Annotated in this window: 39 protein-coding genes and 1 tRNA gene; 28 read left to right on the top strand and 12 right to left on the bottom strand. The window is 65.5% G+C overall.

What is annotated here, in order from left to right; genetic code table 11:
* Positions 1-46: 46 nt before the first annotated feature.
* The gene (locus ASC93_RS05620; RefSeq protein WP_056438442.1) at positions 47-877 is read right to left on the bottom strand and encodes an alpha/beta fold hydrolase; all 831 of its coding nucleotides are present in this window, start codon (positions 875-877) and stop codon (positions 47-49) included.
* 163 nt (positions 878-1,040) lie between these two features.
* On the opposite strand from ASC93_RS05620, the gene ASC93_RS05615 reads away from it, so the two are divergent.
* From ASC93_RS05615 to ASC93_RS05600, 4 genes are all read left to right on the top strand, one after another.
* The gene (locus ASC93_RS05615; protein WP_056438439.1) at positions 1,041-2,270 is read left to right on the top strand and encodes a putative DNA modification/repair radical SAM protein; all 1,230 of its coding nucleotides are present in this window, start codon (positions 1,041-1,043) and stop codon (positions 2,268-2,270) included.
* Positions 2,246-3,802: a UdgX family uracil-DNA binding protein gene (locus tag ASC93_RS05610; RefSeq protein WP_307188974.1), complete on the top strand. Its 1,557-nt coding sequence runs from the start codon at positions 2,246-2,248 to the stop codon at positions 3,800-3,802. The genes ASC93_RS05615 and ASC93_RS05610 overlap by 25 nt, the downstream gene beginning before the upstream one ends.
* A gap of 119 nt (positions 3,803-3,921) precedes the next feature.
* Positions 3,922-4,959, top strand: a complete 1,038-nt coding sequence (locus ASC93_RS05605; protein ID WP_162251797.1) for a TraB/GumN family protein — start codon at positions 3,922-3,924, stop codon at positions 4,957-4,959.
* Positions 4,960-4,970: 11 nt separating this feature from the next.
* Complete coding sequence (locus ASC93_RS05600) at positions 4,971-6,002, top strand: TraB/GumN family protein (RefSeq protein ID WP_056438430.1); 1,032 nt, start codon at positions 4,971-4,973, stop codon at positions 6,000-6,002.
* A 19-nt stretch (positions 6,003-6,021) separates the two neighbouring features.
* Here the strand turns inward: ASC93_RS05600 and epsC are convergent, their stop codons facing one another.
* Positions 6,022-6,945, bottom strand: coding sequence for a serine O-acetyltransferase EpsC (epsC, locus tag ASC93_RS05595; protein WP_056438427.1), 924 nt, complete (start codon positions 6,943-6,945; stop codon positions 6,022-6,024).
* A gap of 670 nt (positions 6,946-7,615) precedes the next feature.
* Between epsC and ASC93_RS05590 the strand changes: the two genes are divergently transcribed.
* The 6 genes from ASC93_RS05590 to ASC93_RS05565 all read left to right on the top strand — a co-directional run bounded on the left by ASC93_RS05590 (position 7,616) and on the right by ASC93_RS05565 (position 15,854).
* Positions 7,616-8,938, top strand: coding sequence for a putative O-glycosylation ligase, exosortase A system-associated (locus ASC93_RS05590; protein WP_082547793.1), 1,323 nt, complete (start codon positions 7,616-7,618; stop codon positions 8,936-8,938).
* A complete protein-coding gene (locus tag ASC93_RS05585) occupies positions 8,935-9,993 on the top strand; it encodes an acyltransferase (RefSeq protein ID WP_082547792.1) in 1,059 nt (352 codons plus the stop codon). Before ASC93_RS05590 ends, ASC93_RS05585 begins: the two co-directional genes overlap by 4 nt.
* 64 nt (positions 9,994-10,057) lie before the next feature.
* A tRNA-Gly gene (locus tag ASC93_RS05580) sits at positions 10,058-10,131 on the top strand.
* Positions 10,132-10,260: 129 nt separating this feature from the next.
* Positions 10,261-12,312, top strand: a complete 2,052-nt coding sequence (locus ASC93_RS05575; RefSeq protein WP_056438419.1) for an ATP-binding protein — start codon at positions 10,261-10,263, stop codon at positions 12,310-12,312.
* A 199-nt stretch (positions 12,313-12,511) separates the two neighbouring features.
* Entirely contained in the window at positions 12,512-13,069 is a 558-nt protein-coding gene (locus ASC93_RS05570) for a response regulator (RefSeq protein ID WP_056438415.1), read from the top strand.
* Positions 13,070-13,169: 100 nt separating this feature from the next.
* Entirely contained in the window at positions 13,170-15,854 is a 2,685-nt protein-coding gene (locus ASC93_RS05565; protein WP_056438412.1) for an EAL domain-containing protein, read from the top strand.
* A gap of 124 nt (positions 15,855-15,978) precedes the next feature.
* Here ASC93_RS05565 and ASC93_RS05560 read toward each other — a convergent pair whose 3' ends face one another.
* On the bottom strand, positions 15,979-17,097 hold the full coding sequence (locus ASC93_RS05560; protein ID WP_056438410.1) for a succinylglutamate desuccinylase/aspartoacylase family protein: 1,119 nt from the start codon (positions 17,095-17,097) through the stop codon (positions 15,979-15,981).
* 140 nt (positions 17,098-17,237) lie between these two features.
* Here ASC93_RS05560 and trmB point away from each other — a divergent pair, with 140 nt between their 5' ends.
* The gene (trmB, locus tag ASC93_RS05555; protein ID WP_056438407.1) at positions 17,238-17,918 is read left to right on the top strand and encodes a tRNA (guanosine(46)-N7)-methyltransferase TrmB; all 681 of its coding nucleotides are present in this window, start codon (positions 17,238-17,240) and stop codon (positions 17,916-17,918) included.
* Positions 17,919-18,084: 166 nt separating this feature from the next.
* Here the strand turns inward: trmB and recQ are convergent, their stop codons facing one another.
* From recQ to ASC93_RS05540, 3 genes are all read right to left on the bottom strand, one after another.
* A complete protein-coding gene (gene recQ, locus ASC93_RS05550) occupies positions 18,085-19,905 on the bottom strand; it encodes a DNA helicase RecQ (RefSeq protein ID WP_056438404.1) in 1,821 nt (606 codons plus the stop codon).
* Positions 19,906-19,923: 18 nt separating this feature from the next.
* On the bottom strand, positions 19,924-20,757 hold the full coding sequence (locus ASC93_RS05545; protein ID WP_056438400.1) for an undecaprenyl-diphosphate phosphatase: 834 nt from the start codon (positions 20,755-20,757) through the stop codon (positions 19,924-19,926).
* 107 nt (positions 20,758-20,864) lie between these two features.
* Complete coding sequence (locus ASC93_RS05540; protein ID WP_056438399.1) at positions 20,865-21,137, bottom strand: YkgJ family cysteine cluster protein; 273 nt, start codon at positions 21,135-21,137, stop codon at positions 20,865-20,867.
* 141 nt (positions 21,138-21,278) lie between these two features.
* Between ASC93_RS05540 and ASC93_RS05535 the strand changes: the two genes are divergently transcribed.
* The 5 genes from ASC93_RS05535 (at position 21,279) to ASC93_RS05515 (ending at position 25,887) form a co-directional block, all read left to right on the top strand.
* On the top strand, positions 21,279-21,935 hold the full coding sequence (locus ASC93_RS05535) for a TetR/AcrR family transcriptional regulator (protein WP_056438396.1): 657 nt from the start codon (positions 21,279-21,281) through the stop codon (positions 21,933-21,935).
* Between the two features lie 165 nt (positions 21,936-22,100).
* Positions 22,101-22,754, top strand: coding sequence for a protein-L-isoaspartate O-methyltransferase (locus ASC93_RS05530; protein WP_056438393.1), 654 nt, complete (start codon positions 22,101-22,103; stop codon positions 22,752-22,754).
* A 17-nt stretch (positions 22,755-22,771) separates the two neighbouring features.
* Positions 22,772-23,095 (top strand): rhodanese-like domain-containing protein, encoded by a 324-nt coding sequence (locus ASC93_RS05525; RefSeq protein WP_056438391.1) that lies wholly within the window; start codon positions 22,772-22,774, stop codon positions 23,093-23,095.
* Between the two features lie 43 nt (positions 23,096-23,138).
* Entirely contained in the window at positions 23,139-24,467 is a 1,329-nt protein-coding gene (locus tag ASC93_RS05520; protein ID WP_056438387.1) for a TolC family outer membrane protein, read from the top strand.
* 211 nt (positions 24,468-24,678) lie between these two features.
* A complete protein-coding gene (locus ASC93_RS05515; RefSeq protein ID WP_056438383.1) occupies positions 24,679-25,887 on the top strand; it encodes a hypothetical protein in 1,209 nt (402 codons plus the stop codon).
* A 40-nt stretch (positions 25,888-25,927) separates the two neighbouring features.
* Here the strand turns inward: ASC93_RS05515 and gloA are convergent, their stop codons facing one another.
* The 4 genes from gloA to ASC93_RS05495 form a co-directional block, all read right to left on the bottom strand.
* Entirely contained in the window at positions 25,928-26,341 is a 414-nt protein-coding gene (gene gloA, locus ASC93_RS05510) for a lactoylglutathione lyase (protein WP_056438379.1), read from the bottom strand.
* 155 nt (positions 26,342-26,496) lie between these two features.
* On the bottom strand, positions 26,497-26,925 hold the full coding sequence (locus ASC93_RS05505) for an OsmC family protein (protein ID WP_200958275.1): 429 nt from the start codon (positions 26,923-26,925) through the stop codon (positions 26,497-26,499).
* Entirely contained in the window at positions 26,922-28,244 is a 1,323-nt protein-coding gene (locus ASC93_RS05500; protein WP_056438375.1) for a sorbosone dehydrogenase family protein, read from the bottom strand. The genes ASC93_RS05505 and ASC93_RS05500 overlap by 4 nt, the downstream gene beginning before the upstream one ends.
* Complete coding sequence (locus ASC93_RS05495; protein ID WP_056438372.1) at positions 28,241-28,552, bottom strand: hypothetical protein; 312 nt, start codon at positions 28,550-28,552, stop codon at positions 28,241-28,243. The genes ASC93_RS05500 and ASC93_RS05495 overlap by 4 nt, the downstream gene beginning before the upstream one ends.
* 108 nt (positions 28,553-28,660) lie before the next feature.
* Between ASC93_RS05495 and ASC93_RS05490 the strand changes: the two genes are divergently transcribed.
* The 9 genes from ASC93_RS05490 to ASC93_RS05450 all read left to right on the top strand — a co-directional run bounded on the left by ASC93_RS05490 (position 28,661) and on the right by ASC93_RS05450 (position 39,143).
* Complete coding sequence (locus ASC93_RS05490; RefSeq protein WP_056438370.1) at positions 28,661-29,590, top strand: DUF3667 domain-containing protein; 930 nt, start codon at positions 28,661-28,663, stop codon at positions 29,588-29,590.
* 146 nt (positions 29,591-29,736) lie between these two features.
* Positions 29,737-30,639 (top strand): NAD kinase, encoded by a 903-nt coding sequence (locus ASC93_RS05485; protein ID WP_056438366.1) that lies wholly within the window; start codon positions 29,737-29,739, stop codon positions 30,637-30,639.
* A gap of 31 nt (positions 30,640-30,670) precedes the next feature.
* A complete protein-coding gene (gene recN / locus ASC93_RS05480) occupies positions 30,671-32,335 on the top strand; it encodes a DNA repair protein RecN (RefSeq protein WP_056438642.1) in 1,665 nt (554 codons plus the stop codon).
* 19 nt (positions 32,336-32,354) lie between these two features.
* Positions 32,355-33,458, top strand: a complete 1,104-nt coding sequence (gene hemH, locus ASC93_RS05475; RefSeq protein WP_056438364.1) for a ferrochelatase — start codon at positions 32,355-32,357, stop codon at positions 33,456-33,458.
* Between the two features lie 503 nt (positions 33,459-33,961).
* Positions 33,962-34,510 carry a nucleotide exchange factor GrpE gene (gene grpE, locus ASC93_RS05470; protein ID WP_056438361.1) on the top strand — a complete coding sequence of 183 codons (549 nt, stop codon included), beginning with the start codon at positions 33,962-33,964 and terminating at the stop codon, positions 34,508-34,510.
* Between the two features lie 93 nt (positions 34,511-34,603).
* Positions 34,604-36,544 (top strand): molecular chaperone DnaK, encoded by a 1,941-nt coding sequence (gene dnaK, locus ASC93_RS05465; protein WP_056438358.1) that lies wholly within the window; start codon positions 34,604-34,606, stop codon positions 36,542-36,544.
* 253 nt (positions 36,545-36,797) lie between these two features.
* Entirely contained in the window at positions 36,798-37,922 is a 1,125-nt protein-coding gene (gene dnaJ, locus ASC93_RS05460) for a molecular chaperone DnaJ (RefSeq protein ID WP_056438355.1), read from the top strand.
* 184 nt (positions 37,923-38,106) lie between these two features.
* The gene (gene can, locus ASC93_RS05455; RefSeq protein ID WP_056438351.1) at positions 38,107-38,781 is read left to right on the top strand and encodes a carbonate dehydratase; all 675 of its coding nucleotides are present in this window, start codon (positions 38,107-38,109) and stop codon (positions 38,779-38,781) included.
* A complete protein-coding gene (locus ASC93_RS05450; protein WP_056438344.1) occupies positions 38,781-39,143 on the top strand; it encodes a nucleotide pyrophosphohydrolase in 363 nt (120 codons plus the stop codon). Before can ends, ASC93_RS05450 begins: the two co-directional genes overlap by 1 nt.
* 39 nt (positions 39,144-39,182) lie before the next feature.
* On the opposite strand, the gene ASC93_RS05445 is transcribed toward ASC93_RS05450, so the two are convergent.
* Positions 39,183-40,835, bottom strand: a complete 1,653-nt coding sequence (locus tag ASC93_RS05445) for a methyl-accepting chemotaxis protein (RefSeq protein ID WP_056438333.1) — start codon at positions 40,833-40,835, stop codon at positions 39,183-39,185.
* 264 nt (positions 40,836-41,099) lie between these two features.
* Positions 41,100-42,554: an NAD-dependent succinate-semialdehyde dehydrogenase gene (locus ASC93_RS05440; RefSeq protein ID WP_056438331.1), complete on the bottom strand. Its 1,455-nt coding sequence runs from the start codon at positions 42,552-42,554 to the stop codon at positions 41,100-41,102.
* 262 nt (positions 42,555-42,816) lie between these two features.
* On the opposite strand from ASC93_RS05440, the gene ASC93_RS05435 reads away from it, so the two are divergent.
* From ASC93_RS05435 to ASC93_RS05425, 3 genes are all read left to right on the top strand, one after another.
* Complete coding sequence (locus ASC93_RS05435) at positions 42,817-43,587, top strand: gamma-glutamyl-gamma-aminobutyrate hydrolase family protein (protein ID WP_056438322.1); 771 nt, start codon at positions 42,817-42,819, stop codon at positions 43,585-43,587.
* Positions 43,588-43,713: 126 nt separating this feature from the next.
* Positions 43,714-45,084, top strand: a complete 1,371-nt coding sequence (locus ASC93_RS05430; protein ID WP_056438319.1) for a glutamine synthetase family protein — start codon at positions 43,714-43,716, stop codon at positions 45,082-45,084.
* Between the two features lie 27 nt (positions 45,085-45,111).
* Positions 45,112-46,563 (top strand): aspartate aminotransferase family protein, encoded by a 1,452-nt coding sequence (locus ASC93_RS05425; protein ID WP_056438316.1) that lies wholly within the window; start codon positions 45,112-45,114, stop codon positions 46,561-46,563.
* Positions 46,564-46,676 lie beyond the last annotated feature (113 nt).

Below are 46,676 nucleotides of genomic sequence, written 5' to 3'. Positions count from 1 at the left end.
GGGCGGGCACCCCGTGCCCGCGCGTGACGTATGCGGTGTGTAGGCGCTACGCGTGGGCGGAGGGCCGCCCACCCTGCATCAGCGTCTGCGCGAGAAAGGATTCGATCGCGTCCGAACTCGCCGTCGGCGCGCTCAGGTGCGGGCAGTGCCCCACGTTGTCGATCAGGCGCAGTGCGCTGTGCGCCAGGTGCCGATGCAGCCAGTCGCCCACTTCGCGCGGCACGATCAGGTCGTCGCTGCATTGCAGGATCAGGGCGGGCACCGTCGCACGGGGCACGTCGGCGCGGATATCGGCGCGGAAGGTCACGCGCGCGAAATGCTTGGCGATGGCGGGATCGTTGCGGCAGAAGCTGCGCGTCAGTTCCTGTCCCAGGTGCGGCTGGTTGGGCGCGCCCATGATCGCCGGCGCCATCTTGCGCGACCACTCGAGGAAATTGGTCTCCATCGAGTCCAGCAGGCCGTCGATGTCTTCCGGATTGAATCCGCCCACGTAATCGCCGTCGTTGGTGTAGCAGGGCGATGGGCCGACCAGGACCTGGGCCACGAAGCGCTGCGGCGCCGCGATCGTCGCCAGCAGGCCGATCGGCGCGCCGACCGAGTGCCCGACGACGATGCTCGGGCCGGCCGCGCAGGCGTCGAGAATTTCCAGCAGATCCGTGACGTGGCCTTGCAGGCTGCCGTACTTCGCGCGGTCGTAGGCGGACCAGTCGGAATGGCCGCTGCCGGTCAGGTCGTACAGCACGACGCGAAAGCGGTCCGCGAAGGCCGGCGCCAGGTAGCGCCACATGGTCTGGTCGCAACCGAAACCATGCACGAAGATCATGGTCGTCGGTCCTGAACCGGTCACGTGGACGTTGTTGCGAAACTGTACAGACATGGTGAATCCAGGCTTGGTGCAATCCTCCGATATTAACATTGTGAAATTGGGGCCGTCGGATTAAACAACGGTCCGGCCGCATCGGCAGCGACAGTGCGTTCGCGCACGGCATGGCGGGGGCGATTCGCGATATACTGTTTATATATACAGTATTTTCTGCGCGATGGAACTCAAAGACAAGCTCGAAATCCTGGCCGACGCGGCCAAGTACGACGCCTCCTGCGCCAGCAGCGGTGCGCCGAAGCGCGACTCGGTCGACAAGGACGGGCTCGGCGCCACCAACGGCATGGGCATCTGCCACAGCTACACGCCGGACGGGCGCTGCGTGTCGCTGCTCAAGATTCTGCTGACCAATTTTTGCGTCTACGATTGCCAGTACTGCGTGAACCGGCGCACGTCGAACGTGCCGCGGGCCCGGTTCTCCGTCGACGAGATCGTCAAGCTCACGCACGATTTTTACCTGCGCAACTACATCGACGGCCTGTTCCTCAGTTCCGGCATCATCCAGTCGAGCGACTACACGATGGAGCAGCTGGTCGAAGTCGCGCGGCGCCTGCGCGAGGACCACCAGTTCCGCGGCTACATCCACCTCAAGACGATTCCCGACGCCGACCCGCATCTCATCGAACTGGCGGGCCGGTATGCCGACCGCCTGTCGGTGAACATCGAGCTGCCCACGCAGGACAGCGTGACCAGGCTCGCGCCCGAAAAGAGCGTGCACACGATCAAGCTGGCGATGGGGGCCATCCGCACCCGGCTGGACGAAAAGGACGACCACCCCAAGGCGCCCGTGTTCGCGCCGGCCGGGCAGAGCACGCAGATGATCGTCGGCGCCGACGCCAGCGACGACCGGACGATCCTCGGCACGGCACAGACGCTGTACGGCAGCTATAAACTCAAGCGCGTGTACTACTCGGCGTTCAGCCCGATCCCGCAGAGCCCGTCCAGCGTGCCGTCCGCGCCGCCGCCGCTGCTGCGCGAGCACCGCTTGTACCAGGCCGACTTCCTGCTGCGCGGTTACGGTTTTACCGCGCAGGAGCTGATGCCCGCGGCCGGCAACCTCGCGCTGGACATCGACCCCAAGCTGGGGTGGGCGCTCGCGAACCGCGCCCATTTCCCGCTCGACCTGAACCGCGCGGACGAGGGCATGATCGCGCGCGTGCCGGGCATCGGCCTGCGCACGGCGAAGCGCCTGATCGATTTGCGGCGGCTGCGGCGCATCCGCTGGGAAGACCTGTCGCGCCTGCGCTGCAGCCTCAGGAAGCTGGCGCCGTTCGTGATCACGGCGGACTACAAGCCGGCGTCGGGAGGCGCCTCGTCCGACCTGCTGCGGCGTAACCTGGCCGACGCGCCGCAGCAGACGAACCTGTGGCCGGAACTGCAGGCCGCCTGATGGCCGCGCCGTCCGCACGGCTCGCCGACGAACTGGTCCGGGCCGGGCAGCCGCTGCTGGTCGAGACGTTCGCCGCATGGCGCGAGGCGGCGCGCGACCTGCTCGTGCACGGCATTCCTCCGGAGCAGGTGACGTGGGGCACGCCGCACATGGACGACCTGCTGGCGGGCGGCGATCTGTTCTCGGGTGCGCCGCCCACGGCCGAGGCATCCGATAATCTGCCCACACCGCCGACTGAAACCCCGACCGGGCCGCTCCGTCCCGCGCCGCACATCCCGCGTTCGCTGCTGGAGATGCTGCAGTCGGCCGCCTGCTGCCGCGTGCCGGACCGCTGGGCCTTCCTGTACCGCGTGATCTGGCGCTGGCAGCAGGGCGAGCACGACGTGCAGTCGCCGGCCGACGAGGACGGCGCGCGCCTGCACGCGATGGTGAAGGCGGTGCACCGCGAGGAACACGACATGCATGCCTACATCCGCTTCCGCGAGCGCCCGGAAAGCGCCGGTCCGCCGCGTTTCGTCGCCTGGTACGAGCCCCGTCACGACGTGCTGCCCCAGGTGGCCGAGCATTTCATGTCGCGCATGGGCAAGGTCAGCTGGATGATCGCGACGCCCGGGGCGAGCGTCCTGTGGGACGGCCATACGCTGCACAATACCGGCCCCCTCGTACGCGATGCGGCCGACCTGGAAGACACTGGCGAAGCCCTGTGGCTGACGTATTACCGCAGCGTGTTCAACCCGGCCCGCCTGAACACGGACGTCATGCACCAGCACATCCCGTCGCACCGCTGGAAGAACCTGCCCGAGGCGAAGATCGTGCCGCAGATGGTGAGCGAAGCGGCGCGTGGAGCGCGCAAGGTGGGCCAGTACGAGGCCGTCGGCCAGCGCAAGGGCACGACGATCCCGATCGCCCCCGAGGACGCCCAGCCGGAGCGCCAGCAGCCTTCGAAGCTCGACGAGTGCCGGCGCTGTGAGTTGTGGCAGTTCGCCACCCAGGCCGTCGGCGGCGACGGCCCGAAGCGCGCGAAAATCATGTTCGTCGGCGAGCAGCCGGGCGACCAGGAGGATCTGGCCGGACAACCCTTCGTCGGCCCGGCCGGCAAGCTGCTGGACCGCGTGTGCGAGGCGGCCGGCGTCGACCGCGACACGATCTACGTCACCAACGCCGTCAAGCATTTCAAATGGGAGCCGCGCGGCAAGCGGCGCCTGCACAAGACGCCGGTCCAGCGCGAGATCGAGGCCTGCCACTACTGGCTCGACAAGGAGCTGGCGAGCGTCAAGCCGACCGTCATCGTGGCCCTCGGCGCCACCGCGTTGAAATCCGTGCTGCGCACGGCCAGCGTGACCCTCAAGGACTCCCTCGGCAAGCCGCTGCGCCACGAAGGCCGGTGGGTCGTCACCACGTATCACCCGTCGTACGTGCTGCGCGTGCCGGGCGAAGACGCGAAGCGCGCGGCGTTCGATACGATGGTCGAGGGGCTCAAGCTGGCACACGATCTCCTGAACCGGCCGATCGGGACGCCGGACGAGGCGTGATGCCCCCGTATTGCTGTTGCGACATATGCATGTCAAATATGTAACATTCCGTTGCGCGGATAGGCTAAGCTCATCCTCGGCGCTAAGCTTTTGCGCACATAACAACAATGGGATGTCGGATGAGCAAACGATATGCATGCGCGTTGTACCTGGGTTTCCTTACGCTGCCGGCGCTGGCCCAGACCGCGGCCCGGCCTGAACCTGCTGGCGCCGTCGAGCCTGCCGCCGCGGCGGATGCAGCGCCGGATGCCGCCCCGGCCACCGTCGTCGTCGAGGGCCGCCGTCCCGGTCCGGGCGTCTGGAAAGTGTCGAAGGGCGATCACGTGATGTGGGTGTTCGGCCTGTACTCTCCGCTGCCGCAGAAGATGGACTGGGATTCGGCGCGCGTCGAGCGTCTGGTGGCGAAGTCGCAGCAAGTGCTGATGCCGCCCGGCGCGAGCATCGGTGTGGGGTTCTTTCGCAGTCTGACCCTGCTGCCTTCCATGATCGGCATGGAAAAGAATCCGGACGGCGCAATGTTGCAGGACATCTTGCCGGCGGACGTGTATGCGCACTGGCAGGTCCAGAAGGGCAAGTACATCGGCCAGGATGACGGCGTCGAGCGCGATCGTCCGTTCTTCGCGGCCGAGAAGCTGTTGCGGGCCGGGCTGAAGAAAAACGGTCTCGCGGAGAACACCGCCGTGGGCGACCAGGTCGAAAAGATTGCCAGGCAGAGCAAGGTCAAGCTGACCCGGACGATGCTCGAGATCGAACTCGACGACCCGCGCACTACCTTGACGGCGTTCAAGAAGATGCAGATGGAAGACCTCACCTGCTTCACCAAGACCCTGGAACGCCTGGACGGCGACATCGACGCGATGCGGGTGCGTGCCAATGCCTGGGCCAACGGCGACACCGCCGAGCTCTCGCGCCTGGACTATATCGAGCGTGATGAAGCATGCGGCGATGCCCTCCTGAACAGTCCTCTGGCCAAGACGACCCCGGCCTTGCAGAATGTCCGCGAACGCATCCGCGCCGGCTGGCTGAAAGCGGCCGAACAATCGCTGGCCGACAACACGTCGACATTCGCGCTCCTGCGGATGAAGGACATCGTCGGCCCGAAAAGCTATCTGGCCGGCCTGCAGGCGAAAGGTTATACGGTCGAGAGCCCGAAATAAGGATATTCCCCATGAAGAGAACCAGGCGATACGCACTCTGGCTGGGCCTGCTGGCTCTGCCGGCATTCGCCCAGAACGTGGACCGTGCCGCGCCGCCGGCCGAACCGCCGGCCGTCACCGACGCCGCGCCGGAGGCCGTCCCGGCCACGGTCGTCGTCGAAGGCCGCCGGCCCGGTCCCGGCGTGTGGAAGGTGTCGAAGGGCACGCATGTGATGTGGGTGTTCGGGACGTACGCGCCGCTGCCGCAGAAGATGGAGTGGGATGCGTCGCGCGTCGAACGCCTCGTCGCCAGGTCGCAGGAAGTGCTCATGCCGCCGGTCGCGAAAGCGCACATCGGTTTCTTCCGCGGGCTGACCGCGTTGCCCAGCCTCATCGGCATCAAGCGGAATCCCGACGATGCCGTGCTGCACGACGTCGTCCCGTCCGACGTGTATGCGCACTGGACAGTTCTGAAGGCCAAATACATCGGCAACGACGACGGCGTCGAGCATTACCGCCCCGTCTTCGCCGGCGAGGAATTGCTGCTCGCCGGCCTCAAGCAAAGTGGCCTGTCCTATGGCGGCGAAGTGCTCGGCACGATCGAGGACATCGCGAAAAAGAACAAGGTCAAGCTGAGCGATTCCGGCTACGACGTGATGCTCGACGATCCCCGCAAGCTCGTGCGCGACTTCAAGAATTCGCAGGTGGACGACCTCGTCTGCTTCACCAAGACGCTCGACAGCCTGGATATCGACCTCGAGACGATGCGCGTGCGGGCGAATGCCTGGGCCAACGGCGACATCGGCGAGATCCGCGGCCTGAACTTTGCGGAGCGCCAGGACGCCTGCCTGGATGCCATCCTGAACAGTTCCATCGCGAAGGATGCCGCGGCGCTGCGGCAGATGCGCGAACGCCTGCGCACCGCCTGGCTCAAGGCGGCGGAAAAGGCGCTGGCCAGCAACGCCTCCACGTTCGCCGTGCTGGAAATCCAGGACATCGTCGGACCGACGAGCTACCTGTCCGGGTTGCAGGCCAGGGGCTACGCGGTCGAGAGTCCCAGATGACCAGTTCGGGCTGACCAGGTCACGCCGGCTCGCCCGGCACCCCCAGGTCGTCCTCGCGCGACGCGGCCTGGGCCACGCGGGCACCGGGCGGTACGTCGTGCGTCAGCCAGACGTTGCCGCCGATGACGGCGCCCTTGCCAACGGTGATGCGGCCCAGCAGGGTGGCGCCGGCATAGATGACGACGTCGTCCTCGACGACGGGATGGCGCGGCAGGCCTTTTTGCAGCGTGCCGTCGGCATTCGCGGGAAAGCGCTTGGCGCCCAGGGTGACGGCCTGGTACAGGCGCACGCGCTGGCCGATGACGGCCGTCTCCCCGATCACGACGCCGGTGCCGTGGTCGATGAAGAAGCCGGGGCCGATCGTGGCGCCCGGGTGGATGTCGATGCCTGTCTCCGCGTGCGCCAGCTCGGCGATGATCCGCGCCAGCAGCGGCAGGCCGAGCCCGTACAGGCAGTGCGCGAGGCGGTGGTGGATCATCGCGTGGATGCCCGGATAGCACAGCAGCACTTCGTCGACGCTGCGCGCGGCCGGGTCGCCCTGGTAGGCGGCGATCACGTCGCTGTCGAGCAGGGTGCGGATGCCGGGCAGGGCGGCGCCGAACGCGCGGGTGGCGTCCAGCGCCTGCGGCTCGATGTCGGTGTCGGTCAGGCGGCGCAGCGCCGCGCTGTAGCGCAGTTCGATGCGCACCTGGCGCAGCAGCGCGTGGAGGGCGGTGTCGAGGGCGTGGGCGACGTGGAAGTCCTCGCTTTCCTGGCGCAGGTCGGGCGGGCCCAGGCGCAGCGGGAACAGCACGCCCTTGAGTTGCGCCACGACGGTCGCCAGCGCCTCGCGCGACGGGAACTCGATGCCGCGCACTTCGCCGGACGGGCGGTGGGCCTGGCGCCACTGCCGGCGCGCGCCGTGCAGGTCGCGCACGATCGCGCCGATGTCGAAGTCGGCCATCAGTCGTGCTCCCGCAGGCAATCGCCCCGCATGTGCGACGACAATTGGAGACCGGCAACGTGCGCCGGGCCGGAAAGATGTCGCTCAAGGAATTCGGGCGTCACAATGCCTCCGCTGTGCTATTGACGAGTTTTCAATATACGAGCCCGTCCGTGGGCGTTCCAACGAATTTTTCGGCACAAGCTCATGCTGAAAACGTCTAAAGCGCAGCGCAACTCATTTGCGTTGCGTCAACACCAATGTTGAAAAATCGTCATGCAAAAAATCGCGTTGGTGTTGGCGCGGCGGCACGCGCGGGGAAAGATTGTTGCGCTTGGTTTGGAGACTGGCTGATAATACAAAGTCCGTTGAGGCAACGGTGTGGCCGTATGTTGCATGTTATTCTAGCGCCCGTTCGTTCCGGTAACTCATCGATACGCGGCAATAGATTCCCGTCAAAGGTCACGCATGATTGACACTGCAGCAATATTGCTTTTCAGTACGTTAATAATTTATACGGTTATCCGCGCAATCCAACTGGACAAGGTGCTTTCCTGGTTTTCACGCGAGGAACAGCAACTGCCGCCGGCGGCGAAGAAGAAACGTTCGTAAATAATATACAGCTTCGGCGTTTCATCCGTTCCGGACGCCGCTGGACGCCGCTTTTACTGTTGCGCAAGGCATCACACGTATGCAGAGTCTTTTTTTGTCGGCTGTCTTCGCCGTCCTGATGTTCGCCGGTTTTTCAGCCGCTTTTGCCGCCGCCCTTGGCTTCGTCTGGGTGGACATCGTCCGGCCCCAGCAGCTCGCCTATTCGATCATCAACGACCAGCCGCTGTCGTTCATCGCAGCCGTGGCGACGCTGGGACTGTTCCTGCTCAGGGATAAAAAGTCGCCGCCCAAATTCGGACCGATCCTGCTGCTGATTGTACTGTTCTGCCTGTGGGTGACGTTTACGACGCTCATCTCGGATTTCCCGACGCAAGCATGGGGGAAATGGGACTGGGCGTCCAAGGTTCTCATTTTCGCGGTCCTGATCCCGTACATCTTCCGTTCGCGCATCCAGATCGAAGCTTTCATCCTGGTGTTCGTGTTCTCCGCCAGCACGATCCTGTTCTCGGCCGGCCTGAAGACCATTCTCGGCGGCGGCGGCTACGGGACGCTGGCCGTCATGGGAACGGGCAATACCGGCCTGTCCGAGAGCAGCACGCTGGCCGTGGTGTGCGTGATGCTGATCCCATTGGTCATGTTCCTCATGCGCCATACCGTGATCTTTCCGAGGAACCTGCTGACGCGCGGCTTATTCCTGGCCATTATCGTCATGGCGCTTGCCGCCGTGGTCGGTACGACGGCGCGCACGGGCATCATCGCCGTGGCGGTGATGTGCCTGCTGTCGATGCTGCAGTCGAAAAAGAAATTGTGGTGGATAGCGGGTCTGGCCCTTGCCGCCGTCGTGATATTGAATCTCGACCTGTCCGCGACGCGCTGGGGCAACCGCATGTCGACGATCGAAACCTATAATGCCGACTCGTCCGCAATGGGCAGGATCAAAGTCTGGCAATGGACGATCGAGTTTGTCGGCAAGCACCCGCTCGGCGGCGGTTTCGACGCTTATTTGCACAACCGTATTCTCGGCGTCACGTCGGACGGCGAAACCCAGTATCTGCCCGAAGGACAGGTCGGCGGCAAGGCCTTCCACAGCATCTATTTCGAAGTGCTGGGCGAACAGGGCATCGTCGGTTTTTCCATGTACGCCCTGATGGTCGGGCTGGCCATGTTCAAATTAATCAGGTTGAAGAGGGCCTGGAAAAACGATGCGGGAATGGCCTGGATTTCCGGGCTGGCCAATGCGCTGATGACGTCGATCGTGGTGTTTCTTGCCGGCGGCTCTTTCGTCGGCATCGCCTACCAGCCGTACATCTTCTACATGCTCAGCCTGACAGTGGCGATCGACCAGTACGCGCGGCGCGTCGTGCAGGACCAACTCAAAGTAAAAGGACGTGCGATACCGTGAAACTCAACCAACTCGCAGGATTACGGGGAATCTGCGCCTGGTGGGTAGTGTTCTACCATTTCCTAGGCCTCATGAACGATTCGGTGCCGACGCCGCTCAGGCATTTCATCGCGCACGGCTACCTGGCCGTCGACCTGTTCTTCCTGCTCAGCGGTTTCGTGATTTTCCTGAGCTACCACGCGTCGCTGAGCACCAATTTTCCCCATAGCGTAGGCAAGTTTTACTGGAACCGGTTTTCCCGCATCTACCCGCTGCACTTCGTGATGTTGGGCGGCTACCTGATGCTGTTCGCCGCCTTCACTTATCTGTCGACCAGCCATGCCGCGCCGGAAAACTATACGTGGCCTGCGTTCATCCAGAGCATCTTCCTGGTGCATATGTGGTTCGGCAGCGACCTGACGTGGAACGTACCGTCCTGGTCGATCAGTTCGGAATGGTTCGTCTACCTGTTCTTCCCGCTGATGGCATTCAGCCTGCGCAAGCTGCGCGGCGGTATTGCCGCGCACCTGCTGAGCATCGTGGCGGCCGCCGTCGTCCTGCACGTGATCTATGCGATGAGCGGACTGCATTCCATCGGCGCCGACATTCCCCACATGGCCCTCGTGCGCACCATGTTCGAATTCCTGATGGGCGTCTTCGTCGGTTCGCTGTACGTCAACCACCGGGATTTCCTGGAACGGTATGCCACCGTTGCCCTCGCGGGCTTCGTCGCGTCGTGCGTCCTGTATGCATTGACGTCGACCCCGGATTACGCGCTGATTCCGATCACGTTCGCGTTGCTGATCGCTTACCTGAGCGTGACGACGTCGTGGATCACCGCCGCGCTTTCCACGCCGGTGCTCGTCTACCTCGGCGAGATCTCGTATTCGACGTACATGGTGCATTACCTCGTCTACGACCTGCTGAAAGCCGCCTTCATGTCGAATGCCCAGCAGATCAACCAGGTGTATCTGTGGCTGTCGTTCGTGGTCGTCTTCATCCTGTCCGTGGCGCTGCACCACGTGGTGGACATGCCGTCCCAAAAATATTTCCGGCGCCGCCTGTCGACCCGATAGGCGTGGCCGCCGGCAGCGGCGAACGTTGTCAATCCCTATAAAACCCGCGTAGAATGCGGGCAACGCGGGTGTAGCTCAATGGTAGAGCAGAAGCTTCCCAAGCTTACGACGAGGGTTCGATTCCCTTCACCCGCTCCAGTCTCCGCGGCGGCCCGCCGTTCTCCCTGCCTGCTTTCCTGATACGTCGCGCGCCGACCGTCCCGCCGTGCGCGCCTGCCGCAGCCCCCTTATGGCACACTGGGGTTGTCGCTCCATCCAGTATCAATCATGCAAGTAGATGAAAAAGGCTCTTCCCACGCGGACACGCTCGACCATGCCGGCGCCCTCATGTTCCTGAGCGGGGGCGGCGAGGTCGGCGCCATGATGCGCGCGCACGACTGGTCCGGTTCGCCCCTGGGCCATCCGCGCGCGTGGCCGCAGGCGTTGCGCACGGTCGTCGGCCTGATGCTCAACGCGAAGCTCCCGATGTTCGTGGCCTGGGGACCGGAACTCGGCTTCCTGTACAACGATTCCTACCGCGAGATCCTGGGCGACAAGCATCCGGCCGCCCTCGGCGGACGCTTCCATGACATCTGGTCCGAGATCTGGCACGACATCGGCCCGCTGACCGAGCGCGCCCTCGGCGGCGAGGCGACGTACGCCGACCGCCTGTACCTCGTGATGAACCGCCACGGCTACGACGAGCCGACCTGGTTCACGTTCTCGTATTCACCCGTGCGCGACGAGGCCGGGGAGGTCGCCGGCATGTATTGCGCGTGCGTGGAGGTCACCGACCAGGTGCTGGCCGAAAAATACCGCAACGAGGAAAACGAGCGGCTGCGCGGCCTGTTCTCGCAGGCGCCCGGGATCATGGCCGTGCTGCGCGGTCCCGAGCACGTGTTCGAGCTGACGAACCAGTCGTACATGCAATTGGTCGGCCACCGCCAGGTCGTCGGCAAGGCCGCGCGCGAGGCGCTGCCGGAGATCGTCGGCCAGGGCTTCCTCGAACTGCTCGACCGGGTCTACACGACGGGCGAGCCGTTCGTCGGCCACGCGTTGCCGGTGCGCCTGCAGCGCGAGCCGGAAGGACCGCCGGAAGAGCGCTACATCGACTTCGTCTACCAGCCGATCCGCGACGAGGGCGGCCAGGTGACCGGCATCTTCGTGGAAGGCAGCGACGTCACGGCCCGCAAGCTCGTCGAGGACGAGCTGCGCGCGGCCAACCGCCAGAAGGACCAGTTCCTGGCGATGCTGGCGCACGAGCTGCGCAACCCGCTGGCGCCCATCATGACGGCGGCCCAGCTGCTCAAGCTCGGCCGCCTCGAGCCCAGGAGCGTGGCCAACGCCAGCGAGATCATCGTGCGCCAGGCCGAGCACATGACGGACCTCGTCAACGACCTGCTGGACGTGTCGCGCGTCACGCGCGGCCTCGTCGCGCTCGAGAAGGAGGAGCTGGACCTGAACGTGATCGTCGCCGCCGCCGTCGAGCAGGTGCGGCCCCTGGTCGACACGCGCCGCCATGCGCTGACGCTGCAATTGTCCGGCCAGCCGGCGCGCGTGACCGGCGACCGTACGCGCCTCGTGCAGGTCATCTCGAACATCCTCAACAACGCCGCCAAGTACACGGCGCCGGGCGGGCGGATCGTGCTGGCCGTGACGGTGGCGGCGGAGCGCGTGACGGTGGCCGTGCGCGACAACGGCGTCGGCATCGCGCCGGAAGTCCTGCCGTACATCTTCGACCTGTTCACCCAGGCCGAGCGCACCCCGGACCGTTCCCAGGGCGGGCTCGGGATCGGACTGGCGCTCGTCAAGAGCCTCGTCGCCCTGCACGGCGGCACCGTGCATGCCCACAGCGACGGCCTGGGGCAGGGCAGCGAATTCTCGATCTGCCTGCCGTGCGTGGCGCGCGAGCCGGCGCAGCTGCCCGACGCCGGCGCGGCGGGCGGCGCGGATGCCGTCCACGACAACGGCAACCTGCGCGTGCTGGTGGTCGACGACAACGCCGACGCCGCCCAGATGCTGGCCGCGCTGCTCGAAGTGCAGGGGCATGCGGTGAGCGTCGAGTACGACGCGCGCGGGGCGCTGGCGCGGGCGCGAAGCGAGCATCCCGACGTCCTGCTGCTCGACATCGGCCTGCCCGACATGGATGGCTACGAGCTGGCGCGGCGCCTGCGCGCCCAGCCGGAAAACGCGGACGCCACGCTGGTCGCCCTGACCGGCTACGGCCAGAGCCAGGATCGCGCCGAGGCCCGGCAGGCCGGCTTCGACCATTACCTCGTCAAGCCTGCCGACCTGAACGAAGTCAACGCGGTATTGTCGCGGGCCGAGGCGCGGCGCTGACCCGTACGTCGATCATTCAATCGTGCGCGTATTGCCGCCCGGCACTGGGAGCGTTATCCTTGGTGCATCCGTCGTATGGACGGCCTTCCGCGTGCCGGGAAGCGACCGGGCGCGGCCCTACCGTGCGTAGGCTGCGCGCCAACAAGGCGTATTTTCGTACCATTGGCAATGCCATGCGGCTGATTATTGGAACGAGCGTATGTACGACTTCATCGGCATCTTCGAAGAATCACAGGACGGCACCACCCGGGCCGAACTGGTACATCCCGACGACGGCGTGGGCGTGGCGCCCGCGCCGGTCAAGCATGTCGTGGCGCGGCACGGCCGCCTCGCCGCGGCGAGCGCGTCCGCGCCGGCCGACCGTGCCGCCGACGTCGCGGCGGCGCCGGGCGTGCGGCGCGTGCTGGTGGTCGACGACAACGTCGATGCCGCCCAGACGGTGGCGATGCTGCTGGAGGTGCTGGGCCACGAGACGGCCGTCGAATACGATCCGTTGCAGGCGCTGGCCAGCGCGCGCGAACGGTCTTTCGACGCGTTCGTCCTCGACATCGGCCTGCCGGGCATGGACGGCCACGAACTGGCACGCCAGATCCGCACGCTGCCGGGGGCAGCCGGCGCCCTGTTCATCGCGCTCACGGGCTATGGCCAGCAGCAGGACCGCGACGCCTCCAAAGCCGCCGGGTTCCATTACCATTTCGTGAAGCCGGCCGATGTGGATGCGCTGGCGCAGGCGTTGGCCGGCGGCGTGCCCGGGTAGCGTTGTCATCAACCGGTAACTTTCACTTCTTACACTGCGCGTTGCTGAACAGTAACTGAGTGTGTGCCCCCTTGGCCCACGCCTTTCTGACGGAAACCGCATGTCCAAGTCCAGTGCGCACACTGCCCCGCGCACCCACCGATTCCTCGCGCTGCTGTGGCCCGCGCTGGCGCTGCTCGCCTGTGCCGCCCTGTGGACCGCCACGATCCTGCACGCCGGCACCGAGCGCCGGCGCGCCGAGGAGCAGGCGTTCAAGGAGGCCGATGCCTATGCCGAGGCCTACGAACAGTACGTCACGCGCTCGGTCGCGCAGATCGACCAGATCACCATGCAGCTCAAGCACAGCTGGGAGCATGCGCACGACCGCAGCCTGATCGAGAACATGCGGCGCGACGGCATGTTCACCGACGCCGCCTTCGTCAACGTGAGCGTCATCGGGCCCGACGGCGCGATCCGCTCGTCCAGCCGCATCCACGAGCGCGGGCTGAATCTGTCCAGGGCCGGCTTCTTCATCCAGCACCGCGACGCCATCTCGACCGCGCTGCGCATCGGCACGCCGCCGCCGGAACTGGAGGAGACCCGCGGCACGATCCTGTTCACGCGCCGCCTCGATACGGCCGACGACGGATTCGACGGTGTGCTGCTGATGGCCGTCGATGCCGGCTACTTCACGTCGTTCGTCAGCTCGCCCACGCTGGGACCGGGCAGCCTGCTGGCCCTGGTCGGCACCGAGAATGCCCTGCGCGTCGAGCAGGATGCCCGGGGCATCGTGCGCACGCAGAGCGCCGGTTCGCTGCTGCCCGCGAATGCCGACCGCTGGCCGGTGGCGCGCGGCGTGCAGCTGGTCGCGGGGCAGGGCGGCTTTGCCGACGGCGAGGCGCGCGTGCTGGGCTGGCGCCGCTCCAGCGCGTATCCGCTCGTGGCCCTCGTCGCGCTGTCGCATACGGCCGTGCTGGAAGCGGCCGACGCCTACTGGACCGACAGCCGCAACCACACGGTGCTGGCGACCGTCGTGCTGTCGCTGCTGGCGCTGGGCGCGAGCATGCTGTCGCTGCGGGCGGGCGCGCGGGCGGGCGAGCGCGCCGGGATCCAGCGCGCCTACCGCACGGCCACCGAGAGCGGCAACGACGGTTTCTACATGGTCGCGCCGGTGCGCGACCGCAAGGGCCAGATCATCGACTTCCGCATCGTCGACTGCAACGAGCGCGGCGCGTTCTTCTACGGCGGCACGCGCACGCAACTCGTCGGCAGCCTGATCTCGGACCTCCATCACGGCACCTCGTTCGACGACCTGTCCGCCAACTACCGCACGGCCATGGCCGTCGGCTTCCACCAGGAAGACCGGCGCATGCCCGACAATAACCGCCTGAATATCCGCTGGGGCCACCGGCGCATCGTGCGCGTGGGCGACGTCCTCGCCGTCACGCTGCAGGACATCAGCGAACGCAAGGAACACGAATCGCAGCTGGCGCGCCTGGCCAACGAGGACAGCCTCACGGGCCTGCCGAACCGCCACTGGTTCCTGAACTTCGTGCCGGCCGCGCTGCGCCAGGCGCAGGACGGCGGCCACGGCGCGGCGCTGCTGTTCATCGACCTCGACGAATTCAAGCAGGTCAACGATTCGCACGGCCACGCCGTCGGCGACCGCCTGCTCAAGCTGGCCGCCGAGCGCCTGATGTCGCAGCTGCGGCCGGGCGACAGCGTGGCGCGCTTCGGCGGCGACGAATTCGTCGTCCTGTTGAGCCCTTTCGACAGCGACCAGCAGGTAGCGATCGTCGCCGAGCGCATCGTCGACGCCTTCAGCAAGCCATTCCCGATCGCCGACGAGCCGCACATGATCGGCGCCTCGGTCGGCATCGCCGTGTACCCGCGCGACGGCCTCGACGCCGCCACCCTGATCCGCCACGGCGACATCGCCATGTATGCCGGCAAGGCCGAAGGCAAGGGGCAGTACCGCTTCTTCGATCCCGCGCAGTCGAACATCCTCAAGACGCGCACCCAGCTGCGCCAGCGCCTGCTGGAAGCGATCGACAAGCGCCAGTTCGTGTTGCACTACCAGCCGCGCGTGGACACCCGCACGGGCGAGCTCCTGAGCATGGAAGCGCTGCTGCGCTGGGAGCATCCGACGCTGGGCATGATCCGCCCGGACGAATTCATTCCACTGGCCGAGTCGAGCGGCCTGATCGTGCCGATCGGCGCCATCGTCATCGACCAGGCCTGCGCCCAGCTGGCCGCGTGGCGCGCGCACGGCGCGGTGCCGGTGCCGGTATCGATCAACGTCTCGCCCAAGCAGTTCCTGCGCGGCGGCGTGCAGCGCGAGCTGGCCGACGCCCTGCAGCGCCACGCCGTGCCGGCCGGCCTGCTCGAGGTCGAGATCACGGAGTCCGCGATGATGGGCGACCAGGCCGAGATCCTGGCGGAACTGGCCGCGATCCGCGCGCTGGGCGTCAAGCTGCACGTCGACGATTTCGGCACGGGCTATTCGTCGCTGTCGCAGCTGCAGCGCATGAAGATGGACGTGCTCAAGGTCGACCGCTCCTTCACGGCCGAACTGGGGCGCTCGAAGGAAGGCACCGTGTTCTTCCAGGCCATCGTGTCGATGGCGCACGCGCTCGGGATGGAAGTCGTGGCCGAAGGCGTCGAGAACGAGGAGCAGCTGGCGATCCTGCGCGCGCTGAACTGCAACGAGGTGCAGGGCTATCTCGTCGCGCGGCCGCAGCCGGCGGCGTCGATTGCGCCGCTGCTGGCGCAGCGCTACCTGTTCAACGAGGCGCTGGCCGCATAGGGCGCAGCGCTCGATACGTCGTCCCCGCGCAGGCGGGGACCCGAGTCATGCGCGCGTCGCGGCAGCGCTGGCAAAATTGGACCCCGCGCCTGCGCGGGGGCGACGGTTCGCTTTATCGGTTCTGTTACGCGCCCAGCAGACTCCCGGTCCGCCACGCGGACGTCCCCGCGACCTTACAGACGTGCATCCCGCGCAGCAGGTGCCGGTGCGCGGTGCTGGCGAACAGGATGCCGGACTGCGTCGGCCGCAAGGTCGTCGTCCTGCCGCTGACCGGGTCGACGATGTCGGCGACGGCATCGCCCGCCTGCACGCGCTCGCCCAGTTTTTTCAGGAATACCAGGACGCCCGCATGCGGCGCGTGCAAAGGTTCCACGCCCTCGAGCGGCGTCGGCGCGCACAGCGGCGCCGGCAGCGGTTCGAGCGGCAGGTCGACGACGCCTTCGCGCGCCAGGTATTGCAGCAGCGCGTGCGCGTCGTGTTCGGCGAGGTCGTAGCGTACGTCGTTCTCGCCGCGCAGTTCGACCGTCACGCCGACGCAGCCGAGCGGGATCGGGAAACGGTCGCCGAAGTGCTCCTGCAGTTGCCACCACATGCGGCTGCACGCTTCGTCGAACGGCTCGCCACCGGATTCCTTCGCCAGCAGCACCGCGTGCGCGCCCAGCAGCGCGGCCAGCGGCGTCACGCGGTCGGCCAGCGGCGTGCCGGTGTACATGTGGAGCACGGCCTCGTTGTCGCAATGGAGGTCGAGCATGATGTCGGCGTCGATCGCCATGCCCAGCAGCGTCTTCTTGAGTTCTTCCGTCGCGTTGTTCGGCAGCCAGGCCGCGATTTCGCGGCGCGCATGCGCGCGCACGAGTGCCGCGTTGGCGGCGGCGTCCGCGCCCAGTCTGCCCTCCAGCGAGATTTTGAGGGCGTCGGCCACGTGCCGGTACGAGCGGTTGAAATTGGTGCCGCTGGCGAGGTCGAAGCGGCCGAACGGCGCGCCGTGGATCACCTGCGACAGCCCGATCGGATTTGCCGCCGGCACCAGGATGATCTCGCCGATCACCTTGCCGGCCGCGTCCAGCCGGTCGAGCTCACGGCGCAGGACGTGCGCGACCAGCATGGCCGGCACCTCGTCCGCATGGAGCGAGGCCTGGAGATAGACCTTCTTGCCGCTGCCGGGCGCGCCGTAGTGGAACGACGTCAGGCGGTAGGCGGCGACGTTGTCCTCGGTGGCGATCGGGTGGGTCTGCTGGCGCATGTGCAACTCCTGTGGTCGAGGGCACATTATGTCGAAGATTGGCGCGGGATAGCGCCGGGTTATAATGGCGCCCGCTTTTTCAGACTCTTCATCTCATCCCTATGTCTTCCGATACGCCTACCAACGAGCAGGGCCGCGCCATGCTCTACGACCCGACCGAACGCCGCATCCGCAGTTTCGTCACCCGCGCCGGCCGCCTGTCGACCGGACAGGCGCGCGCGCTGGAAGCGTTCGGCCCGCGCTATCTCATCGAGTACCAGAAGGCGCCGTTCGACTTCCACGCGCCGTTCGGCCGCAGCGCGCCGCTGGTCCTGGAGATCGGCTTCGGCATGGGCGGCACGACGGCGCACATCGCGCAGGCGATGCCGGACAAGGATTTCATCGGCGTCGAGGTGCACACCCCTGGCGTGGGCAGCCTGTTGAAGCTGGCGGGCGAACAGGAGATCGCGAACCTGCGCATCATCCAGCACGACGCCGTCGAGGTGCTGAACAATATGGTGGCGGATGGGACGCTGTCCGGCGTGCACATCTTCTTCCCGGACCCGTGGCACAAGGCGCGTCACAACAAGCGCCGCCTGATCCAGCCGCCGTTCGTCGAGCTGCTGTGCCGCAAGCTGGCGCAGGGCGGCTACATCCATTGCGCCACCGACTGGGAAGATTACGCGGTGCAGATGCTGGAAGTGCTGGGCGCCGAACCCGCGCTGCGGAACACGGCCGAGGGGTATGCGGAGAAGCCGGCGTACCGGCCGCTGACCAAGTTCGAGAACCGGGGCCTGAAGCTGGGCCACGGGGTCTGGGACCTGGTGTTCACCAAAAAATGACGTGAATGCATGGTGGGCACAGGGTGCCCACCCTACGACTGGGCCACGGGGTCTGGGACTCGGTGTTCACCAAAAAATGACGTGAATGCATGGTGGGCACAGGGTGCCCACCATGCGATGTCTCCATTGCCGTAGGGTGGGCACCCCGTGCCCACGCGGCATCGCGCTACACCATCTCGCTGATGATGCCGACGATCTCGTCGCCATACGACGTCAGCTTCTTCTCGCCGACGCCCGAGACGCCGCGCAGCTGATCCAGCGACGTGGGCTTGACCTTGGAGATCTCGCGCAGGGTCGCATCCTGGAACACGACGTACGCCGGCACGCCGTGCGCGCGCGCCGTTTCGACGCGCCACCAGCGCAGCTTGTCGAAGATCGCCTGTTCGGACTTCGACAGCTCGACCTCTTCGTAGCTGCCGCGCGGCGTCGACGTGCGCTTGGGCTTGACCGGTTTCTGGTACTGGCGCAGCTGCACGTTCTGCTCGCCCTTCAGCACCGGCCGCGCCGCCTCCGTCAGTTTCAGTGAACTGAATGCGTCGTGGTCGACGGTGACGAGGCCGAGGGCGATGGTCTGGCGCACGATGGCGCGCCATTCCTGTTCGCCGCGCTCGGCACCGACGCCGAACACGGTCAGTTTGTCGTGGTGCCACTGCACGATGCGTTCGGACGACACGCCGCGCAGCACGTCGATCACGTGGCCGGCCGCGAAGCGCTGGTCGACGCGGTAGATCGCCGACAGCAGCTTTTGCACGGGCACCGTCGCGTCGAACGACGTCGGCGGGATCAGGCACGTGTCGCAGTTGCCGCACGGGCCGGAGCGCTCGCCGAAGTATTCGAGCAGGCGCATGCGCCGGCAGCTGAGCGTCTCGCACAGGCCCAGCATGGCGTCGAGTTTCGACGACAGCACGCGCTTGAAATTCTCGTCGGCCTCGGATTCGTCGATCATCCGGCGCTGCAGCACGACGTCCTGCAAACCGTAGGCCATCCAGGCGTTCGACGGCAAGCCGTCGCGGCCCGCGCGGCCCGTTTCCTGGTAATAGCCTTCGAGCGATTTGGGCAGGTCGAGGTGGCAGACGAAGCGCACGTCCGGCTTGTCGATGCCCATGCCGAACGCGATGGTCGCCACCATCACGATGTTGTCCTCGCGCAGGAAGCGCGCCTGGTTTTCGGCCCGCAGCGAATACTCCATGCCCGCGTGATAGGGCAGGGCGCGGATGCCGTTTTCGTTGAGGAACGCCGCCGTCTCCTCGACCTTCTTGCGCGATAGGCAGTAGACGATGCCGGAGTCGCCCGGGTGTTCCGCCGAGATGAAGTCGAGCAGCTGCTTGCGGCCGTTCGTCTTTTCGACGATGGCATAGCGGATGTTCGGACGGTCGAACGACGACACGAACTGGCGCGCCTCGTCCAGCTGCAGGCGCTGGGCGATTTCGGCGCGCGTGAGCTGGTCGGCCGTCGCGGTCAGCGCGATGCGCGGCACGTGCGGGAAGCGCTCGTGCAGGATCGACAGGCGGATGTATTCGGGCCGGAAATCGTGACCCCATTGCGACACGCAGTGCGCCTCGTCGATGGCGAACAGCGAGATGTGCGCGGACTCGAACAGCTCCAGGCAGCGCGGCGTCATCAGGCGCTCGGGCGCCACGTAGACGAGGTCCAGTTCGCCGGTGCGCACCATGCGTTCGATGCGCAGCGTCTCTTCGAACGTCTGCGTCGAGTTCAGGAACGCGGCGCGCACGCCGACTTCGGCCAGCGCGTCGACCTGGTCCTGCATCAGCGCGATCAGCGGCGACACGACGACGCCGACGCCGTCGCGCAGCAGCGCGGGAATCTGGTAGCACAGCGACTTGCCGCCGCCGGTGGGCATCAGCACGAGCGCATCGCCGCCGGACGCCACGTGCTCGACGATGTCGGCCTGCTGCCCGCGGAAGGCGGGGTAGCCGAATACCGACTGCAGGATCTGCAGCGCGCGTTGCTGGATGTCGCTCGTCATGGTGCTGCTGCTTTCAAATTACTCGGCCCAGACGACCCAGCCGAAATGGGCGGTGACCAGGATGACCACACCGAACACGATACGGTACCAGGCGAAGCCCGTGAAGTCGTGCGTGCTGATGAAGCGCAACAGCCAACGGACGCACAGGAAGGCGGAAACGAACGCCGCGACGCCGCCGATCAGGAACAGCGGCAGGTCCGTCGCGTGCAGGTCGTGGCGCGCCTTGAAGACGGAGTACACGGTCGCGGCCAGCAGGGTCGGGATCGCGAGGAAGAACGAGAATTCCGTCGCGGCCGTGCGCGACAGGCCGAACAGCATGCCGCCGATGATCGTGGCACCCGAACGGCTCGTGCCCGGGATCAGCGCGAAGCACTGGGCGCAGCCGACCTTGAACGCGTCGAGCACGGTCATGTCGTCCACGGTCTGGATGCGGTGCGCGCCCGGCAGCACCTTGTGGCGGCGTTCCGCCCACAGGATCACGAAGGCGCCCACGATGAACGCGGCAGCCACCGGCACCGGTGCGAACAGGTGCGCCTTGATCGCCTTGCTGAACAACACGCCCAGCACGGCCGCCGGCAGGAAGGCGACGATCAGGTTGATGACGAGCTTTTGCTGGCGCGGATCGGACGTGACGCCGCCCAGCGCGGCGCCGATCCGCACGCGGTATTCCCACATCACGGCGAAGATGGCGCCGGCCTGGATCGCGATTTCGAACACTTGGGCCACTTCGCCCGTGAAATTGATCAGACTGCCGGCCAGGATCAGGTGTCCAGTGGACGAAATCGGCAGGAATTCCGTGAAGCCCTCGACGAGGCCCATGATGATCGCTTTCAGGGCGAGAATGATATCCATTTGGTGTATGCGGTTCGGTAGGGTTGGGGACGCGTGCGCGGACGGTGCCGCGCGGGCCGCAAGCTTACCATGAGGAAGGGGGCCGCCGTCGAGTTACTGTTTCAAGGTCAGGCTGTCAAGCGCTCCAGTTCGGACAGGAAGAACATCGCCTGCTCGCGCGTGTCGCCGCACATCTCGCGCGAGGGCGGCAGGCTGCCGCAGACGCGGGGCCGGCCCGGCTGCCCGAAAATCCTGCAGCCATTGTGCTCGTCCAGCTGCACGCAGCGCACGCCGGCCGGCTTACCGTTCGGCATGCCGGGAATCGGGGACGTGATCGACGGGGCGGTGCAGCAGGCGCCGCAGCCGGGGCGGCAATGGACGGGGGCAGACGGAGAATTCACGGGAACGGCCGGGGAAATCGTGGTGTAAAGACCGGAGGCGGGCAAGCTGCCAGTATACTACCGTCAGGGCCTGCTGTTCTTGACTGGCCCTATCCCCAGGTCTATATTTGCTGACTCAACAGTTAGTTGTCGGACAGAAGCATGCCATGCCCCTTTGACACCAAGCCGCGCTGGGAGCGCCGTAAGGACGCGCGGCCCCAGGAGTTGCTGGAGGCGGCCATCGACCTGTTCGTCGAGCGTGGTTACGCCGCCACACGCCTGGAAGACGTCGCGCGCCGTGCCGGCGTGTCGAAAGGCACCTTGTACCTGTATTACGAAAACAAGGAAGAACTGTTCAAGGCCGTCGTGCGCAGCAATATCGTGCCCGTGATCGGCGAGGCGGAAGCGTCCGTCGCCGAGTTCGACGGCCACAGCGCCGACCTGCTGCGCCACCTGATCCACTCGTGGTGGCAGCGGCTGGGTGCGACAAAGGCGTCCGGCATCATCAAGCTCGTCATGGCCGAAGCCGGCAACTTCCCGGAACTGGCCCGCTTCTACCAGGAAGAAGTCATCAACCGCGGTACGAAGGCGATGGCGACGATGCTCGAGCGCGGCATCGCGCGCGGCGAGTTCCGGCCGATCGACGTCGTCACGACGACCCAGGTGCTGTTCGCGCCGATGCTCACCCTGATCATCTGGAAGCATTCCGTCGGTCCATGTCCGCCTGCGGAACTGGCACCGCAGGCCTTCCTCGACACCTTTCTCGACATGGCGCTGCACGGGCTGCTGCCGGCCGCCCCGGGCGCCGAAGCCGCGTGACCCCCGTTTTCCTACGTCAAGACGCTGTTTTCCGGGTTTCATGCCCCTTAAACTGCAGACTGTCGCAATTTCCCGTGGTACTCAGCCTCATATCGTTAAGATATGTTTGCTGAAGCCGTTCAACGATAAAATATCGGATTATTTATTTTCCCACCGAGTACAAAGATGAATATCGAACAAGCCCGCTTCAACATGATCGAACAGCAGATCCGTCCGTGGAACGTGCTGGACCAGGATGTGCTCGACCTGCTGCACGTCGTCAAGCGCGAACAGTTCGTGCCGGCGGCGTACCAGAACCTGGCGTTCGCCGACGTCGAGATCCCGCTGCCGGGCGGCGACACCATGCTGGCGCCGAAGTTCGAAGCGCGCATCCTGCAGGAAGTCGGTGTGAAGAAACACGAGACCGTGCTGGAAATCGGCACGGGGTCGGGCTATATGGCTGCCCTGCTGGCGCACCGCGCCGCCAAGGTGACCACCGTGGAAATCAATCCGGAAACCGCGGAACTGGCGAAGAAGAACCTGGCCAATGCCGGCATCCACAACGTGACCGTGGAAACGGGCAATGGCGCGCAGGGCTGGGAAAAAGCCGCACCGTACGACGCGATCGTGATCTCGGGCGCGCTGGAAGTGCTGCCGGAAGCCATCCTGAAGCAGGTGAAGGTGGGTGGCCGCATCGCCGCCATCGTCGGCCAGGCGCCGGTGATGGAAGCGTCGATCATCACCCGCACGGGCGAGAACACGTACAGCACGATCAAGGTGTTCGAGACCAACGTGCGCTACCTGACCGGCGCCCCGGTGCCGTCGCACTTCCAGTTCTGATCGACGGAGACGCAAGGATGCAGCACATTACCGCCCCCGAGTTGGCCGCCTGGCTGGCCGACCCGTCGCGTCCGAAGCCGCTGCTGCTCGACGTCCGCGAAAACTGGGAATTCGAGACCTGCCACATCGAGGGGTCGACCCAGATTCCGATGAACCTGATTCCGATCCGCGTGAGCGAACTGGATGACGGCCAGGACATCGTCTGCGTGTGCCACCACGGCGCACGCAGCATGCAAGTGGCCGCTTTCCTGGAGCGCAACGGATTCAGCAACATTACCAACCTCACAGGCGGAATACACGCCTGGGCCGTGCAGGTCGATCCTTCGATGCCCAAGTATTGACGGCCTGCGTCCTTAACTATTGATGACTCCGACGGAGAAAGTAATGCAGAAGCCCCTCATCGCCGTATTGTTGGCCAGCGCGTTTTCGCTCGATGCCCAGGCGGCCGATCTGATCCAGGTGTACCAGCAGGCATTGGCGAACGACGCCACGTATGCCAGCGCCCGCGCGGCCGCCGCCGCGGGACGCGAACGTATCACCCAGGGGCGTTCCGGCCTGCTGCCGACCGTCGGCATCAGCGGCGACATCACGAAGAACAACGCCGACTTCACGGCGTGGAACAACAACCCGCTCATGGCCGGCGGCTCCAACCTGCGCACCAACGAAGTCCAGGTCACGCTGCAGCAACCGTTGTTCCGCTGGGACCGCTGGGAAACCTACCAGCAGAGCAAGCTGCAGCAAGCCATCTCGGAAGCCCAGTTTGCCCAGGCCCAGCAAGACCTGATCACGCGCGTGTCGCAAGCCTATTTCGACGTGCTGGCCGCCCAGGACACGCTGGAATCCACGCGTGCGCAAAAGGTCGCCGTGACCGAGCAGCTGGCGTCCGCCAAGCGCAACTTCGAAGTCGGCACGCAGACCATCACCGACACCCATGAAGCCCAGGCCGCGTACGACCTGGTCGTGTCGCAGGAAATTGCCGCCGTCAACGATCTGGAGACCAAGAAGACGGCGCTGCAGGCGATCATCGGCACGCCGCCGTCCGCGCTGGCCACCTTGCGCACGGGTGTGAACCTGACGGCGCCGCAGCCGATCAACGTCGATCAGTGGGTGTCCGCCGCCGAGAACCAGAACTATGCCGTGACCGTGGCCCAGCTGCAGCTGGAATCGGCCAAGCGCGACATCTCGAAAAACCGCGCCGGCCACCTCCCGACCGTGGACCTGGTGGCGTCGTCGCTGCATCGCGACATCAACGGCCAGATCGATCGCACGTCCGGCAAGACCAACAGCAACTCGATCGGCATCCAGTACAGCATCCCGATCTTCAGCGGCTTCGCCGTGACGAGCAAGGTGCGCGAATCGATCGCGCTGGAAGACAAGGCCCGCAACGACCTGGAAGCGAACCGCCGCAACGCCGCGCTGGTGGCGCGCCAATCGTTCCTTGGCGTGAACAGCGGCCTCGCGCAGGTGAAGGCGCTGGAAGCGGCCGAGGTGTCGAGCAATTCCGCGCTGGAATCGAACAAGCTCGGTTACCAGGTCGGCGTGCGTATCAACATCGACGTGCTGAATGCCCAGCGCCAGCTGTACCAGACCCGCACCGACCTGGCCCGCGCGCGCTACAACACGATCCTGGCCGGCCTGAAACTGAAGGCCGCGGCCGGTTCGCTGCGCGAGGAAGACCTGCAGCCGATCAACGCGTTGCTGCAGCAGCCGTAATAAGTCGGGGTCAGTAATAAGTCGGGGTCAGAGCCCGGTTTCAGGCAATTTCCTGAAACCGGGCTCTGACCCCGAATTCACGAGTTCAATTCTACGGCGCATTGCTTTAAAAAATCCTGCTTGAGGCGCCCCAAGCAAGCTCCTCTTTACCCGAACTTACGCGACCCGCACTCCTACACTCAGGCGTGAACCCTTCGAAAGCGAGGTCGCCATGTTCACGTCTTTCCACGCATCCGCATCCGCAACGACGGCCGTCCGCGCCGCCGCGCTCGCCTTGTCACTGACGCTGTCCGCCTGCGGCGGCGGCCACCATCACGGCAATCCGGGGGGCCCTGGCCCCGGCCCCATCGGCAACGGTCCCACCTACGACGTCATCCCGATCGGGCTGCCGGGCATCGTCTACGGCGAGGTCACGCGCCACGGCATCGCGAACGGCGGCATCGTCGCGGGTACGTCGCGCGGCGCGGACGGCGTCGCCCACGCCTTCCTCTACAACGGCCATGCGTCGATTTCGCTGGGCACGCTGGGCGGCGATTTTTCCGATGCCCAGGCGGTGAATCCGTGCGGCCATGTGACGGGCTGGTCCGCCACGTCCAGCAACGTCCCGCACGCCTTCCTGTACGACGGCGCGTTGCACGACCTGGGCACGCTCGGCGGCACCTCGTCCGAAGGCTATGTAATCAGCAACTGCGGCAAGATCACGGGCTGGGCGGCCACGGCGAGCGGCCAGTCGCACGCGTTCTGGTACGACGGCAAGACGTTGCGCGACCTCGGTTCGTTCGGCGGCGATTCGTATGGGCTGGGCATCAACACGGTCGGGCAGGTCGTCGGCTATTCGTACGGACCGGGCAACGCCTGGTTCCACGCCTTCCTGTACGACACCCGCACGGGCGGGCCGCTGCAGGACCTGGGTTCGCCAAACGGCAATTCCGTCGCCGTCGACATCAACGATGCCGGCCAGGTGGCCGGATGGTTCCGCAACGGCGCCGGTCCGGTCGGCGCCTTCGTCTACGAGGCGGGCACGATGCGCGACATCGGCACCCTGGGCGGCGCCACCGCGGAAGCCGTCGCGATCAATCGCGCCGGCCTCGTCGCCGGCAATTCCGCGCTGGCCGACGGCAGCGGCCGCGGCTTCGTCTACGACGGCACGACGATGACCAGCATCGGCGCCCTCCCGGCCGGCAATTTCTCGATCGCCGACGCCATCAATGCGGATGGCCTTGTCGTCGGTTCGGCCACGACGAAGACCGAGGAGCACGCGATTGCGTGGACCCGGAAGGACGGCATCGTCGACCTGAACGACCGGGTCATCGCGGCGCCGGCCGGCCTCGTGCTCGTGCGCGCGCTCGCGGTGGCCGATGATGGCGACATCGTCGTGCGCACGAACACCGGACTGGCGCTGCTCAAGCCGAGGAAGTGAGACCGGTCAGGCGGACTTTTGTTCGCGGCGGTGTGCCGGCTTAGTTGCTCAGGCCGCCGCCGCCGGCGTGGTCGGCACGCTCGATCAGTTCGACCTTGTAGCCGTCCGGATCGGTGATGAAGGCGATGACGGTCGTGCCGCCTTTGACGGGACCGGGTTCGCGGGTAATGTTGCCGCCGGCTGCACGGACCTGGTCGCACGTCCGGTAGATGTCGTCGGCCGAGATCGCGATATGGCCGTAGGCCGAACCCATCTCGTATTTGTCGACGCCCCAGTTATAGGTCAGCTCGAGTTCCGCGTGGTCCGGATTGTTGCCGTAGCCGACGAAGGCGAGGGTGTATTTGTATTCCGGATTCTCGCTCGTGCGCAGCAGCTTCATGCCCAGCACCTTGGTGTAGAAGTCGATGGAGCGCTGCAGGTCGCCGACGCGTAACATGGTGTGCAGGATGCGCATTGTTGTCCTTGTTGGTTCGTGGGAAAGCGAGGATTTTATGCGCTCATGGAGATTCGTGCAGGCGGCTGGTGGGCACGGGGCGCCCACCCTACGATTGCTGTGCCGGGCGGTCGCGCCGAGCCATGGCCTCCGCCCGCCAGCGCCAACGTCACCGTTCAGGCCTGCAGCTTCGCATCCAGCGTGATGTTCGCGTTGAACAGTTTGGAGACGGGACACCCCTCCTTGGCCTTGCGCGCCGCTTCCTGGAATGCCTGCTCGTCGGCGCCGGGAATCGTGGCGACGAGGTCCAGGTGCACGGCGGGGATGGCGAAGCCGCCGTCGGCCTTGTCCAGCGATACGGTGGCGGTCGTCTCCAGCTTCTGCGCCGTCATGCCCGCTTCGCCCAGCTGGGCCGACAGCGCCATCGTGAAGCAGCCCGCGTGCGCGGCCGCCAGCAGTTCTTCCGGATTCGTGCCCGCGCCATCCTCGAAGCGGGTGTTGAAGCCGTATTGCGACTGGTTGAGGACGCCGCTCTGCGTGGACACGGTGCCCTTGCCGTCTTTCAAGCCGCCGCTCCAGACGGCGCTTCCCTTACGTTTGATCATTTAGTTGCTCCCTGAGTGGTAGCGGCCGGCGTGATCCGCCAGACGATGTTGCCGACGTCATCCGCCAGCAGGATGGCGCCGGTCTTGTCGACCGCGACCCCGACCGGGCGCCCATAAGCGTGTTCATCCTTGCCGAGGAAGCCCGACAGGACGTTCTGCGGCGGACCGCTCGGCTTGCCGTTCGTGAACGGTACGAACACGAGCTGGTAGCCGGAATGCGGCTTGCGGTTCCACGAGCCGTGCTGGCTGACCAGCGCGCCGTTCTTGAATTGCGGCATCAGGTCGGCGTTGTAGAACGTCATGCCCAGCGAGGCCGTGTGCGCGCCCAGCGCATAGTCGGGAACGATGGCCCTGGCCACCATGTCGGGATTCTGTGGCTTGACGCGGGCGTCGACGTGCTGGCCGAAATAGCTGTACGGCCAGCCGTAGAACGCGCCGTCCTGCACGGCCGTCATGTAGTCGGGGACGAGGTCGTTGCCCAGTTCGTCGCGCTCGTTGACGGAGGTCCACAAGGCCTTCGTCTGCGACTGGAAGTCCATCCCGTTCGGATTGCGCAGGCCGCTCGCGTAGATGCGCGACTTGCCGCTGGCGATGTCGTATTCCCAGATGGCGGCGCGGCCCTTCTCGATCTCCATGCCGTTCTCGGCCGCGTTGCTGTTCGAGCCGACCGTGATGTACAGCTTCTTGCCGTCGGGAGAGGCGACGACGTTCTTCGTCCAGTGGTGGTTGATCCCGGACGGCAGGTCCAGCACCTTGGTGCCCGTGGCCGTGATGCTCGTCGCGCCGGTCTTGTACGGGAACTTCCACAGCGCGTCGGCGTTGGCGACGTACAGGTCGGTGCCGACGAGGGCCATGCCGAACGGCGAGGTCAGGCCCTGCATGAACGTGACCTTCGTGTCGGCCGTGCCGTCCGGCCTGAAGCCGCGCAGCAGGATGATTTTATCGGGCGACGCGACCCCGGCCCCGGCCTCCTTCTGCGCCAGCCCCTGTACCTTGGCCCGAATCCCCTTTTCCTTCGGCGCGTTGCCGGGCTTGTTGCTCTCGGCCACGAGCACGTCGCCGTTCGGCAGCACGTACAGCCAGCGCGGATGGTCGAGGCCGCTCGCATAGGCGGTGACGGCCAGCCCGGCGGCCGGCGTCGGACGCGTGCCCTGCGGCCAGGCGTCCGCCTTGGCCACGTTGATGGTCGGGATCAGCGATCTCTCGGGCGCGGGCAGGGCCGGATTCGGACCCCAGCCGACAGGATATTGCTGGGCGTGGGCGGCAGCGGGACCCAGCAGGGGAAGCAACAGCAACGCAAGCCGGATGCGCGATGTCATCGATTCTTCCCTCCATCGGGAATGGTCGAATCGTGGTCGCGCATGTCGCGGTTGCGGTCCGGCTGCGGCCTGGCCTGGCCGGTCGCGCCCGGCGCCGGCGTCACGGCTTCGCTGGCGCCCGGGGTCGCGCGCGCATCGGTATCGACGAGGCCCTGTTGCAAATCCTCCGCGGCCTGTTTCATGATCCCGCGCGGCTTGACGTCCTGGCCGTCCGGCGATTCGTCGCGCTCGTGCGGTTCGCGCTTGTAGCTCTGTTCTTCGATTTTCCGGTCGGTATTCACGACACGGTCTTTTTCTTCCTGCACCATGACAACCTCCTTCGATTCAATTGATTAAATCCTAATCCTTCGACTCGAAGGCGGTCGCGCAATTGGAAGATGCTTTTTTGCAATTAACTGGTTAACATGTTGGTTTAGATGACAACCGCCGCGAACGTCATGCACACGCCAGCCCATCCGCACCACGCCGCCGCCGACTGCCCGAATTGCCGAGCCGTCGTTTCCGGTAATTTCTGTCATGAATGCGGACAAGAAACCGTTCTGCATCCCCCCAGCACGCGCGAATTCCTGCACGAGTTCGTCGGCCATTACGTCGCACTGGAAGGCAAGCTTTGGAAGTCGTTGCTGCTCCTTTTGTTCCGGCCGGGACAGCTGACTTTGGAATACATCAATGGTCGCCGCGTGCGCTACATCCAGCCGCTGCGCCTGTACCTGACGTTCAGCCTGATCTTCTTTGCCGTCGCAAAATATACCGGCCACGACGACGTTCCGGCGCAGCCTGAGCGAGGCCAGGCCCCGGCCGCCGCGGCCGCGCACGACAAGGCGGCAAAGAAAGACGGCCTGGTGCGCGAAGACGAGCCGGGCGAAATCGCCGAAGGTACCGTGGAACTGCGCAAGGGCATCAGCAACGTCAATGCGCACTGGGGCGAGCAGGCGGACCGGTTCAGCAACATGTCGCCGGCCGAGCGCGACAAGGTGATGAGGACGGCCTTCAGCACCTATGTGCCGTACGCCGTGTTCTTGATGATGCCGCTGTTCGCGCTGTACCTCAAGGTGCTGTACCTCGGATCGGGACGGCGCTACGGCGAACACCTGCTGTTCGCGCTGCACGTGCACGGGTTTGCATTCCTGGCCCTGACGCTGCTGATCGTGACGCCGAATGTGCTTGGTATCGTGTCCTTCGTGCTGGGCCTGTGGCTCGTGTTCTATACGCCGGTCGCGATGCGGCGCGTGTACGGCGGCTCGCGCCTCGCCACCGGCTTGCGCTGGCTCGTGCTGATGGCGCTGCACGTCACCGGCCTGGGGCTGGCGATCGGTGCCGCGTTCGGGTTCGGCATCCTCCATTGAAGCGAGTTCGGCCGGCGCGCTTGCCGGAAGTCCGTCCGCCCAACTATACTGTGCGTTTGTACAGTATTTGCTGAGTTGCGATAGTGCAGAAGCCGGGCGAATCGGTTAATCTTCTGTCTCCCTATCACCTGCTGCCGAGAGCCGTAATGTCCGTGACGCCTGAACCGCAACAAACCATCGCGCTCGTCGTACGGCACCACACGGCCGGGATCGACGAGCCCGTGCAGGCGATCGTCGACTTCCTGCAGGGCGCCGGCTACCGCGTCGTGTTCGAGGAACAGACGGCCGGGCACGTGAAAGTCGCCGGCGTGGACGCCATGACGGTGGACGAGATCGGCGCGCACTGCAGCACCGCCATCGTCGTCGGCGGCGACGGCACGATGCTCGGCATCGCCCGCCAGCTGGCGCGCTACCGCGTGCCGCTCATCGGCATCAACCAGGGGCGGCTGGGGTTCATGACGGACATCCCGATCGACCGCATGCTGCCCGCGCTGGGCGAGATCCTCAGCGGCAAGGCCAAGGCCGAGGAGCGCTCGCTGCTGGAGGCGCGCGTCGTGCGCGAGGGCGTCGAGATCCATTGTTCCGTCGCCGTCAACGACGTGGTGGTCGCGCGCGGCACGGGCGCCGGCATGGCCGAACTGAAGGTCACGGTGGACGGCACCTTCATGTACAACCAGCGTTCGGACGGCCTGATCGTGTCCACGCCCACCGGGTCGACGGCGTACGCGCTGTCGGCCGGCGGCCCGCTGCTGCATCCGACGCTGGCCGGCATCGTGCTGGTGCCGATCGCGCCGCACGCGCTGTCCAACCGCCCGATCGTCGTGCCGAACACGAGCGACATCGTCGTCGAGATCATCAACGGCCGCGACATCAGCGTGAACTTCGACATGCAGACTTTCACGAGCCTGCAGCACGGCGACCAGATCATGATCTCGCGCTCGCCCAACACCATCACCTTCCTGCATCCGGAAGGGTGGAGCTACTACCACACCCTGCGCGAGAAGCTGCACTGGAACGAATACCCGTCCGGTGACGGCAAGCTCAAGTAATCCCAGCATCCACCAGGAGATGAGTTTCTTCATGTTGCGCACATTGACCATCCGCGACTTCGTCATCGTCGATACGATCGAGCTCGAGTTCTCGAACGGCTTCACGGTGTTCACCGGCGAGACCGGCGCCGGCAAGTCGATCCTGATCGACGCGCTGCAGCTCGCGCTGGGCGGCCGCGGCGACGCGAGCATGGTGCGCGAAGGCGCGGCCAAGGCCGACATCAGCGCCGATTTCGCCCTGACCCCGGCGGCGGGCGCCTGGCTGGAACAGAACGAGTTCGACAGCGACGAGGGCGGCGCGCTGCTGCGCCGCGTGATCGACAACGCCGGCCGCTCCAAGTCGTACATCAACGGCATCGCCGCCACCGCCAGCCAGTTGCGCGAACTGGGCGAGCTGCTCGTGGACATCCACGGCCAGCACGCGCACCAGTCGCTGCTCAAGCTCGATGCCCAGCGCGCCCTGCTCGACAACCAGGTCGCCGTGCGCGATCCCGCCGCGACGGCCCAGGTGCAGGAAGTCGCCGCCACGTACAAGGCGTGGAAGGCGCTGGCGCGCCAGCGCGAGGAATTCGAGACGAACGCGAAGAACGTGCTGCTGGAACGCGAGCGCCTCGAATGGCAGGTCGGCGAGCTCGACAAGCTGGCCGTGAAGCCGGGCGAGTGGACCGACATCGCCAACGAACACAGCCGCCTGTCGCATGCCGCGAGCCTGATCGAAGGCGCGCAGGAGGCGCTGTCCGCGCTGTCGGAATCGGAGCAGCCGATCCTGTCGCAACTGTCGTCGCTGAACCAGAAGCTGGCCAAGCTCGCCGGCGTCGACGCGGGCCTGCAGGCCGTGCTCGACTGCATGGAACCGGCGCGCATCCAGTTGCAGGAAGCGGTCTATGCGCTGAATACGTATGTCGACAAGGTCGAGCTCGATCCCGGGCGACTGGCCCAGGTCGACGCGCGCATGGATGCGATCCACAGTACGGCCCGCAAGTTCCGGGTGACGCCTGACGAACTGCCGGAAGAACACGCGACGCTCAAGGCCAAGCTGCAGCAGCTGGCCGACGCCAGCGACGTGGAAGGCCTGCGCCGCCAGGAAGACAAGGCGAAAGCGGTCTACCTGGCGGCGGCGCAAAAACTGTCCGCTACGCGCGCGCAAGCGGCCCAGCGCCTGTCGTCGCAGGTGTCGGAAGCGATGCAGGAACTGTCGATGAGCGGCGGCCGCTTCGTCGTCGCGCTGAACCCGTGCGAGCCGGCCGCGTATGGTTGCGAGCAGGTCGAGTTCCTCGTGGCCGGCCACGCCGGCGTCGTGCCGCGGCCGCTGGCCAAGGTGGCGTCGGGCGGCGAGCTGGCGCGCATCTCGCTGGCGATCGCCGTCATCACGGCGAACGCGACGACGGTGCCGACCCTGATCTTCGACGAGGTCGACACGGGCATCGGCGGCGGCGTGGCGGAAGTCGTCGGCCGCCTGCTGAAGCGCCTCGGCCAGAGCCGGCAAGTGCTGTGCGTCACGCACCTGCCGCAGGTCGCAAGCCAGGCCAACCAGCACTTCCAGGTGGCGAAGGGCACGACGGACGGCGGCAAGACCGTGTCGCGCATCGACGTGCTCGACAACAAGTCCCGCGTGGAGGAAGTGGCGCGCATGCTGGGCGGCATCGAGATCACCGAGACGACGCGCAAGCACGCGCGCGAGCTGCTGGCGTCCTGAGTCAACCCAAGAACCGTCCATGCCCTTCAACAAAGAACCGCCGCACCAGCACGGCACCATCGCGACGAGCGCCATCGTCCTCGTCAACCTCGGCACGCCCGAGGCGCCGACACGGCTGGCGGTGCGGCGCTACCTGAAGCAGTTCCTGCTTGATCCGCGCGTGGTGGAGATCCCGCGCGCCGTGTGGAACATCATCCTGCACCTGGCGATCCTGCCGTTCCGCTCGGGACAGTCGGCGAAAAAATACGCGACCATCTGGCGCCGCGACGGCTCGCCGCTGAAGGTGTACACGGAACGGCAGGCGGCGGCGCTGCAGCGGCTCCTGGAACAGCGCGGCCACCACGACGTCGAGGTGGCGATGGCGATGCGCTACGGCGCGCCCGCGCTGCCGGCCGTGCTGGACGACCTCAAGGCGCGCGGCGCCGAACGCATCGTCGTGCTGCCCGCGTATCCGCAGTATTCCGGCACGACCACCGCGTCGATCTGGGACGCCGTCTTCGATCACTACAAAAAGGTGCGCAACATCCCCGAGCTGCGCCTCGTGAAGCACTATCACGACCACGAAGGCTATATCGAGGCGCTGGCGGAATCGGTGGAGTCGTACTGGGACGCGCACGGGCGCGGCGAGAAACTGGTGATGAGTTTCCACGGCGTGCCCAAGCGCACCTTGCTGCTCGGCGACCCGTACCACTGCGAATGCCACCGGACGGCGCGCCTGCTGGCGGCGCGCCTGCGCCTGACGCCGGATGAATACCTGGTCACGTTCCAGTCGCGCTTCGGCCGCGCCGAATGGCTGCAGCCGTACACGGCGCCGACCGTGCAGCAGCTGGCGCGCGATGGCATCAAACGGATCGACGTCATGTGCCCCGGTTTCACCAGCGACTGCCTGGAGACGCTGGAAGAAATCAACATGGAAGTGCGCCACGACTTCGAGTCGAACGGCGGCCAGGATTTTCACTACATCCCGTGCCTGAACGACAATGCGGCGTGGATCGTCGGCATGGCCGAGATCGCCGAGCAGCACCTGATCGGCTGGCCGACGATGCTCGCGCCCGCGCAACGCGAGGCGCAGCGCCGCGATGCGGAGATCGCGCGCGAGCACGCCGTGAAATTGGGCGCGTGAAGGGTTCGAGGGTCAATGACCGCGTAGTGCGTAGGGTGGGCACCACGTGCCCACGCGGTGATCGTTAGCGTCAGCCGGTTCGTGCACGAACACGAAGCCGTTACGTATCACCGCGTGGGCGGAGGACCGCCCACCCTACGGCAACCAACGACGGGATGTTAGAATGCCACGTTTTGCGGCGCCGACCCGAGTTCCGCCAGGCAGATCGCAGCCAGTGCGAGCAGGGTGTAGATGAGCACGGCGCCGCTTATCAGATGCAGTTTCATGATCGTTCCCATCGGGTCGTTTTTTTGGACGGATGTCTTAACGACACGATAGTAGAACGGCCGGCTGTCGATGGTGACTACGAGCAAGTAAATCTTGTAACAAAAGACTACACCTTCTCATCCATATTAGTTCGGTGTCCCCTTGAAAATGTAGGCGATTGCCCCATATGCGGGCCTGTGTGACCGGTACAACCGTCCAATCCATCAGCCAAGTCCTTGATTTCAGGAGTTTTTTCGATGCAAGACCAAGAAAACCAAGAGGTGAGCAATCAGCCGGAAGCCGACGCCGCAACCGCCGCCGCGGCCCAGGGTGCGCCGGCAACGGAGCCCGGCCTCGAAGAACAGCTGAGCGCCACCGAAGCCAAGCTGGCCGAGATGCACGACGCCTTCATGCGTGCCAAGGCCGAGGCGGACAATATCCGCCGCCGTGCCCAGGAAGATGTGAGCAAGGCCCATAAATTCGCCATCGAAAGCTTCGCCGAGGCCATGGTGCCGGTGCGCGACAGCCTCGAGATGGCCCTGAAAGTCGAAGCGCCGACGGTCGAATCGATCAAGGAAGGCGTCGAGATGACCCTCAAGCAGCTCACCGCCGCGTTCGAGAAGAACCGCCTGATCGAAGTGATGCCGCAGGCGGGCGACAAGCTCGACCCGAACAAGCACCAGGCCGTGGCCGTGGTGCCGTCCGACCAGGAAGCGAACACCGTGGTTACCGTGCTGCAGAAGGGCTATATGATCGCCGACCGCCTGCTGCGTCCGGCCATCGTGACCGCCGCGGCACCGAAATAATGTTGCGATGGGGCTGAACAAGCTCTTGAAACTAAGCGACATTTCCCAATATTCGACACATCTGAAAAACTGAGTACTAAAAAGGAAAATATTATGGGCAGAATCATCGGTATCGACCTGGGCACCACCAACTCCTGCGTGGCGATCATGGAAAATGGTCAGCCCAAGGTCATCGAAAATGCGGAAGGCGCCCGTACGACGCCTTCGATCATCGCTTATCAGGAAGATGGCGAGATCCTGGTCGGCGCGCCGGCGAAACGCCAGGCCGTCACCAACCCGAAGAACACCCTGTTCGCGGTCAAGCGCCTGATCGGCCGTAAATTCGACGAGAAGGAAGTCCAGAAGGACATCAGCCTGATGCCGTACACGATCACCAAGGCCGACAACGGCGATGCGTGGGTCGGTGTGCGCGACAAGAAGCTGGCACCGCCGCAGATCTCGGCCGAAGTGCTGCGCAAGATGAAGAAGACCGCCGAAGACTACCTCGGCGAGGAAGTGACGGAAGCCGTCATCACCGTCCCGGCATACTTCAACGACTCGCAGCGCCAGGCGACCAAGGACGCCGGCCGCATCGCCGGCCTGGACGTCAAGCGCATCATCAACGAGCCGACCGCGGCCGCGCTGGCATTCGGCCTGGACAAGACCGACAAGGGCGACCGCAAGATCGCCGTGTATGACCTCGGCGGCGGCACGTTCGACGTGTCGATCATCGAGATCGCCGACGTGGACGGCGAGAAGCAGTTCGAAGTGCTGTCGACCAACGGCGACACGTTCCTGGGCGGCGAAGACTTCGACCAACGCATCATCGACTACATCATCGACGAATTCAAGAAGATCAACGGCCTCGACCTGTCGAAGGACCCGATCGCCCTGCAGCGCATCAAGGCCTCGGCCGAGCGCGCGAAGATCGAACTGTCGTCGTCGCAGCAGACCGAGATCAACGAGCCGTACATCGCCATGGCGAACGGCGCGCCGGTCCACCTGAACCTCAAGATCACCCGCGCCAAGCTGGAAGCCCTCGTCGAGGAACTGATCAACAAGACCATCGAGCCGTGCCGCGTCGCCATCAAGGACGCCGGCGTGAAGGTCACCGACATCGACGACATCATCCTGGTCGGCGGCATGACCCGCATGCCGAAGGTGCTGGAAAAGGTGAAGGAATTCTTCGGCAAGGAACCGCGCCGCGACGTGAACCCGGACGAAGCCGTCGCTGTCGGCGCCGCCATCCAGGGCTCCGTGCTGGCCGGCGACCGCAAGGACCTGCTGCTGCTGGACGTGACGCCGCTGTCGCTGGGTATCGAAACCCTGGGCGGCGTGATGACCAAGATGATCCAGAAGAACACCACGATCCCGACCAAGTTCTCGCAGGTGTTCTCGACCGCCGACGACAACCAGCCGGCCGTGACCATCAAGGTCTACCAGGGCGAGCGCGAGATCGCCGCCGGCAACAAGGGCCTCGGTGAGTTCAACCTGGAAGGCATCCCGCCGGCACCGCGCGGCACCCCGCAGATCGAAGTGACCTTCGACATCGACGCCAACGGCATCCTGCACGTGGGCGCGAAGGACAAGGCCACCGGTAAGGAGAACAAGATCACCATCAAGGCCAACTCGGGTCTGTCGGAAGACGAGATCCAGAAGATGGTGAAGGACGCCGAGCTGAACGCGGAAGAGGACAAGAAGGTCAAGGAACTGGCGGAGTCGCGCAACCAGGCCGACGCGCTGGTCCATTCGACCAAGAAATCCCTGACCGAGTACGGCGACAAGCTGGAAGCGGGCGAGAAGGAAAAGATCGAAGCCGCGATCACCGACCTGGAAGGTTCGATCAAGTCGGGCGACAAGGCCGAGATCGACGCGAAAGTGGCCGCGCTGTCGACCGCCGCCCAGAAGCTGGGCGAGAAGATGTACGCCGACATGCAGGCCCAGCAGGGCGCCGCCGGTGCACAGGCGGCCGGTGGCCAGCCGGGCGCGGAGTCGGCCAAGCAGGATGACGACGTCGTCGACGCCGACTTCAAGGAAGTCAAGGACGCCAAGTAATGACGTCCTGGCGGGGCAGGCCGAACGGCCGGCCCCGCCGCCGCAACCGCCGAGCCGAAGCGACCTCCTGGTGCCCGGCTCGGTTTTTTTGCGTAATCCAGACTCTGCGGGTCCGATCCTGCCGTTGTTTTTACGGCCGAGTCGAGCAGGCCCGTGATGCTCACTGTATACTCGTATCCTTTTGGCTGTGCGTTCGCGGGTAGCGCCCGGTCCGCCACAGTTCTTTTGTAGATAGACAGCAAGGTGCCGACAAATGGCAAAGCGTGATTTTTACGAGATCCTCGGCGTCGCGAAGAGTGCTTCGGAAGACGAGATCAAGAAGGCCTATCGCAAGCTTGCGATGAAGTACCATCCGGACCGCAATCCCGATAACAAGGAAGCGGAAGAGAAGTTCAAGGAGGTCAAGGAAGCCTACGAGATGCTGACCAATCCGGAAAAGCGCGAGGCTTATGACCGCTATGGTCACGCTGGCGTCGATCCGAACGGCGGCATGGGCGGCGGCTTCGGCGCCGGCGGCTTTGGCGATGCGTTCGGCGACATCTTCGGCGACATCTTCGGCGGCGGTGCGCGTGGCCGCAGCGCGGGCCCGCAGGTGTACCGCGGCGCCGACCTGCGCTACAACCTCGAAATTTCGCTGGAACAGGCCGCGGCCGGTTTCGACACGACGATCCGCGTGCCGAGCTGGGACAAGTGCGACACCTGCCACGGCAGCGGCGCCAAGCCGGGCACGTCGCCCGTCACCTGCGCGACCTGCCACGGCCACGGCCAGGTGCGCATGCAGCAGGGCTTCTTCTCGATCCAGCAGACCTGCCCGAAATGCCATGGCAGCGGCAAGATCATCCCGGAACCGTGCGCATCCTGCGGCGGCGCCGGACGCATCAAGCGCAACAAGACGCTGGAAGTGAAGATCCCGGCCGGCATCGACAGCGGCATGCGCATCCGCTCGACCGGCAACGGCGAGCCGGGCACGAACGGCGGGCCGCCGGGCGATTTGTACGTCGAGATCCACATCAAGCCGCACACCGTGTTCCAGCGCGAAGGCGACGACCTGCATTGCGAAATGCCGATCTCGTTCAGCAAGGCGGCATTGGGCGGCGAGATCGAGGTGCCGACCCTGGCCGGCAAGGTATCGTTCACGATCCCCGAAGGCACGCAGACCGGCAAGACCTTCCGCCTCAAGGGCAAGGGCATCAAGGGCGTGCGCTCGGGCTATGCGGGCGACCTGTTCTGCCACGTCGTGGTCGAGACGCCCGTCAAGCTCACCGACAAGCAGAAGGACTTGCTGCGCGAATTCGACCGCCTGACGAACGAGGGCGGCGCGAAACACAGTCCGCAGAGCAAGGGCTGGATGGATAAAGTCAAGGACTTCTTCGAATAAGGAGTCCCCGACCGCTGAACGGCATGCCTTCAGCGGTTTTTTTTGACCAAAATGTGGTCGATTAAATAAGCATCGTCGTCCCCGCGAAGGCGGGGATCGAATTTGTTCGCAGACCACGCAGTACCTGGGTTCCCGCCTGCGCGGGAACGACGGTATTGCCGTATATCGAATAAGGTAGAAAACCATGGCAAAGACCCCCACCGGCCTCACCGCCGCCGACCTCTTCGAACGCAACCGCCAGTGGGCGGCGTCGATGGTCAAGGAAGATCCCGACTTCTTCAAGGATCTCGCCTCCCAGCAGTCCCCGGAATACCTGTGGATCGGCTGTTCCGACAGCCGCGTGCCCGCCAACGAACTCGTCGGCATGGCGCCGGGCGAACTGTTCGTGCACCGTAACATCGCCAACGTCGTCTCGCATTCGGACCTGAACTGCCTGACCGTGCTGCAGTTCGCCGTCGACGTCCTCAAGGTCAAGCACATCATCCTGTGCGGCCACTACGGCTGCTCGGGCGTGGGCGCGGCGCTGAACAATACGCGCGTCGGCCTGGCCGACAACTGGCTCGGCCACGTGCGCGACGTGCGCGACATGCACGGCAAATACCTCGGCAACGTGGCCGGCACCGCCGCCACCAACCGCCTCGTGGAACTGAACGTCGCCGAACAGGTCATCAACGTGGCCCAGACGACCGTCGTGCGCGACGCGTGGGAACGCGGCCAGGCCGTGACGATCCACAGCTGGGTCTACGGCGTGCACGACGGCCTGCTGCGCGACCTGGGCATCACCGTCAGCAGCTACGAAGAGATCCAGCCGAAGCTGGACAAGATCCTGCAGGGCTACCTCGTGGGCGGCGACAAGTGATGCAGCCCGGCGGCGAGCTCGATCGGCTGCGCGCCATCGTGCGCGAATTCGTCGAGGAGCGCGACTGGGACCAGTTCCACACGCCGAAGAACCTGGCGGCGGCGCTGACGGTGGAGGCGGCCGAGCTGCTGGAACATTTCCAGTGGCTGCGCGACGGCCGGGCCGACGAACTCGGCGCGGACAAGCTCGTCGAGGTGCGCCACGAGATGGCGGACGTGCTCGTCTATCTCGTGCGCCTGGCCGACAAGCTCGACGTCGACCTGCTCGCCGCCGTGCAGGAAAAGATGGTGCTCAACCGGGCGAAATACCCGGCCGAGCTGGTGCGCGGCGACGCGCGCAAGTATCACGAATACAAACGATGAACGTCCACGCGTTCAACGTCGACATGACATGCCGCGCCATCAAAACGTTTCCCAGTTTCCCGCCGCAGCCAGCGCCGGACGCGTCACCGGACGCACGGCCGCGGCGGGGCGCCGCGGGGTGAATGCCGGCGCGGCGGCGACGGCCGCGTCCGGCAGGCGGAACGTGCTGACCATCTGCTCGAGCTCGCCCGACTGGTCCTGCAGCGACTGCGCGGCCGCGGCGGCTTCTTCCACCAGCGCGGCGTTCTGCTGGGTGACGGCGTCCATTTCGCTGACCGCCTGGTTGATCTGCTCGATGCCGGCCTCCTGCTCCTGGCTGGCGGCCGTGATTTCGGCCATGATGTCCGTCACGCGGCGCACGCTGTCCACGACGTCTTCCATCGTCGAGCCCGCTTCGTGGACGAGGCGGCTGCCTTCGTTGACCTTGCCGACCGAATCGTCGATCAGGGTCTTGATTTCCTTGGCCGCGCTGGCCGAGCGCTGGGCCAGGTTGCGCACTTCCGACGCCACGACGGCAAAGCCGCGGCCCTGCTCGCCGGCCCGGGCGGCTTCCACCGCGGCGTTCAGGGCCAGGATATTGGTCTGGAACGCGATGCCGTCGATGACGCCGATGATGTCCACGATGCGGCTGGCGGATTCGTTGATCGATCCCATGGTCGTGACGACGGCGGCGACGACGCTGCCGCCCCGGACCGCGACGTCGGACGCCGACTGCACCAGCTGGTTTGCCTGGCGCGCGTTTTCCGCGTTCTGCTTGACGGTCGAGGTCAGCTCTTCCATCGACGACGCCGTTTCTTCCAGCGCGCTCGCCTGCTGCTCGGTGCGGCTCGACAGGTCGAGGTTGCCCGTCGCGATCTCGTCGGTGGCCGTCGCCAGCGTGCGGGTGCCGTCGCGGACCTGGTGGACGATCGAACGCAGCGACTCGTTCATCGCCTTCAGCGCGGCCAGCAGTTCGCCCGTCTCGTCCTTCGAGTCGACCTCGATGCGACTGGTCAGGTCGCCGGCGGCGACGGTCGTGGCGATGCGCACGGCCTCCCGCATCGGACCGGTGATCGAGCGCGTGATGCGCCAGGCGATCACGACGGCCAGCAGGATCGCGGCGGCGGCCACGGCATACAGTACCACGCGCGCCTTTCCGTACTGGGCTGCGCCGGCGGCCTGGTCGGCCGCGTTGAGCTCGGTCTGCGCGCGGATCATCTCGGCGATCGCGTTGCGCCAGGCCGCGGTGGCCGGCTTCACCTTGGATTTCAGGACCTCGAAGCCTTCCGCCTGCTTGTTCAGCTTGCCCAATTCGGCCGCCTGGGCGATCAGGGGCGCGGAGGTCGTGCGTGCATCGGTGATCTTGCCCAGCAGGGCGCGCATGTCCGGCCGCGTCACCATCTTCTGCAACACGGCGTCGGCGCGGTCGTAAGCCTGCCAGCCGGCGCCGATTTCCTCGTACAGGCGCCTGGTTTCCGCTTCGTCCTCGGTCAGGATGATGTCGCGCACCGCGATCGTCACGCTGCGCTGTGCTTCGCGCATGTCGTTGGCGGCCTGCAGGCGCAGGTTGTTACCGTTGACGATATTGTCGACCGTGTTATTGAGGGTATTCATGTTGCTCAGCCCGGTCGCGGTGACCAGCACCAGCAGGGCCAATATCATGCCGAAGCCCAGCGCGAGGCGTTGGCCGATCTTGAGATTGTTCAGCTTCATTTTTCTGAATATGTTGAGTGTCGTTTTAGGGCGTGCGGATGCTCACTTCACAGGTGGGCGGCACGTGGCCTGCGTGTGAAGCTGAAGGGCATGGCGATACAAGGGAAGCGCGGCAAAGGCGATAATTTGTGCGCGGGGATAGGGCGCCGCAGTAATATTGCCGAGCGGAATAATTTTAGTAGGACTTGTCCTACATGACAACCAAAAAAGTTGTCATGTGGAAAATTGATAACGTGTATTGTCGTTCAGATGCCGCCGCAGGTTTTACATCCCGCCCAGGCAGATGTACTTGATGACGAGATAATCGTCCATGCCGTACTTCGACCCTTCGCGGCCCAGGCCCGACTGCTTGACGCCGCCGAACGGCGCGACTTCGTTCGAGATCAGGCCCGTGTTCACGCCGACCATGCCCGACTCGATCCGCTCGGCCACGCGCCACACGCGGCCGATGTCGCGCGCATAGAAATACGAGGCGAGGCCATATTCGGTCGCATTGGCGAGGGCGATCACGTCGGCTTCGGTCTTGAAGCGGAACAGCGGCGCCACGGGACCGAAGGTTTCCTCGTCCGAGATGAGCATCTGCGGCGTGACGTCGGCGAGGACGGTCGGTTCGAAGAAGGTGCGGCCCAGCGGATGGCGCTTGCCGCCCAGCAGCAGGCGCGCGCCCTTGCCCAGCGCGTCCGCGATGTGGTGCTCGACTTTCTCGACAGCCTTTTCTTCGATCAGCGGGCCCTGGTTCACGCCCGCATCCATCCCGTTGCCGACCTTGAGTTTCGCGACCGCGGCCGTCAGTTTGGCGGCGAACGCATCGTAGACGCCGTCCTGCACGTAGATGCGGTTGGCGCACACGCAGGTCTGCCCCATGTTGCGGTATTTCGAGGCCATGGCGCCTTCGACGGCCGCGTCGAGGTCGGCGTCGTCGAACACGATGAACGACGCGTTGCCGCCCAGTTCCAGCGACAGTTTCTTGATCGTCGGCGCGCATTGCGTCATCAGCCGGCGGCCGACCTGCGTGGAGCCGGTAAAACTGAGCTTGCGCACGATCGGGTTGGCGCACATCTCGGCGCCGATCGCCGTCGAATCGCCGATCACGATGGAAAACACGCCTGGCGGCACGCCGGCGCGCTCCGCCAGCACGGCCAGGGCGAGGGCGGAATACGGCGTCAGCCCGGCCGGTTTGAGCACGATCGGGCAGCCGGCCGCCAGCGCGGGCGCAACCTTGCGGGCGATCATCGCGGCCGGGAAATTCCACGGCGTGATCGCGGCGCACACGCCGATCGGTTCCTTCGTGACGACGATGCGGCGGTCGCGCGCGGGCGATTCCAGCACGTCGCCTTCGATGCGCTTGCCCTGTTCGCCGAACCATTCGAAGAACGAGGCGGCGTACGCGATCTCGCCCTTCGATTCGGCCAGCGGCTTGCCCTGTTCCGCCGTCATGATGGCGGCCAGGTCGTCGGCATTGTCGAGCATGAGGTCGTTCCACTTGCGCAGGATCAGGGCGCGTTCGCGCGCCGTCTTCTTGCGCCAGGCCGGCCAGGCGGCCTGCGCCGCCTCGATGGCGCGCCGGGTTTCGCGGGCGCCCATGTGCGGCACGGTGCCCAGCGTTGCGCCGGTGGCGGGATCGACGACGGCGACCGTCTTGCCTTCGTCGGCGCCGCACCAGGTGCCGTCGATATACGCCTGCTGGCGCAGGAGGGCGGGATCGTTGAGCTTCAGCATAAAGCACCTCGTCATATCGTTCGGACGTGCAAACTACGATACCACGTCGCGCCGGACCCTCCGGTCCGTTTGTGTTGGCATCGTTCTTCAGTTGACGTTAAGCTTTTGCTACGGGTTACACACAGCCAACCCAACCGACTAGCAGATTCCAGGGAAGCATCGACTTGGAATGCGGTTTCCTTGATCTGAAACAACGGCCACTCGCATTCGGACCGCTTTGTACGTATGATGGTTCCTGTGCGCTCACGACAAGGTAGAGACCATGCGCCCGATCGTTTTCGTCCCCGCTTGCACCCGCGATTTCGGTGAACACCCTTACCACGCGGCCCAGCACAAGTATGTCGACGCCGTCGTCATCGGCGCCGACTGCGCGCCGCTGATCCTGCCGTCGCTGGGGGAGGCGCTCGACCTGGAGACGATGCTCGCGCTGTGCGACGGGATCATGCTGACGGGCTCGGCCTCGAACGTTCACCCCAGCTATTATTCCCAGGAGCTGCTCGATCCGTCGCTGCCGCAAGACCCGGCACGCGACCAGACCACCTTGCCGCTGATCCGCGCAGCCGTGAAACGCGGCATTCCGATCATCGCGATCTGCCGCGGTTTCCAGGAAATGAACGTGGCGCTGGGCGGCAGCCTGCACCAGGCCGTGCAGGCGGTCCCCGGGCACTTCGACCACCGCGAGAATCCGGAACTCGGCATGGACGAGCAGTACGGCGACGCCCACAAGATCCAGCTCGTGCAAGGTGGCATGCTGCATCAGATCATTGGCCTGCCCGAAATTCCCGTGAATTCCCTGCATGGACAGGGCGTGAACGAACTGGCGCGCGGCCTCGTCGTCGAGGCGACGGCCGAGGATGGGCTCGTGGAAGCCTTCTCGGTGAGCGGCGCGCCCGGCTTCACGCTGGCCGTGCAATGGCACCCGGAATGGCGCATCGCCCACAATCCGCATTCCATGAAGATGTTCGGCGCGTTCGGCGACGCCTGCCGCGCCTACCGCTCGACCAGACCAGCAACGTCCAGGACACCGTCATGACCCCCGACGCGACATGGGCGGTCACGCCCGTCCCATAGCTTCCCTGATCCCTGCTCGACCCCCACGCAGCCTGCGGGCGGCGCGCCTGCGCGTGGCTGTATTCATTCAATGGACAGAGGAAACATCATGGCTATCCGCGACAATTTTTCGTATAACGACATGGACGAGTGGCTCAACGGCAAACGGGTCACCGAAATCGAATGCCTGGTCCCCGACCTGACCGGCGTCGCGCGTGGAAAAATCCTTCCGCGCGTCAAATTCACCGAAGACCGCGGCATGCGCCTGCCGGAAATCGTGCTGGGCATGACCGTGACGGGGAACTCCCCGTCCGACGACGACGCCTTCGACCGCGCGATCTCGACGACCGACCGCGACATGATCCTGAAGGCCGACCCCGGCACGATCACGATGGTGCCGTGGGCCGTCGATCCGACCGCGCAGGTGATCCACGACTGCTATTTTTCCGACGGCAAGCTGGTCGACTTCGCCCCGCGCAGCGTGCTGCGCCGCGTGCTGAAACTGTATGCGCAAAAGGGGTGGAAGCCGCTCGTCGCGCCCGAGCTGGAGTTCTATCTCACGGCAAAAAATATCGACCCCGACCTGCCGCTGGCCGCGCCGATCGGCCGCAGCGGGCGCTCGGAGACGAGCCGCCAGGTCTACAGCATCGACGCCGTCAACGAGTTCGATCCGCTGTTCGAGGACATCTACGATTACTGCGACATGATGGGCCTCGACGTCGACACGCTGATCCACGAGATCGGCGCCGGCCAGATGGAAATCAATTTCCAGCACGGGGAACCGCTGGGCCTGGCCGACAAGGTGTTTTATTTCAAGCGCACCCTGCGCGAAGCGGCGCTGAAACACGATATGTACGCCACCTTCATGGCCAAGCCGATGGCTGGCGAGCCCGGCTCGGCGATGCACGTGCACCAGAGCGTCGTCGACGAGGAATCCGGCCGCAACATCTTCAGCAACGAGGACGGCTCGCCGTCCGACCTGTTCCGCCACTACATCGGCGGCCTGCAGAAATACATGCCGTCGGCGATGGCGATCGTCGCGCCGTACGTGAACTCGTACCGCCGCATCGTGCGCCACACGGCCGCCCCGATCAACCTGCAATGGGGCGTGGACAACCGTACCGTGGGCTTCCGCGTGCCCGTGTCCGGCTCGCAGGACCGGCGCGTGGAAAACCGCGTGATCGGCGCCGATGCGAACCCCTATCTCGCGCTGGCCGTCACGCTCGCGTGCGGCTACCTCGGCATCCAGGAACATCTGGAACCGACGCCGAAGGTCGAGGGCAGCGCCTACAAGATGAAGGTCGAGCTGCCGCAGGGCCTGTCCGAAGCGCTGACCGTGCTGCGCAGCGACGACCGCCTGCGCGACATCCTCGGCGAACGCTTCATCGACGTCTATTCCGCGGTCAAGGAACTGGAGCACCAGGAATTTATGACGGTCATTAGCCCGTGGGAACGGGAACATCTGTTACTGCACGTGTGACCATGCGACGACGACGAGGAGATCATCATGACTATCGACACCATGGCATTCGAGGCAGGCCTGCGCGCGCCGGCCCGGGACGAGGTTGACACGCGCCTGGACACCCGCGCATTGCAACAGCTCGACAGCGCCCATTTCCTGCACCCGTTCACCGACCACGGCGCCCTGAGCGCGCGCGGCGCGCGCGTGATGGTGCGCGGGGAGGGCGTCTACCTGTGGGATTCGGACGGCAACAAGACCATCGACGGCATGTCCGGCCTGTGGTGCGTGAACGTGGGCTATGGCCGCACGTCCATCACGCAGGCCGTCGCGCGCCAGATGGACGTTCTGCCGTTCTACAACACCTTCTTCAACACGACGAACGTGCCGGCCGTGAAGCTGGCGGAAAAGCTCGCGGCCCTGGCACCGCCCGGCTTCGAGCACGTGTTCTTCACCAGCTCCGGCTCGGAAGCGAACGACACGGCGCTGCGCATGGTCTGGCGCTACTGGCAGCTGATGGGCCAGCCGGAGCGGCACATCGTCATCAGCCGCCGCAACGCCTACCACGGCAGCACGATTGCCGGGGCATCGCTGGGCGGCATGGCCGGCATGCACGCCCAGGGCGCGTTGCCGATTCCCGGCATCCATCACATCGAGCAGCCGAACTTCGCCGAGCACGGGCGCGGCCTGTCCGAAACGGAATTCGGGCTGCTCGCGGCCGACTGGCTCGAACAAAAGATCCTGGAACTGGGCCCGGCGCGCGTCGCCGCCTTCATCGGCGAGCCTGTGCAGGGCGCGGGCGGCGTCATCATCCCGCCGCAGACCTACTGGCCGCAAATCCAGCGCATCTGCGACAAGTACGGCATCCTGCTCGTGTCGGACGAGGTCATCTGCGGCTTCGGCCGTCTCGGCACGTGGTTCGGCTGCGAGCGCATGGGCATGCGGCCGGACCTGATCCCGTTCGCGAAGGGCGTCACGTCGGGCTATGTGCCGCTGGGCGGGGTGCTGGTCGGCGAGCGGGTGGCGCGCGCGCTGATCGAGCGCGGCGGCGACTTCAACCACGGTTTCACGTATTCCGGCCACCCGGTCGCCTGCGCGGCGGCGCTGGAAAACCTGCGCATCATCGAGGACGAGAAACTGGTCGACAAGGTCGCGCGCGAGACGGGCCCGCACCTGAAGGCCGCGTTCGCGCGCCTGGCGGACCACCCGCTCGTCGGGCACGCGGAAAGCATCGGCATGACGGCGGGCCTGAACCTCGTGCGGCGCAAGGGCGCGACGGTGCACGACTGCGAACCGTTCGCGCGCGAGCTGGGGGCAGGGATGGTGTGCCGGCAGCACATGTTCGACAACGGCGTCATCATGCGCGCCGTCGGCGACCGGATGATCGTGGCGCCGCCGCTCGTCATGAGTTGCGCGCAGATCGACGAGATGGTGGAGCGGATACGCGTTTGTCTGGACCTGACGTTGGCGGATGTGGTTGGGCGGGGGTGGATGGACTGAATCTGGATGCTGAACTTGGGTCCCCGCCTTCGCGGGGACGACGGTTTTGAGGCCAACGCAGGAACGGTGCCAACGCTATTCTTGCGTTATCACCAGCACGTCGTCCCTGCGCA

Origin of the sequence: Massilia sp. Root335, assembly GCF_001425685.1 — a bacterium.
Classification (GTDB): domain Bacteria; phylum Pseudomonadota; class Gammaproteobacteria; order Burkholderiales; family Burkholderiaceae_D; genus Telluria; species Telluria luteola.
This window is presented reverse-complemented; position numbering and strand designations above follow the sequence as displayed.

Bases quoted from the DNA above. Each gene is read 5' to 3' on its own strand.
- gloA (WP_056438379.1), bottom strand. From the start codon at position 26,341: ATGCGCATCCTGCACACCATGTTACGCGTCGGCGACCTGCAGCGCTCC.
- can (WP_056438351.1), top strand. From the start codon at position 38,107: ATGGCAAAGACCCCCACCGGCCTCACCGCCGCCGACCTCTTCGAACGC.
- ASC93_RS05430 (WP_056438319.1), top strand. From the start codon at position 43,714: ATGGCTATCCGCGACAATTTTTCGTATAACGACATGGACGAGTGGCTC.
- ASC93_RS05570 (WP_056438415.1), top strand. From the start codon at position 12,512: ATGTACGACTTCATCGGCATCTTCGAAGAATCACAGGACGGCACCACC.
- dnaJ (WP_056438355.1), top strand. From the start codon at position 36,798: ATGGCAAAGCGTGATTTTTACGAGATCCTCGGCGTCGCGAAGAGTGCT.
- recN (WP_056438642.1), top strand. From the start codon at position 30,671: ATGTTGCGCACATTGACCATCCGCGACTTCGTCATCGTCGATACGATC.
- ASC93_RS05500 (WP_056438375.1), bottom strand. From the start codon at position 28,244: ATGACATCGCGCATCCGGCTTGCGTTGCTGTTGCTTCCCCTGCTGGGT.
- ASC93_RS05545 (WP_056438400.1), bottom strand. From the start codon at position 20,757: ATGGATATCATTCTCGCCCTGAAAGCGATCATCATGGGCCTCGTCGAG.
- ASC93_RS05485 (WP_056438366.1), top strand. From the start codon at position 29,737: ATGTCCGTGACGCCTGAACCGCAACAAACCATCGCGCTCGTCGTACGG.
- trmB (WP_056438407.1), top strand. From the start codon at position 17,238: ATGCTCTACGACCCGACCGAACGCCGCATCCGCAGTTTCGTCACCCGC.
- ASC93_RS05600 (WP_056438430.1), top strand. From the start codon at position 4,971: ATGAAGAGAACCAGGCGATACGCACTCTGGCTGGGCCTGCTGGCTCTG.
- hemH (WP_056438364.1), top strand. From the start codon at position 32,355: ATGCCCTTCAACAAAGAACCGCCGCACCAGCACGGCACCATCGCGACG.
- ASC93_RS05560 (WP_056438410.1), bottom strand. From the start codon at position 17,097: ATGCGCCAGCAGACCCACCCGATCGCCACCGAGGACAACGTCGCCGCC.
- ASC93_RS05535 (WP_056438396.1), top strand. From the start codon at position 21,279: ATGCCATGCCCCTTTGACACCAAGCCGCGCTGGGAGCGCCGTAAGGAC.
- ASC93_RS05530 (WP_056438393.1), top strand. From the start codon at position 22,101: ATGAATATCGAACAAGCCCGCTTCAACATGATCGAACAGCAGATCCGT.
- ASC93_RS05490 (WP_056438370.1), top strand. From the start codon at position 28,661: ATGACAACCGCCGCGAACGTCATGCACACGCCAGCCCATCCGCACCAC.
- dnaK (WP_056438358.1), top strand. From the start codon at position 34,604: ATGGGCAGAATCATCGGTATCGACCTGGGCACCACCAACTCCTGCGTG.
- recQ (WP_056438404.1), bottom strand. From the start codon at position 19,905: ATGACGAGCGACATCCAGCAACGCGCGCTGCAGATCCTGCAGTCGGTA.
- ASC93_RS05450 (WP_056438344.1), top strand. From the start codon at position 38,781: ATGCAGCCCGGCGGCGAGCTCGATCGGCTGCGCGCCATCGTGCGCGAA.
- ASC93_RS05495 (WP_056438372.1), bottom strand. From the start codon at position 28,552: ATGGTGCAGGAAGAAAAAGACCGTGTCGTGAATACCGACCGGAAAATC.
- ASC93_RS05525 (WP_056438391.1), top strand. From the start codon at position 22,772: ATGCAGCACATTACCGCCCCCGAGTTGGCCGCCTGGCTGGCCGACCCG.
- ASC93_RS05445 (WP_056438333.1), bottom strand. From the start codon at position 40,835: ATGAAGCTGAACAATCTCAAGATCGGCCAACGCCTCGCGCTGGGCTTC.
- epsC (WP_056438427.1), bottom strand. From the start codon at position 6,945: ATGGCCGACTTCGACATCGGCGCGATCGTGCGCGACCTGCACGGCGCG.
- grpE (WP_056438361.1), top strand. From the start codon at position 33,962: ATGCAAGACCAAGAAAACCAAGAGGTGAGCAATCAGCCGGAAGCCGAC.
- ASC93_RS05620 (WP_056438442.1), bottom strand. From the start codon at position 877: ATGTCTGTACAGTTTCGCAACAACGTCCACGTGACCGGTTCAGGACCG.
- ASC93_RS05435 (WP_056438322.1), top strand. From the start codon at position 42,817: ATGCGCCCGATCGTTTTCGTCCCCGCTTGCACCCGCGATTTCGGTGAA.
- ASC93_RS05575 (WP_056438419.1), top strand. From the start codon at position 10,261: ATGCAAGTAGATGAAAAAGGCTCTTCCCACGCGGACACGCTCGACCAT.
- ASC93_RS05520 (WP_056438387.1), top strand. From the start codon at position 23,139: ATGCAGAAGCCCCTCATCGCCGTATTGTTGGCCAGCGCGTTTTCGCTC.
- ASC93_RS05515 (WP_056438383.1), top strand. From the start codon at position 24,679: ATGTTCACGTCTTTCCACGCATCCGCATCCGCAACGACGGCCGTCCGC.
- ASC93_RS05425 (WP_056438316.1), top strand. From the start codon at position 45,112: ATGACTATCGACACCATGGCATTCGAGGCAGGCCTGCGCGCGCCGGCC.
- ASC93_RS05605 (WP_162251797.1), top strand. From the start codon at position 3,922: ATGAGCAAACGATATGCATGCGCGTTGTACCTGGGTTTCCTTACGCTG.
- ASC93_RS05440 (WP_056438331.1), bottom strand. From the start codon at position 42,554: ATGCTGAAGCTCAACGATCCCGCCCTCCTGCGCCAGCAGGCGTATATC.
- ASC93_RS05565 (WP_056438412.1), top strand. From the start codon at position 13,170: ATGTCCAAGTCCAGTGCGCACACTGCCCCGCGCACCCACCGATTCCTC.
- ASC93_RS05505 (WP_200958275.1), bottom strand. From the start codon at position 26,925: ATGATCAAACGTAAGGGAAGCGCCGTCTGGAGCGGCGGCTTGAAAGAC.
- ASC93_RS05615 (WP_056438439.1), top strand. From the start codon at position 1,041: ATGGAACTCAAAGACAAGCTCGAAATCCTGGCCGACGCGGCCAAGTAC.
- ASC93_RS05590 (WP_082547793.1), top strand. From the start codon at position 7,616: ATGCAGAGTCTTTTTTTGTCGGCTGTCTTCGCCGTCCTGATGTTCGCC.